We start from the raw sequence: 57,671 nt of genomic DNA, 5'->3' as shown, positions 1-57,671 counted from the left end.
GGGGTGCCCGATGCGTGCAAACCCGTTCCGTCTCGCGGCGGCGACGCTCGCCGTGATCCTGGCCGGCGCCGTCGTGGCGACCGGCGGCGCCGGCCACGCGGCCGCCGCGGGCTGCCGGATCGCGTACGCGGTCAGCTCCCAGTGGCCGGGCGGCTTCGGCGCGAACGTGCAGGTCACCAACCTGGGCGACCCGATCAGCGGCTGGACGCTGCGCTGGTCGTTCACGGCCGGGCAGACAGTCACCCAGGCATGGAACGCGACGGTGGCGCAGAGCGGCGCCGCTGTCACCGCGACGAACGTCAGCTACAACGGCGGCCTCGGCACCGGGGCGTCCGCGTCGTTCGGCTTCAACGGGTCCTGGAACGGCTCCGCCAACCCGGCCCCGAGCGCGTTCACCCTCAACGGCGTCGCCTGCACCGGCGGTACGCCGCCGACGTCGGTACCGCCGGCCCCGACCGCCACGCCGGCACCGACCGGGACCGCGCCGCCGCCCGGCGGCACACCGCCGCCGGGCACCGTGCGCGTCTACTGGCTCAAGCCCTCCGACGTCGCGTACGACCAGCGGTGGCCGGACGGCATCGCCGCCGTGATGCGCGAGGCCCAGCGGTACTACCGGCAGGAGCTGGGCCGGACGTTCACACTGAACAACCCGGTGGTGGAGGTGGTCGACGGCGACCACGTCAAGTCCTGGTACGAGAACACCCCGAACGGCTCCGACCGATACTGGTGGTCGGTGTTCAACATGCAGCAGGAGCTGATGCGCAAGCTGAGCCTGCGCGCACCGGACAACCGCTGGATCAACGTGGGTGAGATCAGCGCCGAGGGTCCGGGCGCCGGGGGTGGCGGCGGTGGCGGCTGGGTGATCCTCTGCCAGCACGACGCCGACGGCGCGGCGGGCGTGAACGGCCCGATGAACCGCTGGTACGGCGGCATGGTGCACGAACTCGGCCACGCGCTCGGGTTGCCGGACTCGACGTCGACGGACGGCACCCCGATGTCGGCCTCGTTCTACGACTATCCGAACACGCACTTCAGCCAGGCACAGAAGAACCAGATCCTCGCCGGCCCGTACGGCGCCTTCCTGTCCTGACGCCCTCCGCCGGCCCGTCCCCGAGCGGGGGCGGGCCGGTGGAGTCCCGGACCACCAGGCGGCCGGGGTGCCGGATGACGCCGCGCGACGGGTTGCCGTCCAGCGCCGCGAACAGGTACTTGACCGCCGTGGCGCCGAGTTGTTCCAGGTTCAGGTCCACTGTGGTCAACGGCGGACGGCAGTCGGTGGCGAAGACCTCCCAGTTGTCGTACCCGACCACCGCCACGTCCTGCGGCGTACGGCGGCCGAGGTCGCGCAGCGCCTCGACCACCCCGGTGGCGATCTGGTCGTTGCCGCAGAAGACGGCGTCCGTGTCCGGCGAGGCGTTGATCACCATGGCCGCCGCCTGCCGGCCCCAGCGCTGCGACCAGTCGCCGTAGCGGGGACCGCCGCCGACCAGCGGCAGACCCGCCTCGCGCAGCACCGCCTCCAGGCCGACCACCCGGTCGCGGGCGGCCCGGTAGGTCTGCGGGCCGGTGATGTGGGCGATGCGGCGGCGGCCCAGCGACACCAGGTGCTCGGCCGCGAGCCGCCCGCCGCCCTCGTCGTCGGCGAGGACGGACAGGTCGTCCGGGTCGTCCGACTCGCCGTAGACGTAGACCGCCGGGACGGGCAGGTCGCGGCTCAGCGACGGCCGGATGTCGTTGGAGTCGCCGAGGATGACGAAACCGTCGACCTGACGTGACAGCAGCGTCCGGATGTGGTGCTGGCGGCGGATGACGTCGCCGCGGGCGTCGCACAGCAGCACGCACATCCGCTCGTTGCCCAGGGCGTTCTCCACTCCCCTGAGGACGGGGAAGGCGAACCGCTCGCCGAGCGTCTCGGTCAGCAGCCCGATGGTGTGGGAGCGTCCGGAGATGAGCCCCCGGGCCAGCCCGTTCGGCTGGAAGGAGAGCTGCTCGGCGGCCTGCTGCACCCGCCGGCGGGTGGCCGGTGCCACCTCCTCACGGGCGTTGAGCGCCTTGGACGCGGTGGCCACCGACACGCCGGCCAGCTTCGCCACATCCATCAGAGTCACCGACTGCGAACGTCGTCTACGCACCGAGATCCCCTTCGGGCCGGGGCTGGATCACCGAGGCAGCCACCGAGGCGTACCGACTATACCCGACCCCGCGGCCGATTTCTGAAAAGGATTTCGAGCACCGCGCCTGTGCCGGCCACCACCGGCGCGTACCGCCGGCCCGCCCGCCGACACCTCTCGCCCGAAAGCTTTTCGGACGATCGGCGCCCCGGCCGGCACCCCGTCTGCCGCACACCGAACGGCTCCCGGGCTGCGCAGAGGATTGACAGCCTCCGATGCGGTGGTATGTTGCTGAAAAGGTTTTCGGCTCAGGTCGGCGGGGCAGCCGGCCGGCCGGGCGAGGCAGTCGCCGACGACCGGGCGTCGACGACCGGGGGCCGTTCCACCCGCCGCGCACGCGGGTCACGACGACCGCCCGAAACCGGTACGAGGTGTCACCCCGACCGCCGCCCCGCCGCGGTACCGGCGGTCCGGCCTGTCGCGGTGCAGTTCTCATCCCGACAACGAAAGGTCTCGGTGAGCACCCATGAACACATGGGATCCTCCCGGAAGTCCACACCTCGATCGGGCCGGGCCGGAGGTGCGCACGTCGCCACCCCCGGCCGTCCGCCGGTTCCGGCGGGTCACCGGAGCGGCGCTCGCCCTGGTGGTCGTCGGCGCGCTCACCCCGGTGGCCGCGAGCCCCGCACAGGCCGCTCAGACCATCGGCTATCCCACCTTCGGCGGCCCGGCGGTCCCGCAGCCGCCGGTCGGGTACACCACCGGCAACATGATGCAGTCGATCTACGACGCGGAGAAGGCGGGCACCGACTTCTGGATCGACCGGCTGCTGTCGCGCTCCGGCGGCGGCGATCCGTCCGACGCCGACGGCGGGATCCTGATGACCCGCGGGCGGGCCCTGTTCATGAAACAGCACAACCCGGCGGTGATCGGCTTCGGCGGCCGGGTGGCGTATTGGGAGAGCATCAGCGACGCCGCCGCGTACTCGATCGCGCTGGGCCCGGGGACGTTCACCGAGCAGAGCAGCCAGCGCTGGCAGGCGCCCAGCCATTGGAGGAGCGTGTACGCCGGGGGCTCGGTGCAGGCCACAGTCACCAAGTTCATCACCGACAACAACGTCGCGGTCACCAACCTGTCGATCAGGAACAGCGGCGGCGCACCTGTCACACTCACCCTGCGGGCCACCTCGCCGTACGCGTCGTCCGGCAGCGGCAACGAGCTGACCGGGTCGACCGGGGTGAAGAACGGCCTCACCACGCTCGCCACCAGGCTGGCCGGTGACGGCTTCACCGCCTCCGGCGGCGCGCTGACCCGGACGGTCACCGTCGCCGCCGGCGCCACGCTGCAGACCAAGGTGGTCATGGGGTTCACCGCGCGGGAGATCCCGCAGTCGTCGACCGACTACCTGAGCTACCGCGACGCCACCCCGGACGCCGCGTTCGCCACCCACGTCCGTGCCTACCACAGGTGGTGGGCCGAGAACGTCCCCTACATCGACGTGCCGGAACCGGCGATCAAGAAGAACATCTACTACCGCTGGTGGCTGATGCGCTTCAACCACCTCGACGCCGACATCCCCGGGCAGACCTTCCAGTTCCCGACGTCGGTGGAGGGCGCGCTGGGCTACAACAACGCCATCGCGTTGACCCAGCCGATGCACATCGACGACCTGAAGTACCTGCGCGACCCGAAGTACGCCTACGGCGACTGGCTCTCGGTCGGTCAGGTGTCCAAGGGCGGACGCTTCCTGGACAACCCCGGCGACCCGGAGAACTGGTCCAACAGCTACACCCAGTACATCGCCGAGGCGGCCTGGCGCAGCTACCAGCTCCACGGCGGCCAGCCCGGCATCGCGGCGAGCCTCGCCCGCTACGCCGAAGGCGACGTCAAGGGCCAGCTCGCCCACTACGACCGCGACGGCAACGGCATCATCGAGTACGACTGGGGCGCGCTGACCGGCAACGACGCCGACGCCGTCTCGTTCCACTGGCGCCCCGGCAACCTGGATCGGGCCGAGGGCGCGTACCAGTACAGCGGCGCGCTGGCCGCCGCGCAGGCGTACGAGGCGGTCGGCAACTCGGCCAAGGCCGCCGAGATGCGGGCCCTGGCCGCCCGGATCCGCAACGCGATCGTCACGGTGCTCTGGAACCCGGCCGACAACCTGCTGGAACACCGGCACGTGGCGACGAACGCCCACGTGCCGTGGAAGGAGATCAACAACTACTACCCGTACGCGGTCGGCCTGATGCCCGCCACCGATCAGTACAAGCAGGCGCTGCGCCTCCTCGCCGACCCGGCGGAGTACCCGATCTTCCCGTTCTACACCGCCAACCAGCGGGACAAGGCCGCCGCGGCGGCCGCCGGCTCGCCCGGCAGCAACAACTTCTCCACCATCAACTCCACAGTGCAGTTCCGGTTGCTCTCCTCGGTCCTGCGCACCTACCCCAACCAGTGGGTCGGCCCGGAGGACTACAAGAAGCTGCTCTACTGGAACGTCTGGGCCCAGTACGTCAACGGCGACACCCGCTGGCCCGACGCCAACGAGTTCTGGGCCGACTGGAACCCGGGCGGCAAGCGCATCGACTACCGCTCCTGGATTCACCACAACATCCTCGGCAGCAGCAACTGGACGGTCGTCGAGGACGTGGCCGGTCTGCGGCCGCGCAACGACAACCGGGTCGAGTTGTCGCCGATCGCCATCGGCTGGCCGAACTTCACAGTCAACAACATCCGCTACCGCAACAGCGACCTGACCATCGTCTGGGACGACCCGGGCGACGGGGTGACCCGGTACCCGGGCGTCCCCGAGGGGTACTCGATCTACGTCAACGGGAACCGGGCCGTCACCGTCGACAAGCTCGTGCCGCTGGTCTTCGACCCGTCCAGCGGATCGGTCAGCTTCCCCGGCGCCACCGCCGGTGTCACCTTCAGCACGCCGGTGCCCGGCATGCGGGCCCCCAACCAGGTGGTCCACAGTGACGCCGGCACGGTGGACCTGCTCGCCAAGGCGGGGGTGGATCTGAGCGCGAACCTGCCCGACCTCGCCGACGGCGCGAGAGTAACGGCCTCGACCACCGCGAGCGGCACCAGCGCCGGCGCCGCGATCGACGGCTACCCGACGAACGAGCCGTTCTGGGGCGCCGGCGGGTCCGCCGCCCAGGACTGGTACGAGATCGACTTCGGTTCGCCGAAGACCGTCGACGAGCTGCGCCTGTACGTCAAGGACAGCCGCCCGGCCGGCGCCACCTACCGGCCGCCGGCGTCGTACCAGGTCCAGTACCACGACGGCAGCGCCTGGGTGAACGTCGGCGCACAGGTCGGCACGCCGGCGGCACCCCAGGGCAACTACAACAACGTCCGCTTCGCCGCGGTTGCCGCCCAGCGGATCCGGGTGGTGCTGACGCACGCCAGCGGCGCGCGGTCCGGCCTGACCGAGGTGCAGGCCTACCACCGCGGCGGGTCCACGCCACCGGCCTCCACCTCGTACGAGGCGGAGGCGAGCGGCAACACCCTGACCGGGCAGGCCGCGGTGCGCTCCTCGGCCGGCGCCTCCGGCGGCGCGCTCGTCGGCTACGTCGGCAACGGCACCGCGAACACGCTGCGGTTCACGAACGTCACGGCGAACGCCGCCGGACCGCGCACTGTCACCGTCTCCTACGCCTCGGCCGAGGCCAGATCGACACAGATCAGCGTCAACGGAGGCGCCCCGGTCACTGTCGCCACCCCGGGCACCGGCGGCTGGGACACCGTCGGCACGGTCAGCGTCACGCTCCCGCTCAACGCGGGCACGAACACCCTCACCTTCGGCAACACCGCGGGCTGGGCGCCGGACCTCGACCGCATCCAGGTCAGCTGAGCCGCGGCGGTGGGAGGCCCCGCCACCCACCGCCGCGCGTCCGCCCCGTCACCACACCGAAAGGACCTCCCCATGGACCCGTCCCGGCACCCCCGCCGGCGTACCGGTGGGGCCGCCGTCGCGATCCTGCTGCTGGCCGCGCTCCTGCCCCTGCTCCCCGGCAGCCCCGCCCAGGCCGTCAGCGCCTTCGGCACCACAGTCGTCAACCAGGCGAACGGAAACTGTGTCGAGGTGCCCGGCGGCGCCGCCACGAACGCGCTGCAGCTCGTCCAGGCCGGCTGCGGCGCGGGCGCCCGGCAGACCTTCACCGTCACGCCGGTGGCCGGCACGACCGACCGCTACACGATCACCACACTCACCCCCGGCAGCTGTCTCGACATCTACGGCGCGTCCACCGCCGACAACGCCGCCGTCATCCAGTACACCTGCCACGGCGGCACCAACCAGCAGTTCCGCCTGGTGGCCAACGGCGCCGCCGGCACCGTGAACCTGGCCGCCGTCTCCAGCGGGAAGTGCATCGCTCCGGTCAACGACGGCGGCGCGGCCGGCACCGCGCTGGTCCAGTTGCCCTGCACCAGCGCCGCCAGCCGGACGTGGCGGCTCACCGGCTACCCGGGCGGCGGGCCGAACCCCGGCCCCAACACGTACGCCAACCCGATCAAGGTGAACGGACCCGACCCGTGGTTGAAGTACCACGACGGCTACTACTACCTGGCGACCACGACCTGGAACAACACCGTCACGATGCGGCGGTCCCGGACGCTGGACGGGCTGGCCGGCGCGGCCGACACCGTGCTGTTCACCCTCACCCGCCCCAACGGCGCGGGCACCATGTGGGCCCCCGAGTTCCACCTGCTCGACGGCCCGAACGGCAGGCGCTGGTACCTGTACTACGTCGCCGGCCGCCAGCCGTTCGACCTGGGCAGCCAGCGCATCCACGTGCTGGAGAGCGCCGGCACCGACCCGATGGGGCCGTACACGTTCAAGGCCGACCTGCTGGATCCCACCGCCGACAACACCTGGGAGCTGGACCCCAGCATCATGCAGCTCAACGGCAAGCTGTACCTGCTGGGCACGTACTACAACGGCGCACAGCCCAACTTCATCCGCGAGCTGAGCAACCCGTGGACCGCCGCCGGCACGCGGCGCCTGCTGTCCACCCCCACCTACGGCTGGGAGACGTCCGGGGGCGCCGTGAACGAGGGCGCCGAGGTCCTGCAACGCAACGGCCGGACGTTCATCATCTTCTCGGCCAGCCACTGCAGCACACCGGACTACAAGCTCGGGATGCTGACCTGGAACGGCGGCGATCCGCTCAACTCCTCGTCGTGGGTCAAGTCCCCGCAGCCGGTCTTCCAGCGCAGCGACGCCAACCGCGTCTTCGGCCCCGGCCACAACGGCTTCTTCACGTCGCCGGACGGCACCGAGGACTGGATCGTCTACCACGCGAACAGCTCGGCATCCGGCGGCTGCGACATGAACCGCAGCACCCGGGCGCAGAAGTTCACCTGGAACGCCGACGGCACACCGAACTTCGGCACTCCGGTAGCCACCGGGGTGCGGCTCCCCGCCCCCTCCGGCGAGCCGGCCGGCTGACACCTCGCCCGAGTCGATGAGGACGCCGGAGGACACACCCGTGCCGAGGCACTCGATCATGCGCGACGTCGCGCGGCTGGCGGGGGTGTCGAACCAGACGGTCTCCCGGGTGCTCAACGCGCACCCGCACGTCCGGGACGACACCCGCCGCCGGGTGCTGGCGGCGGTGCGGGCGCTGGACTACCGCCGCAACCCGGCGGCCCGCGCGCTGGTCACCCGCCGCTCCGGGACGCTCGGCATCATCGCGTACGAGAGCGCCCTGTACGGCCCGACCTCCATGCTGTACGCGATCGAGGGCGCGGCCCGGTCCGCCGGCTACTTCCTGACCGTGGCGGGACTGCGCGACCTGGACCGCCGGTCGGTGCTGGACGCGGTGGACTGGCTGCGCGCGCAGTCGGTCGAGGGCATCATCGCGATCGCCCCGAAGCCGGTCGTGGCCGCCGCGCTGGCCCAGGTGTCCGACGGCCTGGCGGTCGTCGGCGTGGGCGGCGGGCACGACGAGGCGGTGCCGAACGTCCAGATCGACAACGCCGCGGGCGCCCGGCTGGCCACCCGGCACCTGCTCGACCTCGGGCATGCCACGGTGCATCACGTGGCCGGCCCGGCCGACTGGCCGGAGGCGACCGAGCGGACCGACGGGTGGCGAGCAGGCCTGCACGCCACCGGCCGGCCGTCGCCGTACGCCGTGCCGGGTGCCTGGACCGCCCGGGCCGGCTACACGCAGGGCCGGCGACTGGCCCGGGATCCGTCGGTGACGGCGGTCTTCTGCGCCAGCGACCAGATCGCCCTGGGTGTGCTCCGCGCTCTGCACGAGGCGGGCCGGCGGGTGCCGGACGAGGTCAGCGTGGTGGGCTTCGACGACATGCCCGATGCGGGCTACTTCCTGCCCCCGCTGACCACTGTGCGGCAGGACTTCGCCGAACTCGGCCGGCGCAGCCTGGACCTGCTGCTGGCCCAGCTCGACGCGGGCGGGGACCGATCGGCGCCCGGACGCGTGCTCCTGACGCCCGAACTCGTCGTGCGGAACAGCACGGCGGCGCCCCCGGCGGCGCGCTGAGTCAGCCGGCCGGCAGCCAGACCCGCATGGTGGACGGCCCCCGGTTGGCCCAGGAGTGGTACGCCACGAGCGGGACCTCGACCGGTTCCGTCACCGCCTCGGCCGGCGGTGCGGCCGCACCACGGTAGGGCCAGTCGTGGTCGGGCCAGTCGAGCCGCCGGCAGCGCACCGACACCCGGTCGCCGGCGCTCCGGGGCGGCCGGGTCGTGTCGACGTGCAGCCCTTGCAGGTCCGCGCCCGGCGGCACGTCCACCGACTCGACCGCGAGCACCAGCGGCCCGCGTTCCACCGCCACGCATCCACGGACCGCGTCGATGCGGGGGTCCGGGTACGTGAACCGGGGCTGCACCGGCAGGCTCAGCACGACCTCGTCCCCGCTCCGCCACGTCCGGCGCTCGGTGACGTAGCCCGGATGCGCGGTGCGGGTCCGGCCGCCGACGGTCAGCGTCGCACCCCGCCCCGCCCAGTCCGGCACCCGCAACGACAGGGTCCAGGGCCGCTCGTCGTCGCTGTCGATCCGTACCCGGACCATGCCGTCGTCCGGATAGCCGGTGGTGACCGTCAGGTGCCGCCCGCCCCCGTCCGGGGTGTGGTGGGCGACGGTCGCCGGCACGTACTGGTGGATCTGGAGGCCCTCGTCGTCGGTGGTCGCCACGTACGCGCCGAGGCCGGCCAGGGTGCGCGCGACGTTCGTCGGGCAGCACGACACCTCGAACCAGGGCGTCCGCTGGGCCGCCTCGGCGCGGATGCTCGGCCGGTCGTCGTCGGGGCGGGCGCCGAGTTCCCGGCGGTGCAGCGTGTTGGTGTAGAAGAACGCCCGGCCGTCGGCCGCCGGGGACGCCGCGACCACGTTGAACAGGGTCCGCTCGATGAGATCGGCACAGCCGGGGTCGCCGGAGGCGAGCAGCAGCCGCCAGGCCAGCATCACCGAGCCCACCGCCGCGCACGTCTCGGAGTAGGCGCGGTCGGGCGGCAGCACCCAGTCGGCGCCGAACGCCTCGTCCTGGTGCCGGGAACCCTGCCCGCCGGTGAGGTAGGTCCGCCGGGCCACAGCGGTACGCCACTGGTGGCGTACCGCCTTCATCAGCCCCGGGTCGTCCCGCTCTACGGCGACGTCGACCGCCCCGCAGGCCAGGTAGTTCGCGCGGACCGCGTGTCCCCGTAGCACCGTCGCCTCGCGTACCGGCGTCTCGTCCTGGAAGTACTCGCGTCCCCACTCCACGTCCCCCAGCCGGCCGTGGCCGCGCCGGTCGAGGAAGAGCGCCGCCTGGGCCAGGTAGCGGTCGTCGCCGGTCGTGCGGGCGAACTCGACGAGCGCGGTCTCGATCTCCGGGTGCCCGCACAGCCCGTCGAGCCCGTCCGGCCCGAACGTGTCGCAGATGTTGTCGGCGACCCGCCGGGCGACCGCCACCAGTCCGTCGTCGGCGTGCGGACGGGTCCGGGCCCGGGCGACGGCCGCCTGGAGCAGGTGGCCGGCGCAGTAGAGCTCGTGCCCGTGCCCGAGGTCGGACCAGCGCGGTGGTTGCCCCCGGTGCCCGAACCGCGTGTTGAGGTAGCCGTCGCCGTCCTGCGCCCGGGCCACCCGGCCGACGACGCGGCCGAAGACCGACTCCAGCCGCGGGTCGCCGCTGCGGCCGATCTCCCACGCCATCGCCTCGAGGTACTTGTAGACCTCCGAGTCGGAGAACTCGCGCCCCCGGCGCCCGCCGGCCGGCCCGCCGGAGGCGACCAGGTCGAAGTTGCGGATCCAGCCCTCCCGCTCCAGCCAGTGCCCGATGTGCCCCAGGCTCGCGTCCGCGTTGACGGACTGCCGGTCCGCCCAGAACCCGCCGGTGATGCGTACCTCACCGAGCCCGAGCGGCCGGAATCGGCCGCGCGTCGGCAGGACGGGTGCGGCGGCGGGCACGCTACGAGCCATGGTCATCCCTTCACCGCGCCGGACATGAAGCCGCGCACGTAGTGTCGTTGGAGCAGCAGGAACAGCACGACGCACGGCAGGGCGAGCACGACGACACCCGCTTCGGTCGCGCCGTAGTCGACGACGCCCTGGGTCTGGCCGCGAAGGTTGGCCACCGCGAGCGGCAGGGTCATCCGCTCGGAGTCGTTGATGAGGATCAGCGGCGCCATGAAGTCGTTCCACGAGGCGAGGAACGCGAACAGTCCGACGGTGATCAGGCCGGGCTTGACGGCCGGGATGAGCACCCGGCGCAGCGCGCCGAACGACGAGCACCCGTCGACCATCGCCGCCTCGTCGAGTTCACGCGGCACCGCCTCGAAGGAGATCCGCATCAGGAACGTGGAGAACGGGAGCTGGAACATGGTGAGCACCAGGGCGACGCCGACGAGCGAGTTCTGCAACCCGACCCGGTTGAGCAGGACGTAGAGCGGGATGAGCAGGGTCGCGTACGGCACCATCAGGATGGCGAGGGTGAGCAGGAACAGCGCGTTGCGCCCGGGGAAGCGGAACCGTGCGAACGCGTAGCCGCCCAGGAGGGAGACGGACAGGGTGAGCACGACCGTCAGGAGCGACACCAGCGCCGAGTTGGCGAGATAGCGCCCCACGCCCGCCTGATATCCGGCCAGGGTCGCGTAGTTGCCGAACCCCCAGCCCTGCGTCTGGCCGGTCCCGGCTTGCGGGGACACCGACGCGACAGCCGTCCAGACCAGCGGGAAGAGGAAGATCAGCGCCATCCCTCCGGTGAACACCCAGTACGGCGTGCGCAGCGCCACGCCGGCGACGGTGAGACCGTCCGGCTTGCGCGCGGCGGCCGGCGCCGGGGCAGGACGCCGGGGCGTTCCGTCCACAGGGGTCCGGGCGGAACGGGAGTCGACGGCCATGGTTCAGCGCTCCTCGGGCCGGAAGGCGCGCAGTTGCAGCGCGTTGAGCAGGACCAGGGCCACCAGGACGACGACCGACAGCGCGGCGGCGACGCCGAGGTCGTTCTGGCCCTGGAACGCGATCATGTAGATCAGCTGCACGACGGTGACGGTGCTGTTGTCCGGGCCGCCCTTCGTGAGGATGTAGAACTGTTCGAACGCGAGCAGGGAACCGGTCACGCAGAGCACCGTCGTCAGCGCCAGCGTCGGGCGCAGCAGCGGCAGGGTCACCCGCCGGAACGTCTGCCAGCGGCTCGCGCCGTCCGCGCGCGCGGCCTCGAAGACGTCCGCCGGGATGCTCTGGAGGCCGACGAGCATGAGCACCATGTAGAAGCCGGCGTAGCGCCAGACGACGAGGAAGACGGTCGACAGGAGCGCCGCGTTCGGTGAGCCGAGGAACGTGACGTCCAGCCGGCGCATCACCGGCGCGAACGGGCTGGCGTACGGCGAGTAGATCACGTAGAACAGCAGGGACGCCGAGGCCAGCCCGAGGGCGCCGGGGACGAGGAACGACGCGCGCAGCAGGTTGTTCCACCGGCTCGACTCCTGTACGAGCAGTGCCAGTCCCAGCCCGAGCGCGATCAGCAGCACCGTCGCGAGCACCGTGTACTTGACGGTGAAGACGACCGAGTCGCTGAAGAAGCGGTGGCTCACCGCCCGGGTGACGTTGTCGGGCGCGTTCAGTCCCTGGTCGCCGGCCAGCAGCGGCCACCTCGACGCCGCCATCTTGAGCACCAGCAGCAGGGGAACGGCGAACAGCGCTGCGACGAAGGCCGCTGTGGGTGCGGCGAACAGCCAGCCGAGCAGCGCCTGCCGGCGTCCGGAACGGAAGCGGCGGCGGGTCGTCGCGCGGCGCGGATCCGGTGGTGCGGTGACCTCCATGGCAGCTCCTCGCTCCCCCGCCGCGGCCTACTGCTTCAGGACGGCGGTGATCTGGTCGTTCTGCTTCTGGATGTCGCCGCCGCCCTGGAGGACCTGGCCGCGGACCAGGGCGAGCCAGGGGCTGCCCGGGGCGTTGAAGGCCTGCTGGAAGTTCAGGGCGACCGGGGTGTCGCCCTTGCCGGCCACCTCGTTGACGGTGACCAGGCGGGGATCACGCGCGGCGTACCTGTTGTCCGCCAGGTCGGAGCGCGACACCACGTCCTTGTTCTTCGCCAGCACCTCCACCTGGGCCTGCTCCGACATCAACCAGTTGAGGAAGTTCCAGGCCTGCCCGGACTTCCGGGAGTCCTTCGACACGCCGATGCCGTCGCCTCCGACGAATGTCGACGCACCGCCGTCGGGGCCGGGGATGCCGGCCACCCCGACGTCGAACGGCGTCGAGGAGAGCAGCGTCGCCGGATAGAACATCAGGCCCACCTTGCCCTCGGTGAAGGCCGCGGTCCAGGTCGGACCGGTCTCCCCCGCCGAGGACGGCAGGACCGCGCCGGAGCGCCACAGGTCCGCCCAGGTGCGGTAGACCTTCTCCGCGGTGTCTCCGGCGAGTTCGGAGGTGGTGCCGTCCGCGCCGAGCACCTCGCCGCCCGCCGCCCAGATCGACGGGAACCAGGTGAAGGCCAGGCAGCCGCCGCAGTTGAGGCCGGTGGCGGTGCCGTAGACACCGTCCCTCCCGATGGCCTGGACGGCCTTGGCGGCCGTGGCGTACTCGGCGAGGGTCGCCGGCGCCCGGTCCGGGTCGAGCCCGGCCTCCCGGAACAGCTTCTTGTTCCAGAACAGCATCGACAGGTCGAGCACGAACGGCAGCACGTGCTTCCGGCCGTCACGCGTACCGGCGGCGAGGTGGCCCTTGTTGACCGAGTCCTTGAAGTCGAGGCCGTCGATGTTGGCGCCGAGGTCCTGGAACAGTCCCTGGCTCACCCAGTTCGGCACGTACACGATGTCCGCGGCGAACAGGTCCGGCAGGCTGCCGGAGCCGGCCGCCGCGCCCACCTTCGCGACGTAGTCGTCGTTGGGGACGACGGTCAGCGCGACCTTGTTCCGGTGGCTGGCGTTGTACGCCTCGACCAGCAGCTTCGCCTGCTTCTCGAGCGGCGCCCGGGTCCACAGCGTCAGCTTGCTGCCGTCGTCGAGCCCGTTCGGGCCGGCCTGGGCCAGTGCCCCGTCGTCGCCGCCGTCGTCGCCGCAGGCCGCCGCGCCGAGAACCAGCACGGCCGCCGTGAGCCCGGCCAGCCACCGCCGTCCGCGTCGGCTCGGTGTGATCGTCATGTCGGCCTCCCGTTCTCTGAGGGAGCCGGAGCCGGCTCCACGGCTGAAGCGGTAAGCGGTTGCCGATGCCGGCCCTCGGGCTCAGCCCGGCGAGGTGGGCCGAGAATTCTCCGAAAACCTTTTCGGAGAATTCTCGGCGTCCACTTAGGCAAGTGTCAATACCTCGATCCGGAGGGTGGCGTGTGGCGCCTCGCCGCACCGGCACCCCCGGCCGGCCACCGGGTCAGCTCACCGCGCCCGGCGCCGCCGGCGTCACGGCCCTGGTCAGGCTCCGGGGGCCGGCGCGGGTCGCGGCGACGGGCCGGGCGTTGCGGCCGGGTCACCGTGGGCGGCGAGCGACGCGGCGTACGCCGGCCAGGGCGGTCACCGCGTACCCCGCCCGGATCCCGTACGCGCACAGCGCGCCGACCACGAGGGGTCCGGCGATCCACAGCGCCGCACCCGCCCAGCCGATGCCGACCGAGCCACCGACGGTCGCAACGGTCACGAGCACGCCGGGCATCGCCACGAAGCCGCCGGTCAGGTAGCGCCACCACCGTGCACCGGCGCCTCGCCGCATCGCCCACGGCACGAGCGCCGCCGCGCCGGCGAACCGTGCCGTGCTGCGGGACCGGCCCCGCAGCACGAGCGGCGCGGCCACGAGGAGCGCCGGCAGCAGCGTGAGCAACGCGATGCCGGGGCCGAACCGCCGGACGACGCCCTGTTCGCCGGAGTCCGCGCCGAGCGGGTCCACCGGCACCGCGGACGGCAGCAGGAAGCTCACGCACACGGCGATCAGCACACCGGCGGCCACCGCGACCACTGACAGCGTCCGGGCGGCCCGCTCCGCGCCGTCCCGGACCGGCAGGCCCAGTTCCTCCCGCGCCTGGCCCGCCACCGCGCTCGGTGCGCCGAGACCGGCGAGGATCTCGGCGGTGTCGCGTCCGCTGTCCAGCGCGTCGGCGATGTGCGCGCAAGACATGTGGCGCGAGGGGTCCGCGGCACGCCGCGCTCGGCGTACCGCGGACCGGCGTCGCGGGGGTCGGTCAGAGCGTCTTGTACGAGCCGAAGGTGCCGCGCGTCGTCCAGCCCCGGAACAGGCCGAGCCCGTACCCGTGCCCGCTGCAGTCGGCGGACTGGTAGCCGATGACGTTCTGGAAGCCGCCGCTCCAGCCGAGCAGCCAGTCGGCGTCGGCCGGGAACGGGCGGCACAGGTCGTCCGGCGCGGCCTGCCGGGCGACCACGGCGAGCGGATCGCTGGAGTAGAAGACCAGGCCCGTGTCGGGGTTCGGGATCGTGGCCGGCTCGGCGGCGGCGGGCGCGGCGAACAGCGGGACGGTCAGGGCCGCGGCGGCGAGACCGGCGGCGATTCGCATGGTGGACGTGCGCATTCTGTCCTCCAGGGACGGTGGGCGGCCAAGAGGGGGCGGCGGTTTCCCACCCCGTCAGGAGCGATGCGCATCGATGCCAACGGTGCCGCAGGAAGGTTGAGTTGTCAACCAAATCAGTGTCAGGCATCGACCAACGTGTATTGACACATTTTGTTACGGCGGTGATAGTAACTGCAAAAGCTCCCGCCGGTCCCTCCGCGGGGACGCATCGCGGCGGCGCCACACCGACGTGGCCGACCCACCGCCACCACCACCATCCAGGGAGCGCCGTCACGACGTGTCCCCTGGAGGGCGCATGAGAAGACGATCGAAGATCTACGCGGGGCTCGCAGCCGCCCTCGTCCCGCTCGCCTCCGTGGTCGTGGCGCTCGGCGCGACACCCGCGGGTGCCGCGATCGGCGGCTCGGGGCCCTACCCCGCTGACTACGAGACCTCGTCGAGCCTGCCCAACCACACCATCTTCCGGCCCCAGACGCTCCCGTCCGAGCGCCTTCCCGTCCTGGTCTGGGGCAACGGCGGCTGCTCGGCCAACGGCCTGTCGCAGGGCAACTTCCTGCGCGAGATCGCCTCCCACGGCTTCCTCGCCATCGCCAACGGCGCACCGAACGGCTCCGGCTCCACGAACGCCCAGATGCTCACCCAGTCCATCGACTGGGCCGTGGCGGAGAACTCCCGGCCGGGCAGCAGGTACTACAACCGGATCGACACCACGAAGATCGCCGTGGCCGGGTTCTCCTGCGGTGGCCTGGAGGCGTACGCGGTCTCGAACGACCCGCGCGTCACCACCACCGGCATCTTCAGCAGCGGCCTGCTCAACGACGCCGACGACTACCAGCTGCGGCGACTGACCAAGCCGATCGCGTACTTCGTCGGCGGGCCGAGCGACATCGCGTACCCGAACGCGATGGACGACTGGGGCAAGCTGCCGGCCGGGCTGCCCGCCTTCATGGGCAACCTGAACGTCGGGCACGGCGGCACGTACGACCAGACCAACGGCGGCGAGTTCGGCCGGGTCGCGGTGCTCTACCTCAAGTGGCGCCTGAAGGGCGACGTCGGCGCCGGCGCGAACTTCGTCGGCCCGGACTGCGGTCTGTGCCACAGCCAGTGGAGCGTCCAGCAGAAGAACCTGACGCTGGACGGCCCGCCGCCCACCACGCCCCCGCCCACGACCCCGCCGCCCACCACGCCCCCGCCCACCACGCCCCCGCCGGGTGGGGCCTCCTGCACCGCCGTCTACGCCGTCCAGGACCAGTGGAACGGTGGCTTCGTCGCCAACGTGACCGTGACCGCCGGGAGCACCGCGCTGACCGGCTGGCGCGTGACGCTCACCCTGCCGGGCGGCGCCGCGATCAGCTCGTTGTGGAACGGCGTGCCCAGCGGCACCAGCGGCACCGTCACCGTGGCCAACCAGAGCTACAACGGACGGCTGGGCGCGGGCCAGAGCACCACCTTCGGATTCCAGGGCACCGGGACCGGCGGCGGCACCACCGCCACCTGCGCCGGTAGCTGAACCACCTCGGCGGGGCCGGCGCGGACCCCGGCCCCGCCCGAGGTGAGTATCGTCTCGCCGGGACGCCCGGCCGCCCGCCGGTCCGTCGTGGACGGTTCGGGCCCGCCCTCGGGAAGACTGCCTGCTAGCGCTACCGGCAGCGGCCGGAGATGAACGCGACGTACACCGGAAAGCCCTGCGCCGTAAGCCTTTCCGCCATCCACACGAAGTTGACATGGTAGATGGTTGGGCTAGGGTTCCGCCGAACGGTTGTCACCGAGGCAGGTATCCGGTCACCACGAGGACGGCATGACGGCACAGTGCAGTGGCTTCGACATCCGCTTGCTGGGCAATCTCCGGATCACGTACGCCGGGCGGGAACTGCCACTGCGCTCGGCTCAGCGCCGGGCCGTCTTCAGCGCGCTGGCGCTCACCCCGGAGCGGGGCCTGTCCCGGGACGAGCTGATCACCGCCGTCTGGGGTGACCACCCGCCGGCCAGCGCGACCGGCAACCTCTACACGTACGTCTCCGCCCTGCGCCGGATGCTCGAACCGGACCGTGACAGGTGGTCCTCCGGCCGGGTGCTCACCTCCGAGGGCGGCAGCTACCGGCTGCACCTCGACGCCGACGCCGTCGACGTGCACCGCTTCGAGCGGTTGCGCGAACGCAGCCGCGCGCCCCGCGCCACCGGGGACACCGCCGGCGAACTGGCCGCCCTGGACGCCGCGCTCGCGCAGTGGCGGGGCGACGAGGCGCTCGTCGGCGTACCGGGACCACGGGCCGCCGGCCACCGGATCCGGCTGGGCGAGCTGTACCTGACGACAGTGGAACGGCAGGCCGAGCTGATGCTGGGCCTCGGACGCGGCGCCGAGGTCGTCGACCGCCTGCTCGCGCTCGTCGACCGCCACCCGGCCCGGGAGAGCCTGTACGCGGTGGCGATGCGCGCGCTCGCCGCGCAGGGGCGTACCGCCGAGGCACTCGCGCTCTACGCCACGCTGCGGGACCGGCTGGTCGAGGAGTCGGGCACCGAACCCGCCGCCGCCGTCCGGCAGATCCACGAACAACTGTCGGCCGGCACCGCGGCCCCGGCACGCGGCCCCGGCCCGGCCCCGCGGCGGCACCCCGGCTTCCGGGGCCGCTCCGCCGCGCTGGCCCGGCTGCGGTCGGCGGTCACCGGCCTGGCCGGCGGACGCGGCGGCAGCGTCTGGATCAGCGGCGAGGCGGGCATCGGGAAGTCGGCGCTGCTGGCCGAGGGGCTGAGCGGCGCGGCCCCGCTCGGCGTCCAGGTCGGCTGGGCCGTCGGCGACGAGCTGGCGTACCGGATGCCGTTGAGCATCGTGCTGGAGTGCCTCTCCCTGGGCAACGACGCGGACGGCCTGCCCGCCTCGCTGCACGCCTGCACGGCCGGGGCACCGCCGACCATGACCGTGATCGACACGGTGCAGCGGTTCGTGGTGGCGCGGTGCGCCGAACGGCCGCTGCTGCTGGTCCTGGACGACCTCCAGTGGGCCGACGACATGTCGCTGCTGGTCTGGCACGCGCTGCACAAGCTCACCACGCGGCTGCCGCTGCTGCTCGTCTCGGCCGCCCGCCCGGTTCCGGCCGGATACGAGGTGCGGCTCCTGCGCCGGGTGCTGCCCCGCGACGGCACCACGCTCGTCGAACTCGGTCCGCTCGACGACGACACCGCGACCGCGCTCGTACGCGACTGGTCCCGTCCGCCCGGCCCGGAACCCGGCACCACCCGCTCGTTCGTCGCGGCGGCCGCCGGGAACCCGTACTACCTTCGTCATCTCGTCCTCGCCGACCGCGACGGCCGGACCGCCGACACGCCCGGACCCGAGCTGACCGACGCGGTCTCCCGGCACCTGCAACCGCTCGCCGACGACACCCGTCAGTTGCTGCGGGCGATCGCGTTCCTCGGCAACAACTACCTGGTCGCCGACCTGGCCGCGGTCACCGGCAAGTCGGCGCCGGAACTCGTGCCCGCGGTGGAGGAGGCGCTGGCCGCCGGGGTCCTCGTCGAGGACGGGCGCCGCCTGCGGTTCCGGCATCCGGTCCTGCGCCGGGTCCTGCGCGGCGCGATCCCGACCGCGCTGCGGGTGCTGATGCACAGGCAGTTCGCCCAGCGGCTCGCCGAAGCAGGTGGCGACCTCGGCCGGGTCGCGGGCCAGTTGCTGGCCGGACCGGTGCCGGTCGACGCCTGGGTGCAGGACTGGCTGACCACGCACGCCGCGCAACTGGGCGCCGTCGCCCCCGCGCCCGCGATCGCGGTGCTGCGGCACGCCGTCGCCTCGCCCGGCCTCTCCGCGCCGTCCCGCGAGCTGCTCACCGCGGAACTGGCCCGGGTGCTGCACCGCTGCGGGCTGCCCGCGGGCGCCGAGGCGAGCTGGGTGTCGGCGCACACCGGGGACGCCGCGACGCGCGCCGAGATGAGCCGGATCGCCGGCCCGGGCGGGCCGTCCCCGAGCGTCGGACCGGCGGTCGTCGGGCACCGGTGAGGAGACTGCGCGTCACCGTTCTGGGGCCGGTACGCGCCTGGAACGGCGAGGTCGAGATCGACCTCGGACCGGCCCGGCGGCGGGCCCTGTTCGCGATGCTGGCCGCGAACGCCAACCGCCCGGTCACCCGCGCCGAGCTGATCCGGGCGCTGTGGGGCGACTCGGCGCCGAGCGCCGCGGCGGGCAACATCTACACCTACGTCTCCGGCCTGCGGCGCAGCCTGGGCCCGGCCGGGGGGATGCTGCGCTCCGGCCGCGCCGGGTACACGTTGCGCCTCGACCCGGGCGCGCTGGACGCCGACCGGTTCGAGGCGCTGTGCGAGGCCGCAGTGGCACCGGCCGCGGCCGGGCGGCCCGCACCGGCCGTCGCGCTGCTCGACGAGGCGCTCGCGCTGTGGCAGGGCGAGCCGTACGCGAACGTCACCGGACTCTTCGCCGACCTCGACCGGCACCGCCTGACCGAGATGCGGATCGCCGCGGCCGAGCGGCGGGCCCGGCTGGTCCTGACCGGCGGCGGCGACGACGCGCTCATCGCCGACCTGACCGCACTGGTCCGCGACCACCCGCTGCACGAGCCGTTCCACGAGCTGCTGATGTGTGCGCTGCACCGGGCCGGCCGGGGCACCGAGGCGCTCGACGTCTTCCACGCGGCGCGCCGGGTGCTGGTGGACGAACTCGGGGTCGAGCCCGGCCCGGCGCTGCGCGAGTTGCAGAGCCGGATCCTCGCCGAGCCGGCGGCGGCCCCTCCGGCCGTACCGGTGACGCCGGTAGCGGAGGTGCCGGCAGCGGTGGCCGCGCCGCCCGTACCGCAGCGGGGCCGGCTGGTCGGACGCGACGCCGAACTGGCGCTGCTGCGCGACCTGCTGGACGCGGTGGGCGAGGGCCGCAGCGCGATCGTGTGGATCGAGGGTGAGCCGGGCATCGGCAAGTCCGCGCTGCTCGACGCGACGCTGCACGAGGCGCGTGCGCGAGGCCACCGGGTCGCGCGCGGCAGCGCCGAGGAACTCAGCAGCCGCATCCCCCTGCACGTGATGCGCCGGGCGCTGCGCCTGGAGGACGCGCCGCACGACGACCCGGCGACGGCTGTCGACCGGGTGCTCGACCACGTCCGCCGGCTGACCGCCGAGGGCCCGCTGGTCCTGGCCGTCGACCATCTCCAGTGGGCCGACGAGGTGAGCCTGCTCGCCTGGGAGCGGCTGGCCGCGCTGACCCGGTGGCTGCCGCTGCTGCTCGTCGCGACCGCCCGGCCCGAGCCCGGCCGCCGCGACCTGGCCCGGCTGCGGCGCGGCGTGAGCACCCGCGCCGGGCACCTGATCCGGCTCACTCCCCTGCCCCCGTCGGACATCGAGCAGATCTTCGGCCGGACCGTTGGCGTGCCGCCCGGCGCCACGCTGCGGTCGCTGGCGCCGCTGGCCGCCGGCAACCCGCTGTACGCCCGGGAACTGGTCACCGGCCTCGTGGCGGAGGACGGGGTACGGGTGGTCGACGGGCTCGCCGAGGTCGACGCGCGGGCCGACGACATGCCGCGCTCGCTTCTGGACACCGTGCGGGCCAGCCTCGACCACCTCTCCCCCGGCGCCCGGGAGGCGCTGCGCTACGCCGCCCTGCTCGGCGACGAGTTCGCCGTCACGGAGGTCGCGGCGGTCACCGGGCGGACCCCGTTCGACCTGATGGCCGATCTGGAGGAGGCGGTCGCCGCCGACGTCCTCGTGGACGCGGGCAGCGAGCTGGCGTTCCGGCAACCGGTGCTGCGGCGGGCCCTCGCCGGCAGCATCCCCGCCGCGCTACGGCCGACGCTGCACCGGCACGCGGCGCAGGCGCTCGCGGACAACGGCGGCCCCGTCACCCGGGTCGCCGACCACCTGCTCGCCGGGCCGCCCGAAGTGGACGAGTGGCTGGTGGGCTGGCTGGTCGCGCACGGCGCCGAGCTGTCCCGGCAGGCCCCGGAGGCGGCCCGCGAGCTGGTACGCCGCGCCCTGGCGAGCCACCGGCTGCCGCCGGCGCAACGGGCGACGCTCGCCGCCCTCCTCGACGGTCTCGACCGGTAGCGCCTCGGCGCTCGGCCGGTACAGCGCCTCAGCGCAGCCCGGGAACGCCCGTGAACCGGCGTGCGGCGGCCGCCGGGACCGGCGTACCCGGGCCGGTGCGGCGCACGAGGTGCTGGCGCAGGGCGGCCAGGGCGAGGGCGTCGAAGCGTACCCGCCCGTCCACGGGCGGCTCCTCCACCGCCAGTTCCCGCAACAGCAGCCGGGCGGGTGCACCGGCCTCGGGCTCCTGCACCTGGAGCACCGTGAACGCCGTACCGGGGAGGAACAGCACCCGGGCGGGCACGCCGTCGCCGGTCTCGAACGCCGCCGTGCGCCGCGCGGTCGCCGACCAGATCAGCACCTCGACCGTGCCCGGCAGGTCGGCGGGCGGCTCGGCGAGGGCGTTGGTGAACCCCCAGTCGGTGAGCACCCGCCGCTGCGCGATCCGGCGCAGGTCCGCCGTGGTCAGCCCGGCGCCTGCGTACGCGACGCCACGGTGCACGGGCAGCCGGCGTACGCCCGCTGACACGCACCTGGCGAACGGCACGTGTCCGCCCGGCTCGGCGGACCGCAGCGCCTGGTCGAGGCCGTCGCCCGCGGCCGAGAGGTAGAGGCGGACGGCTGTCGCGTACTCCACCGCGTCGGCGCCGCCGGCGAGCGCCGGATGCGCGGCGAGCACGTCCGCCACGTCGGCGGAGACCGCGGCGATCTCGCGGCGGAACGCGCGCCGGAACCAGGTCCGCTCCTCGTCCAGGTCGGGGCCGGGGCGTACGCCCCGCGCGTCGTCGCCGGGGGTGCGCTGGAAGCGGACGGGCGCCGGTGCGGGACGGTGCACCGGCAGCGTCATCGTCGGGCTGGTCGCCCAGCCCGCGCCGCCGTCGAGCACCGGTCCGGCCGCGTCGGGCGCCGCCGCCTCCGGTCCGTTCGCGTCCGGCCCGATGCCGTCGAGCCCGGCGACGCCCGGCCCGGCCCCGGGAAGCCCGGCCGCCTCCGACCCGACAACGCTCAGCCCGGCCCCGGGAAGCCCCGCCGCGTCCGGCCCGGCATCGTGAGGCCCGGTCGCTTCTGCCCCTGGGCCGGGAAGCCCGGAGCCGCCCGGCAGGGGCGTGTCCGGCGGGGCGGCGGGACCGGCGACTGCGGGAACGGTCGCGGCCACCTCGCCGGCCGACGGGGCGGGCGGGCCGGCCACGGCGACGGGCACCGGCTCCGGGACGGGCGCCGGCACCGACGGCGCGGGGAGCAGGTCGGCGGCGTGACCCGTCGTGTGCCGGTACGTCCCGGCCTCGATCCCGCGCGCCGAGAGCCCTGGGCGTCCCGGCGCCACGAGCGAGGACGGCTGCACCGCCGCGCGCCTGCGGGTCGCCGGGTCCAGCCGCGCGGCCAGGTCACCGGCCAGTTCCCGGTGGCGGTCGGCAGCGGCCGGCGCCGGGTCGTCCACGACCAGGCGGACCCGGTTCGGATCCATCGGCACCGCGCGGATCCGGTCGGCGTGGCGGGGCGGCTCCGGGGCGCGCAGCCAGAGGCCGGACGGGATCACCTCGACCACCGCGTCGTGGGCGTACTGGTAGACGCGCGGGCCGACCGGCTCGCCGAGTTCCGGCGGCGCGCGGTGACGCAGGATGCGCGGCGTCACCGCCTTCGCCCCCAGCGTCTCCCGGGGCCGGTAGGCCAGCTCCTCGGCGAAGACCTGCCAGCCGGGCCGCCCGTCGGCGTCGACAGTGAACATGGCCGGGCCGTCGGGCCGGCCGCTGGGCACGCCGGTGAAGACGCGCACCGGGCTGCGCAGCAGGTCGGCCAGCGCCTGCCCGAACTGCTCGCCGTCGGGCAGCGCGACCGGGCCGTACTGGACGAAGCGGGCGTGCTCGCGCCCCTCCGGCGCCAGGCCGCGCCAGAACCGGGCGATGTCGTCCAGGCGCAGCGGCGCCGTCCCGGGGCAGCCCACCAGGACCGGCATGGCGTCCGGCAGGCACGGCATCGTCGAGGTGAGGTGGCTTCCGTGTACGGCGACGGCGGCCTCGTCGCGGCTCTCCCGGAGCCAGACGCCGCCGGGCAGCGGCTCGGCGGCGCAGGTCGAGCTGATCGTCAGGTGGTCGACGGCGGCGCCGTCCCAGGCCGGTACGGGATAGCGCTTCGACTGCCAGACCGGCGTGTGGCCGCGCCGGTAGCAGACCCAGCCGCCGAGATCGGTGGCGTGCACGAACAGCAGTCCCGCCGCACCCGGGATCATCCGTCCGAACGGGGCGATCACCGGCCGCCCCAGCCGGTCGGAGAGCCACTGGCCGGCGAGCGCCCCGGTCTCCGGGCGGGCGCCGCAGACCACCAGCCGGATGCCCCGGCGCAGGCGTTGCCGGCGCAGCTCGGTCGCGACCGTGTCCCAGATGTCGAACGGCAGTTCGTGTTGCAGGTCCAGGATCACGATGTCGTTGTCGGGATCCCGGTCCACCGACAGCGCGACCGTACGGGCCTCCGTGCTGATCCGCTCGCTGGCGTGCAGCACCAGGGCGTTGCCGACGGTGTGGCGCGTGATCACCTCAGATCATGCCGGAGCGCAGGGCGTAGGCCACCGCGTGCGAGCGGTTGCGCAGCTTCAGCCGGTGGTTGAGGCCGTAGATGACGTTCTTCACAGTGCGTTCGGAGTAGCGCAGCTCGTCGGCGATCTCGTTGGTGTCGAAGCCCTCGGCCATCAGCCGCAGCACGTCGATCTCGCGCGCGGTCAGGCCGGAGGCGTTGAGCCCGTTGGGGTTGAGCACGTCGCGCTGGAGCCGTTCGATGTGCTTGAGCAGCTCACCCACCAGGTTCGGGGGCAGCACGCCGCCGCCGGAGGCGGCCGCCCGGACGCTGTGCACGAGGCGTTCGGCGGTGACCGCCACGCGCGGCAGGACCGCCACCACCCGGCACTCCACAGCGGTCAGCAGCTCCTGCTCGCTGACCTCGGTCGTGATCAGGACGACCGGGGCGCCGATCTCGGTCGCCGCGAGGCGCAGCATGGCGATCACGTCGGTGGTGAGCCGCTCCGCGGCGACGACGAGCACCTGCGCCCGCGTCCGGTCCGCGCTGTCCAGCAGCGTGATGTCGGAGCGCGACCGGAGGTGGGCGGTCAGGCCGGTGTGGGTCAGCGGGTCGGGCGCGTGCACAAAGACGGCAACTTGCTCCACAGCCATCTCCATCACTGTCAGTAGGGGCTGACAGTCTCATGGAGAGTCCTTCAAGAAATCTCCACACTCTCTTTCCTGATGGCGTCGAGCCATGAAGATCTGCCCATAACCGCTGGCCAGACTTTTTTCAGTCAGTGAAGATTGATTTCGACGGGGCCCATCTTCTCCGTCGCGAGCTTCCCGGCGTTCGCGGCGGCGGCCTGGATCGCCTCCATGATCGCCGTCTGCAACGACGCTGCGTCACGCTGCTCGTACACCCGTGGGTCGACCCGGACGGCCTGGACCTTGCCCAGGCCGCTGGCCATGACCACCACAGTGGCGTCCTGGGAGCGGCCGGTGACGATCGCCCGCTCCAGCTCCGACTGCGCGTTGCGCATCTGGTCCTCCAGGCGCTGCGCGTTCTCCATGAACTCCTGGAACGAGGGTGGGATCGGCGTGGACTCGGGCTGCATGCCGGGCCTTTCTGTGTGTGGGCGGGTGGTCAGCCGACGGCGGCCAGGCCGCCGAGCCGCTCGCCGGCCGCCGGGCCGGGCGCGGCCAGGTCGGCGAGCGCGAGGGTACGGGAGCCGGTGCGCCGGGTCAGCGCGAGCGAGAACTGGTGGGCGGCGTGGACTGTGCGCTCGGGCAGCCGGCCGGCCATCTGCGTCAGCGCGGCCCGGACGTCGTCGGGCACCTCATGGCCCCGCCGCACCAGGTGCCGCAGCACGACGGTGGCCAGCTCGTCGGTGCTGAACTCGGGCACCGACCACTGCTGGCCGAACACCTCGTTCACCGCCGGCACCGCGGTCCGCAGGTTCGCCAGCGCCGCCTCCTCGCCTGTCAGCACCACCACCGGATCGCCGAGCCGGGAACGCATCCGGCTCACGAGCGCCTCGGCGATCTCCGGCGCGACGCCGGAGGAGTCGTCGACGTAGTCGAGCTGGAGCACGCCCCCGGCCGCGTCGTCGAGGACCGCGTCCACCAGGCTCCCGGCCTGGCCGGGCCACTGCGGCGCCAGTTCCCGGCTCGTGCTCACCCGCACCAGCTGGCCGACCGGCACCAGGCCCAGCTCCGACAGGCATGCCGCGTACAGCCGGGCGTACTCGCTGCGGCCGCTCCCGGCCCGGCCGCCGAGCAGCACGTTGCCGGTGCGGCCGGGGCCGCGCCGGCGGTTGCGTCCCTCGCAGAGCTGCAACAGCGTCTGCCCGGCCGCCTCCTTGACGCGCTGCCCGCCGACCAGGCCGCAGATCCGCTTCCAGCTGCGGGCCGCGTTGATCGCGCCGGTCGGGTCGGTCGCCGCGTCGGGCTGCTCGCCCTGCTCGACCGGCAGGTCCTCCAGCAGCGCCAGCTCGGGTTCGACGTCGGCGGCGGTGAGCCGGTTGAGTTCGCTGTCCTTCGTGGGCGGCGTGGTCGCCAGGCGCGACGCCTGGTTGTTGATCAGCGCCTCGAACAGCTTGCGGGCCACCCGGCCGTTGCCGAACGTCGCGTTCTTCGGCACCCGGGTGAAGTACGCGGTGAGCGCGTCCACCGCGTCGTCGGTCAGCTCGTAGTAGTGCTTGCTGACCAGGTTCGATGTGATGGTGACCAGTTCCTCGACGGAGTAGTTCGGGAACTCGACGGTACGGGTGAAGCGGGACGCCATACCCGGGTTGGAGGCGAGGAACTGCTCCATCAGCTCGGAGTAGCCCGCGACGATCACCACCAGCTCGTCGCGGTGGTCCTCCATCATCTTCATCAGCGCGTCGATGGCCTCCTGACCGAAGTCCGGCCCGGAGCCGCCCGAGCCGCTGGACAGCGTGTACGCCTCGTCGATGAAGAGCACGCCGCCGAGCGCCTTGGTGACCAGCTCGGTCGTCTTGATCGCGGTGGAGCCGATGTACTGGCCCACCAGGTCGGCCCGGGCCGCCTCGACCATGTGGCCCTTGGACAGGATGCCCAGCTCCTTGAGCACCGAGCCGTACAGGCGGGCCACTGTGGTCTTACCGGTGCCGGGCGGCCCGGCGAAGACCAGGTGCCGGCTCATCGGCGGCATCGGCAGGCCCATCTGGAGCCGGACCTGCGACATCTTGATCAGGTTGATCAGCGCGGTGACCTCCTGCTTCACCCCGCGCAGACCGATCAGCCCGTTCAACTCGCGAAGCGGCTCGCTCAGCTCGTCCGCGCCGCTCTCCGCCGCCGTACCCTCGTCGCCGACCACCGGGGCCGGCGCGGCGGACGGCGGACCGGCGGGCGCCGGGGTGGCTTGCGGGCGGCCCACGGTCAGCGCCTCGGTCGTCACCGTGGCGCCGGGCCCGCGGCGGACGTCCTCGCCGCCGCTGTCGCGCACCACGCACCGGGTCAGCGCCACCGGCTCCACGGTGTCCACGCCGATGCCGGCCCCGCCGCTGCCGAACACCTCCCCGTCGCTCACCGACCCGCGGGAGCCCGCCTCGAAGACGATCCCGTCGGCCCGGGCGTCGCGCACCCGGGTCTGCGTGACGGACGCCGACCCGGTGACCCGCAGGCCGTCGCGGGCCGCGCCGACGATCTCGCTGTCGCCGAGCTGGAGCGTCCCCTCGGCCAGCACGCCCGCGCCCCGCAGCAGGGACGCGCGCAGCGTCAGGTCGGCGCCTGCGCCCACCCGGACGCAGGCCACGCCGGTTCCGGTGAGGCGGGCCTCGTGCACGACGCCCCGCGCGGGGCCGGTCAGCGCGAGCGCTGTCGCCTCGCCCGCGTCCACCACCAGGTCGGTGCCCTCCAGCGAGGCGCCGTCCTGGACCAGCACCCCGCCGCCCGTGGTGATCTCGGCGCGCAGCCGCTGGAGCACGACAGCCGACTCACCGGTGAGCACGGCGACGTTGTCGCGCGTGCCCCGCACGGTCAGCCCGAGGAAGCGGGGCGAGCCGCCGGTGACGGCGACCCCGACCGGCGCGTCCTGGACCGTGCAGTCGGTGAAGGTCGGGCGGCCGCCGCCGAGCACCTGCACGGCGGTGTGCCCGGCACCGCCGAACGTGCAGTTGCGGAACGACGGCGACGCGCCCTCGGCGATGTGCGCCGACTGCACCGCGGCGCCGGTGAACGTCGAGTCGCTGATCTGCACGTCGCCTTCGCCGCGCACGAAGACGTCCACGTTGCCGCTGCCGGTGACGGCCAGGCCGCGGATGCGCGCCCAGGCGCGCTGCTCGACCACGAGGGCGGGCTTGCCGGCCCCGGTGATCTCGCACTGCTCGATCGTGAGCCGGGCGTCGCCGCCGGCACACACGCTGTTCGCGCCGGCCGTGCGCAGGCGGCAGCGGCGCAGCGTCAGGGCGCTCTGCTCCCCCACCACGACGCTGCTCGTGGCGACGTCGTGGACGTCGGTGTCCTCGATCGTGCTCGACCCGGCCGACATCACCACCACACCCGCGCCCGCCGAGCTGGTCACGTCGCAGCCGCGCAGCGCGACGGTGCCCTGCATCCGGGCCAGCAGCGTCACCCAGGAGGCGCCGCTGACCCGGCAGTCGTCGAGCGCCACCTCGCCCGCGTACACGTCTACCGCCGCCAGCGTCGTGTCGGCGCTGCTGAGCGTGATGCCGCGCAGCTGGGCGCCCTCACCGCGGACGACGAGGACGCTGCCCTCCTCCACGTGCACCTCGACGGTGCCGGGCCGGGCCGCGCTGATCGTCACTCGGTCACCGACCACGAGCTTCTCGACGTACCGGCCGGGGTGGACGTCGATAGTGGCGCCGGGCTCGGCCCGGGACAGCGCGGAGCCGATCGTCGGGTACGAGCCCGGCTTCCGGTCGCCCACCACAAGAACCTGCCGACTCACCGCGTCATCCCTTCCGGTCCAGCCCGGGCAGCACCCGCAGGCGCCCGCGGGCCGCCGCGCCGATGCGTACCCGGGGCTCGGCCGTGGCCCAGCGGTCCACGCTGCGCCGCAGCGACGTGATCGCCAGCTCGTCGAGCGAAACCCGGTTGGAGTCGACCCGGCCGGTGTCGTCGATCTCGTTGGCGCCGATCTCCCGCAGCAGGACCGCGCCGCGCTCACCCTCGGCGGGCCGGCGCAGGTCCAGCACCTTGAAGTTCGTACCGGGCAGGAACAGCACCCGGTCCTCGACGTGCTCGTCCCCCTCCGGCTCCAGCAGGCTGGTCCGGCGGGCGGTCATCGACCAGATCAGCACGTCGGTGTCGCCGTCCTCGGACGCGCACGGCTGGGTCAGCGCGTTGACGAAGCTCCAGTCGGTCACCAGCCGCCGGTCCTGGTAGAGCGCCCACTCCCCGGCGGTCGGCGACAGCCGGTAGACGGTGGTGCCCCGGAACGACGGCATCCGGGAGACACCGGCCACCACGCAACGCGCGAACGGCACGTGCGGCCCCTTGCGGCCGGAGCGCAGACCCGCGTCGACACCCGGTCCGCGACCGGTCAGATAGAGCCGCAGCGCTACCGAGTCGGCGAGCACGTCCTCGGTGGACACGCCCGAGCCCTGCATGCCCGGGTGCTCGGACATGATCCGGGACACCGAGCTGGCCATCACGTCGAACTCGCGGCTGAGCGTGCGGCGCAGCCATGCGCGCTCGTCGGCGAGCCCCTTCTTCTCCGACAGCAGCGCGCCCGCGCCGGCCGAGGGCACCGGCTGCACCCGCGCCTCGGCGGCCACCTCCGGCGGTTCGGCGTTCTCCGACGGCGTGGCGGCGTTCGACGGCTCGGCCTGTCCGTCGGGCTCGGCGGTCCGCGCGGGCGCGGCCACGTGCGACGGACCGGCTCCGGCGGGCGGGGCGGGCGGCAGGTCGACCGCGACGGCAGGCAGCGACGGCAGGGCCGCGACCGGCGCCGGCCCGGCCGCCACCGGCGGCGTCGCGAGCGCCTGGCCGAAACCGGCGGGCATGGTCGGCGGCGCCGGCTCGCCGAAGCCCGCCGGCATGGTGGGCGGCGCGGGGTACGTGTCGTGTCCGGCGTCCTCGACGGGTGCCGCCGAGGGCCCGCTCCCGGAGTCGGCGGCGACCACCGGTCCGTCGGCGGCGCCAGGCCCGGCAGGTGCGGCAGGCACGGCGGGTGTGACCGGCTCACCGGCGGCGATCGGCGGCGTGGGTGCGGACACCACCACGGGCACCACCGGCGGTGCCGTCGGCAGTGGCACAGCAGGTGGAGGCGGCAGCTCGGACACGACCGGCGGCGCAGGCGGTGCGGGCAGCTCGGAGACGAGCGGCACGGCGGGCGGTTCCGGCAGCTCCGCCACGACCGGCGGCGCAGGCGGCTCGGAGACGACCGGAGGCGCTGCCGGGAGCGGCACCGCGGGCGGAGCCGGGAGCGCGGACACGAGCGGCACCACGGGCGGAGCCGGCAACTCGGACGCGATCGGCGCAACAGGGGGCGGCGGCAGTGCGGGCGCGACCGGAAGCGGCACCGCGGGAGGTGCGGCCGGCTGTTCCCGGCCGGCGGGGAGGGGCGGGACCGGCGCGGGAACGGCGACCACCACACTGTCCGCCGCGGGCGGTGCGACAGGCGCGGGCGGGGCGACCTCCATGTACGCGGGCACCGGCACGGTCGCGCCCACCGCCCGCATCTCGGTCTCCAGGTCGATGACCACCTCGGCCCGGCTGGCCGGTTTCGCGCCGGGCACCAGCACCGACGCGGGCATCAGCGCGCGGCTCGTACCGGCCATGCCGTCGACGCGTGCGGCCAGGTCGAGCGCCAGCTCCCGCATCCGGTGGGCGGTGGAGTGGACGGTGTCGTCGAAGACGAGCGTGCCGCTGCCCGCGTCGAGCATCGCGGACCGGACCTGCTCGGCGTTCTTCGGCTCGGCGGTGGAGCGTACCCAGAGGCCGGTCTGCACCACCTCGACCACCGCGCCGGGGGCGAACCAGTAGACCCGGGGCGCGACCTCCTCGGCGCCGGCCAGCGGCGGACGGTGGCTGAGCACAGTGGGGCGGCGGGCCCGCGAGTTGGGGTGCGCCCGGGGCGAGTAGGACAGTTCGAGCGCGTACGGCGCCCAGCCGAACGCCCCGTCCGGCAGCACGGTACGGATCTCGTACCGGTGCGGGCTGCCGATCGGCACGCCGGTGTAGCAGGTGACGTCGGTGTTCAGCAGGTCGGCGAGCGCCTGGCCGAACGCCTCGCCCTCGGGGATCCGGACCTCGCCGAACTGCACGAAGCGCACCCGCTGGCGGTTCTCCTCGTCGAGTCCGCGCCAGAAGCGCACCACGTCGTCGAGCGACAGCGGCGGCGTGCCGGGGCAGCCCAGCAGCACGGTCATCGTCTCCGCCTGGCAGGGCACGTACGCGGTGAGCCGCTGCCGTTGCGGGTCGACCACCTGCGGGGCACGGCTGCTGTGGATCCAGACCCCGGCCGGGATCGGCTCGATCTCGGCGGTGGCGCTGGACGGCCGGGTGTCGATCACGGCCCGGTCCCATCGCGGCGTCGGGTAGCGCTTGGCGTCCCAGGCGGGCGGACGGCCGGGCCGGAACCGCACCCAGCCGCTGCCCGGTGCGGAGTGGACGAACAGCGTTCCGGCGGAGCCGCGTACCAGGTCGCCGTCCGGGGCGATGACGGTGCGGTTGAGGCGTTCGGAGAGCCACTGACCGGCCATCGCCGCGGAGTTGCCGTGCCGGCCGCAGGCGATGAGCCGGATGCCGCGGCGGCGGCGCGGCAGCACCCCGGCCATCGCCTCCCACGCGCTGATCGGCATGCCGTCGCCGAGGTCGAGCACGACGACGTCGTTCTCCGCGTCCTCGATCACGGACAGCGCCAGCGACTGGGCCTCGGGACTGATGGCGTCCTCGGCGTGCACCACGAGGGCGTTGCCGACGGTGTGCTGGACGACGCCCTCGGGACGGTCCTTGCCGCCGCCGAACAGGTCCCGGATCCGGGTTGCCATGATCGACCTACCCCACTTCTGCGGCCGCGAGGGCCCTCATGCCCAGCGCCGGGCCCTGGGGCACCAGCGCGAGCAGCTCTCTCGGGAAGGGAACGTTCACGACCCGGTCGAGCTTCAGCGCCCGTACCGCGTCCTGGTCGCCGATCGGGTACGCCTTTCCGTCGTCCGCGATGTACGTGGGCAGGGGTTGCGCCGCACCGGGGCCGACCGGCGCCGGGAGCACCGCCATGCCGCTGCCGGGCGCCAGGAGCACCGTCGTGCGGCCGTCGGGGCGGACGCCGGAGCGGGCCAACGGGACGAGGACCGCGGTGCTGTCGAACCGCGTCCCGTCCACCGCGCTCTGGCGCAGGCACAGCGCGTACGGGCCGGGTTCCTGCGGGGTGAGGCCGGTCAGGTCGGGCAGCCGGGTGAGCAGCGACCGGTCGGCCGACATCCGGGCCGCGGCGAGGTCGGCGGCGCTCAGCTCCACCGGCTCCTCCCCGGAGGTGGCGGTGGCCAGCAGGAACTCGGTCCGGCTCAGCGGCGCGAGGCCGTCGCGGCGCAGCACCAGCAGTTGCTCCGCGCCGGTGTCGGGCCGCTGCCGGAACAGCGTGCCGATCGGGTACGAGCGGTCGCCGACCCGCCCGGAGCGGCCCTCGCCGGGGATCTCGGCCGGCGCCAGGTCCGGTCCGTCGGGCAGGAAGTCGAGCCAGTCCTGCGGGGCGGGCACCTTGCGGGTGGTGGTGGCGCCGAGCGCGGCGAGCACCGCCGGGTCGGCCACCCGGTGCCTGCGGCCGGCGGTCACCAGGTAGGTGGGTCCGTCGGCGGCGCGGACGACGGCGAAGCGGTCGGCCGGCAGCGGGACGGCCTCGGCGCGCGGGTCGAGGTTGAGGCCGAGGCGGTCGCCGGGTTCGTCGGTGACCGAGCCGGGCAGGCAGGCCAGCCACGGGCCGGCGACCATCGACCCGGTGGCGACCGACTGCGGGGCGCCGTCGATGCCGATCGACGGTCCGCGCGGAACGTCCTTGATCGACTCCTTCGAGATCAGCTTCACGGTTGCGCCACTGCCCTGGATCAGCATGGCCGAGGTCAGGTTCGGCGTCGGGCGCAGCACGCCGTCGAGGTAGACGTACCGGTTGCCGCTCTCCTTCTCCACCAGGATCACACCGCTCTTGGTGTACGCCTTGCTGCCGCCCGGGACGATCCAGCCGTAGACGGCGAACCCGGCCACGACCAGGACGCTGATGAGCACGCCGAAGGCCAGGCCGGTGACGGCACGCTGCCCGGGAATCTCCGCCGTGGACGGGTCGCCCTGCACCAGGGCGGAACTCAACCGGCCCATCATGAACTGGTGGGCGTGGACGTGGTCGCGCTGGGTCTGCACCGCCGGCTACCCGAAGAGTCCGCGGGCCCAGGCGTAGAGCCCCAGCACCTGGGCGAGCACCGGCAGCACGACCAGGCCGGTCGCGACGTCCAGCCCGCCGGCGGTGTACTCCCAGAACGGCAGCATGCGCCGCGGCCACGGCCGCAGCGCGGCCATCACCAGCGGCACCAGAAGGGCGACGAGCCCGCCGAGCAGGACGTACCGGCCGGTCGGGGCGAGCTTGTCGGAGAACATCAGGGCCACCATGAGGTAGCCGACGGTACCGGCCGCCACCAGGGCGACCCGCTGCCAGAACCCGAAGAAGGTACGCGAGCGCAACAGGATTGCACTCGATGTCACGAGCACGAGCGTCCACCCGGACCAGCCCGGCACCCGCATGGTGTGGTGCATCAGCACCGGCAGGACCAGGGCGGACGCGGTCATGCAGGCGGTCAGGTAGGTGTCCGCCTCGTCCGCGCGCGACTTGACCAGGTCGGAGTCCTCCGGCTCGATGTCGTACGACATGTCGGCGCCGGTCTTGGGCAGCTGCGGTCCGCGCAGCCGGGCCAGCTTCACCGCCGCCCGGGGCGCGATCACGATCAGCACCAGGATCACCGACACGGCCACCGCGGAGACCTGCGGCGCGGTGAGCGCGAAGCCGTCACCGGCCAGCAGCACGAGCACCACCATCGCGGCGGTCAGCGCGACGATCAGCAGCGGGGCGAACGGCATGACCGGCGTGACCGTACGCTGCGCGATCAGCAGGAACGCGGTCACCGCGACGACCGCGACGGCGGCGGCCAGCCCGGCGGCGGCGGTCCAGGCCACGCCGTCCGGGTCGCCGTCGACGGCGCTGGACGCGGCGACGGCCGCGAAGAACGCCGCGCCGCCGCCGAACAGCAGCGGGAACGCGCCGTCGGTCTGCTGGCGGGCGCTGACGATCGCCGCGGTGAACAGGCCGGCCGCGAGCACCGCGCCGGCGATCACCTGGGGCAGCACCGGGCCCCGGTCCACGAGTACGGCGGCGATCAGGCCCATCGCCACCAGGGAGAGGACGAGGAACAGCACCCGGCGGTACTCCGGCTGCCACCTGTCGGCCCGCCGGTTGACCACAGTGGCGACGCCCTCGGCCAGGTCGTCGAAGTCGAGTTCGGGCAGCGGGTCCTGTGCCGGGCGCAGGTGCAGTTCCTCGCCCTCCAGCCAGTCCAGGCTCTCCGGCGTGCCGGACAGCTCGAACGGCGGCTGGCCGAGGCGTTGCAGCACCCACGACTCGTCGGGCACCTCGCCGTCGGGCACCCGGGCCACGTCGGTGGTGTGCCGCACCAGCAGCGGCATCAGGTTCGCCACCGGCATCCGGGCCGGCACGGCCAGATCGGCCCGGCGGGCCGGCCCGATCACCGTGATCCGGCACAGTTGGTCGTTCAGCGCTGCGGTCACCAGCGAGCCTCTCTCATCGGGCCGTGTCCGACACGAAACCGGTCTGCATCAGGCGTACGCCGCGCCGGGTGACGAGCTGGGCGCGCCCGGGCGGCAGTTGACGGGGCTTCGCCTCGCCGAGGAACTTGCCCTCCTCCTTGGGGTAGGAGAAGAGCGTCGCGGGCGTGCCCAGCTCCCACATCCGCCGGATCACCGGGTCCATCATGGCCCGCATCGCGCCGGAGGTGCTCCGCGCGACGATCACGTGCAGGCCGATGTAGGCGCCCTGGGCCAGCAGCGGCAGGAGCGGGTCGAGCGTCGAGCCCATCCCGGTGCTCTTGGTCATCAGGTCGTAGTCGTCGACGATGACGAACAGCTCCGGCCCCTCCCACCAGTCGCGCTTGCGCATCCGCTCGGACGAGACGTCCGCCCCGGGCATCCGCCGGTTCATCGAGACCGACGCCTGGCCGGCCAGCTCGTGCATCTTGTCGCCGGTGAACGCGAAGCCCACCTGGTACGCGGCGCCGATCGCGGTGTCCAGGTCTCGGCGCGAGTCGCCGAGCACGACCTTCGCCCGCTCCGGCGGGTAGTGCTGCTGGATGGACCGCAGCACGAGCCGCAGCAGGTTGGTCTTGCCGGTCTCGCTGTCACCGAGGACCAGCATGTGCGGGGTGGTCATGAAGTCGTGCCAGACCGGGGCGAGACGCTGCTCGTCCTGGCCGATGACGAACTTGAAGTCGGACTCGGGCGGCGGCAGCGTCTCGACCATCAGGTGCGCCGGAAGCATCCGTACCGGCGGGGCGGCCGGGCCGGGCCAGAACGTGCCGATCTCCTCGACCACCGACTTGGTGGCCTCGGCCAGGTCGCCCACCTCGGAGCTGCCGTCCATCCGGGGCAGCGCGGCCAGGAAGTGCAGCGCCCCCGCGGTGAGGCCGCGGCCGACCTGGTTGGGCACGGTGGCCGCCTTGCGGGAGCCGTGCTCGGACTCCATCGCGTCGCCGAGCCGCAGCTCCAGCTTCGTGCCGAGCAGGTCCCGCATCCAGGTACGCAGCTCCGACCAGCGGGTCGCGGTGACGATCACGTGCACGCCGAAGGACAGGCCCCGCGAGGCGAGTTCCTGGAACTTCTGCTCCAGTTCCTGGAAGTCCTGCTTCATCGTGTACCAGCCGTCGATGACCAGGAAGACGTGCCCGAAGCCGTCCTCGATCACCCCGTCGGCGACCTTGGCCAGGTAGCTGGTCATGGAGTCGAGGCCGTGCCGCGCGAACTCGGCCTCGCGCCTCTCCATGACCTGGAGGACCTCCTCGACCGTCCGGACGACGCGGTCGCGTTCCATCCGGGTCGCGATCGAGCCGACGTGCGGCAGGCCGGCGATCGAGGCGAGACCACCGCCGCCGAAGTCGAGGCCGTAGAACTGCACCTCGCGCGGCGTGTTCGCCAGCGACAGCGCCAGGATCAGGCTGCGCAGCAGCGTCGACTTGCCGCTCTGCGGGGCGCCCGCGATGCCGACGTGGCCGTCCGCGCCGTTCAGGTCGACCACCAGCAGCTCGCGCAGCTGCTCGGCGGGCCGGTCCACCACGCCCACCGGCACCCGCAGGCCGCCCTGGACGGCCGGGTCGTCGATGGTCATGCCGCGTACCGGGTCGGGCAGCACACTCGGCATGAGCGAGTCCAGGCTGGGCGCGCTGGACAGCGGCGGCAGCCAGACCTGGCGGGCCGGTGGGCCCGAGCCGGCGAGCCGGTCCAGCAGCACCTCGACCAGGCTCGGCCCGTTCGCGTCGGCGGCGGGCTCCTCGACCTGCTCGGCCGGGCGCTCCGGCCCGGGGTCGTGGCGCACCGCGACCTGCCGGGTGGTGAACGGCACCACGTCCGCGGTGGGCTCGTCCCCGGCGTCCGCGACGCCGCCGCGGCGTCCACTTCCGGTGTACGCGCCGGAGACGTACGCCGCCTTGAAGCGCACCAGGTTCGTGGTGTCCACCTTCAGGTAGCCGTTGCCGGGCTCGGGCGGCAGCTCGTACGCCGCGCCCACGCCGATCACCGACCGCGACTCCATCGAGGAGAACGTGCGCAGCGCCAGCCGGTACGACAGGTGTCCCTCGACCCGGTTGATCCGCCCCTCGTCCAGGCGCTGGGAGGCGAGCAGCAGGTGCACGCCGAGCGACCGGCCGAGCCGGCCGATGGACACGAACAGGTCCATGAACTCGCTCTTGCTGGACAGCAGCTCGCTGAACTCGTCCACGATGATCAGCAGCACCGGGAAGGGCACGAGCTGGGCGCCGTTGCCGCGCGCCTTCTCGTAGTCGAACAGCGAGGCGTAACCGCTCGCGCGCAGCATCTCCTGCCGCCGGGTCATCTCGCCGTTCAGCGCGTCCTGCATCCGGTCGACCAGCGGCAGCTCGTCGGCCAGGTTGGTGATCACCGCCGAGGTGTGCGGCAGCTTGTCCATGCCGAGGAAGGTGGCGCCGCCCTTGAAGTCGACCAGCACCAGGTTGAGGATCTCCGAGCTGTGCGTGGCGGCCAGGCCGCAGACGAGGGTACGCAGCAGCTCCGACTTGCCCGAGCCGGTGGCGCCGATGAGCAGGCCGTGCGGCCCCATGCCGCCCTGCGCGGACTCCTTCAGGTCCAGCTCGATGACCTCGCCCTCCTCGGTGACGCCGATCGGCACCATGAGGCGGTTGCGCTGCGGTGTGCGGGTACGCCACAGGGCCTGCACGTCGAAGGTCATGGCGTCGCGGATGCCGAGCAGCGTGGTCAGTTCGAAGCTGGTGTCCAGCGGCTCGTCGGAGACCTCCAGCGTGCCGCTGGTCCGCTTCGGCGCGATGATGCGGGCGAGCGCCTCGCACTGGGTCTGGTCCAGGCCGTCCCGCTTGGCCGAGCCGGTCGTGGCGCCGGCCGGGAACTCCACGACGTCGTCGGTGACTGTCAGCCGCAGCACCTTGGGGCCGCCGGGCATCGCGCCGGTCAGGTCGAGCAGGACCACGTTGCGGATGCCCGCGCCGAGCAGGCGGGAGCTGTCCGGCAGGTCCACCAGATGCGCGACGATGACCAGGAACGGCTCGCTGGTGGTCGGCCTGACGGCCCGGTCGTGGTCGCCCCGGTCGGTGATCTCCGGGCCGAGCATGTCCATCAGCGCGTCGTGGCTGCCGGCGAACATCCGGACCGGACCCGCCGCGTCGTACGCGGTGGGGTGCGCGTTGTGCGGCAGCCACTTGACCCACTCCCACGGGCCCCGGTGCACCTCGGCGGCGAGCACCGCGATCCGCAGCTCGTCCGGGGCGTGGAACGTGGCGAGCTGCGCCACCATGGCGCGGGCCAGGTCGATCGCCGGGTCGATCGCGCCCTCGAACTCGACGCTGGTGAAGCTCGGCAGGCCGACGGAGGTGGGGATGCCGGACACCGTCCGGTACGCCTCGGAGAACCGCCGCAGCGAGATCGACGACAGCGGTTCGAGGTCCTCGATCGGCTTGGTGGACGGCGGGTTGAACTTCAGCATCGCGGTCTGCCGGCCGAGACCGATCCGGACCCGGCCGAAGTCGTCGTGGCTGGGCCGGCGCTCCCACAGCCGGCTGCCCATCGCGATCGACCACAGCCAGCCCGGCTGCGGGTTGTTCCACAGCACGTGGCGGCGCTGCTGGTCGGCCGCCTCGCGGGCCTGCTTGCGCAACTGCCCGATGTAGCGGAGGAAGTCGCGCCGCTCGCCGCGCATCTTGCGCTTGCGCTCGGCGGCCGCCCGGCCGATCTGCATGACGCCCATGAGCAGCATGCCGCCGGCCATCGCGCCGCCCATCACGTACATCACGGGGGTGCGGTTGTAGAGGCCGAACATGGCGAGCATCGCGCCCATGCCGAGGCCCATCGGCACGACCATCGCGAACGAGCGGAAGTCGAGCGGGGCCTCCTCCGCCATCAGCGGCGGCTCCTGGAGCTCGATCGAGCCTTCCGGCGCCTCCGGACCGGGCGCGCGGGGCGGGCGCTTGACGGTGACCGTACTCATCCGATCGTCCCCGCGTCGGCGCCGTCGCCGCCCCAGACGGTGCGCTCCTGGCGCAGCAGCTTCACCGCGTAGCGGTCGTTGCGGTAGCGCTCGGCCACCTTGACGTCGTCGTCCTCCTCGGCCTGGCGCTTCTTCTCCTTCTCCGCCCGCTCCTCCTCGTCCCTGCGGCGTCGCTCCTGCTCGGCCCAGAACGCCTCGGCGCGGGCGGCTGCCGCCTTCTCCTCCTCGGCCAGCGACGTCGTGAACTCGGCGTCGCTGACGCCGGGCTCGCCGCACCGGCGCATCTTCTCCAGGTCGGCGCTGAAGAAGTCGAACGTGCCGCCGGCCGGCCGGGGCGCCTTCGCGGGCGTGACCCGCCGCCATACGGCGCGCGGGGGCTGCGGTGTCTCCGACATGGTCACCCTTCCCTGCCGTCGTCCGCTGACGTACCGGTCAGCCAGTCCGCGTCGCTGAGGTCGTCCCAGTCCGTCGTGTCGTCCGGGTCGTCGTCCGGCCGGACCAGCGGAACATGGTCGTCGGCGGCCGGCCGGGCGCGGTCACCGCCCCAGACGGCGTCGTCCTCGCGCAGGCCGGCGGCGAGCTCCCGGTCGGCGCCGGGCTCGCGGTCGTCGTCGCGATCGGAGCGACCCCGGACCGTACCGGCGCGGGCCGGGTCGTCGGGGTCCGCGCCGGGCGTCGCGCGACCGGAGGGCTGCGGGCCGGGACCGGCGAGTCCGGCCACGGCGGTGGCGCCGGCCAGGCCGAGCGCGCCGGGGACGGCGACCGCAACCTCACCGTCGGCGACGGCAGCGGCGACGCCGGCCTTCCGGTGCGTCCCCTCCGGACTGCCGCCTCCCGGCGAGACCGACGGGTTCGACTGCGCGGTCGGGTTCGGCTGCCCGGACGGGTTCGGCGTGGCCGTCTGGGCGGGTGGGTTCGGCACCGGGCCGGGCTGGGCGGGCAGGCTCGGCTGCCCTGGCTGGCCCGGGTGGCCGACGATCACCGGAGCCGCCACGACACCGCCGACCGCCGGCGGCACGACGGCCGGCGGTGGCGCGACGGCCGCGGGCGGCTCGGCATGCGGCTGCGGTTCCGCCGCCGGGGACAGGTCGACCACAGTCGGCACCTCCACCGCCGTCGGCGGTGCGATCACCTCGGGTACGGGTGCACCCGGCGACGTACCGCCGGTGCCGGACACGGGCGCTGCCGGAACGTCCGGCGCGGCCGGTTCCTCGACGGCGGCCTCCGGCACACCCGGATCCGGACCGGCCGGCGGACCGTCCGGACCCGCTTGCGCGCCCGGCACACCGGTGACCGGCACGGAACCGTCGAGGTCCGCCGTGCCGCCCCCCGGCCCCGGCTGCGGGCCGGACACGTCGGGCGCGGTCCGGGGCGCGGTCCCGGCGGGTGCGTTGCCGCCCGGCGGGCCGGCCACCGGCGGCACCACACCCGCGATCGGCGGCGTCGCACCGGCGATCAGCGGCGCGGAGGGAGGCGGCTCCACCAGCCCGGTGCCGCCCGCACCTGCGCCCGCGGGCGCCTGCGGTCCTGCGGCGTCGGGGGTCGACGGGCGCCAGTCGTCGATGTCCGCCTCGATCAGCCCGGAGGCGTCGGGTGCGTCCGGCACGCCCCCGCCGGGCGTGCCCGCACCGGCGCCCGGCGCGCCCGGCGCGCCGGGCATCATCGGCATGGCGGCTCCGGGCGGCGCCGCCGCGACGGGCGAGTCGACGCCGACGCCCGGGGCCACGGGCGGGCCGGCGGGGATCTGCGGACCGTCGACGCCGAGCCCGTCGCCACCGGCCGGCGCACCGGCCGACCCGTCCGGCACGCCCGCGTCCACGCCCACCGGTCCCCAGGTCTCGGGGTCGCCGCTGACGAGTCCCCGGGCGTCGGGCGACTCGGCCCCAGCGGGGTTGTTGGCTCCGCCCGCGGGCCCCGGCATGCCGGGCACGGCCGGCATCGGGGCACCCAGCCCGGCACCGCCGGACGAGGCGCCGGCCGGTGCGCCGGGAACCTGCACACCGTCGAACCCGGGTGACCGCCAGTCCGCCTCGTCGCCCTCCACCAGGCCCTTGGCGTCCGGCGCCTCGGGGACACCGGAGCCGCCACCGGCACCGGCACCGGGCGCGCCCGCGCCGGGCATGCCCGGCATCATCGGCGACTGGAAGCCACCGCCACCGGGCACGGCGCCACCGGGGGCGGCCGGGATGTCCACACCGCCGACGGCGCCGGGGGCGAAGTCGTCGCTGTTGCCGAGCAGCCCGTTCGCGTCCGGCTTCTCCGGCAGTCCGGGGCTGCCGCCCGCGCCGGGGCCGGCGCCGCCGGGCGGGCTGAATCCCGGGATGCTCGGCGCGGTGAACCCGCCGCCCGGTCTGCCGATGCCGGTTCCCGTGCCCGTGCCCGCCCCGGGCTTCGGGCCGCCCACCTCACCCGGCCCGGAGAACGACGGCGGCTTGACCGAGCCGGCGCCGCCCGCCCCGCCACCGAGGTTGGCCGAGCCGGGCGGCTTGACGCCCGGCGGTACGACACCGGAACCGAGCCCGCCAGGCAGGCCGCCCCCACCCGGTACGCCGACGCCCGGGAAGCCGACGCCCCCCGGGCCGTTGATGCCCGGCGCGTCGAATCCGGGCAGCCCGCTGCCGCCGCCGGGGGTGGGACCGCCGATCTCGCCGGGGCCTGAGAACGACGGCGGGGTGACGCCGCCCGGCCCCTGGCCGGAGCCCGGACCACCGATGCCGGCCAGGTTCGGGGGCGTGATGGTGGGCACTGTGATGTTCGGCGGCGTGGTGAACCCCGGCGTGGTGATGCCGCCGACGGGTGGCGGGGTGAACCCCGGCGGGGTCAGTGTGGGCGGGGGTGTGAGGTTCGGCGTCGTGAGGTTCGGCGTCGTGAAGTTCGGCATCGTCGGCGTGGTGATGCTGGGCGTCGGCATGGTGATGCCGGACGTCCCCGCCTTGTCGGTGGTCATCTTGTACTGCTCGGCGACCGTGTGGACGACATCGGCCATCTGCTGGGCCATCGGCTTCTCGTACTCGGTGCCGCTGATCGGCACCGGACCGCTGCCGCTGCCGACGCCGTTCTGGGAGGCGATCGTCGCCCAGGCGCCGTCCAGGTAGGAGATCGTCTGCTGGGCCCAGGAGAGGTGGTTGGCGGCGTCGTAGAGCTGCGACGGCAGCGACGTGACGTTGGTCGAAGAGTTGATGCTGTTGGCCGCCGTGGTGGAGTCCGGAACCGCGCCGCCGGCGAGGTGCTCGGCCTGCTTGCCGAGCAGGTCGGCGTAGAAGTTCATCTTGTCCCGGAACCCGTTGGCCGCCGGACCCTTCCACGCCTTGTCGTCGCCGACCATCGAGGCGACGGCGGTGCGGATGGTCTGTTCGAGCCAGATCAGCAGGTCCTGCGTCGCCTGGAAGGCCCGGGCGGCCTCGACCACCGACCCCACGTTGACGCGGCCGGCCGCGTACTTCAGGCCCTCCTCGCTGAACACCGCGGCGCCGCCGTTGACCGAGGCCATGAGCTTGCGCCAGCCCCGGGTCTCGGTCGCCCAGGTCCGGTAGTCGTACAGGTCGCCGACGGGGATCACCTTCGGGGGGAAGGTTCCTTCCGGCTCCGCCGGGTCGTTCCACCCGTCGAGCTTGGTGTCGCCGAGACCGTTTCCCATGCCCCGTCCCTCTTCGCGAGCTGCCGGACCTGTCCGCCCGCGTCAGTTGCCGTCGGTCTTGATGATCTTCTGGCCGTAGGTGCTCAGGTTGTCCAGGCCCTTGAAGGAGTCACCCATGATCTCGCCGAGCTTGTCGGTGGTCAGCGCGTTGAGTTCTTCGAGGTTCCGGTAGTCCGCGGCCATCTTCAGCAGGGCGGTCTGCACCGCGAGGAGGGCGGTGTTCATGTTGACGAGCATGTCCTTCATGTCGCCCTTGACGCCGCCGTCCTGGGCCGTCGCCCCGACGACCGCCTGCCGCAGCACCTCGGCCCGGGCGAAGGCACCGGGACGCGGGTCGATCGCGCCCACCTGGTCAGCCGTGGTGAGCAGGATGTTCCCGGCGCCGGTGATCTTGCCCAGGATCTCCTTGGCGAACCACTCCAGCGCGGCGGTGTTCACCGCGACCCCGCTGGTCGAGGCGGTGTCACCCTTGAACGTCGGGTTGATTCCCGGCGGGGTGAAGCCCGAGTTCGTCGGGGTCTTGTCCTCGTCGATCCAGTCGGACTTGTCGGTGAACGCGGGCGGCGTCACGTTCGACGGGTCGGTGATCTTGTCCTTGTACGTCTTGACAAGGTTCCGCCAGCCGTCGGTGTCGAGGATGTTCTTGTCGTACCACTCGCGGGCCTCGATCCACTCCGGATGCTCGGCGCGGACCTCGTCCTTCCACCGCTCGTAGTTCACCCCGGTGCGGTTGTTCTGGTGCTTGTTGTAGAAGGCCATCCAGGAGTCGTACGCCGCCTGGGTGGTGCCCTCCGGCTTTCCGATGGCGGCGTCGCCCATGCCGTAGGCGTTCATCGCGCTGATGGCTTTGTCGTTGGGGTATCCCCAGTCAATGCGGGCCAAGGAGCTCACTCCACTCGGGTGTCGACGGCGGAACGCTGGCACAGACCCCAGCGGCCCGGGTCGTCTAGCTCACCGGGCCGGGGACGGACGACGCCGGCCGCCACGCCGCGTCCGCGGCGGCCGTCCGGCGGTTCAGCCGCCGCGGACGTCGTTCCAGATCATGGCGTGACGCTGCTCGGTGGTGCCGTAGTTGTCCGAGATCTGCAGCAGCGTCATGCGGGCCTGCTCCAGGTAGCCGACCATCGAGTCGGCCGCCTGGTTCCAGGCCAGCTTCGAGACCTTGTACTGCTCCTGGGCGGCACCGGTCCACTGGGCGAGGCTGGCCTCGACAGTGCGCTCCATCTCCTCCAGCGACGACTGGATCTGGCCGTTGATGCGGTTCATGTCGGTCAGCACGGCGTCTGCCTGCACGAAGTCGAAGGTGTAGTTGGACACGTCAGTCCTCTCGGGAGATCGGGGGTCGGGGTACGGCTCAGATGCCCGGCAGGGCGGCGCCGAAGGAGTTGGCCACGCTCGACGCCTCGTCCTCGGCCGTCTGGTAGCCCTTGGTGGTCACGCCCATGACCTCGAGCATGTTCAGCAGCTCGTTGATCACCCGCTGGAACGCGTTCTCCCAGTTGTCCATCGCCTGGTTGAAGCCCTCCGACGCCTGGCCGGTCCAGGAGGAGATCAGGATGGCCATCTGCCCGTTCACGGCCCGCAGCTGGCCGGTGAAGGCGGTGGCCTTGTCGGAGAACTCCTGGGCAGCCCGCTGCATACCCTCTTCGGTGGTACTGACGGTCGGCATCGTCACGGCCGGACTCCTCATGTCAGGGAAAGGTGGCAGGGAAGAGTGTTGATCCGCGGCCGCGCCCCGCGGCAACCCGGTCGCGCCACCATGTCCGAACGTCACCCAACATTGCACGGCAGCGCCCCCGCAACCGCCGCCACCGGCCGACAGCCCGGGAAGAGTGGTTGCACTTTCATGCACTGATCCCCGGCCGGAGTTCCGGCGCGACGGTCGTGGCGTCTTCACTGGACCGCGACGTCGAGGGAGTGGTCCGTCGTGAACTACAGCGAGCGCATCGAAGGCCTGTTCCAGGAGTACGAACGGCAGCGCACCAGCCTCGCCGAGATGCAGGCCCGGATGAGCGCGCTCTCGGCCACCGCGACGTCACCGCGCCGCGAGGTGAGCGTCACCGTCGGCCAGAACGGCGTGCTGACCGACATCCAGTTCCCCTCCGGCGCCCACAAGCGGCTCACCACCGCCGACCTGACGCGGCTCATCATGGACACCTACGCCGACGCCAAGGAACAGGTGATGAACCAGGCGGCCGACGTGCTCGCGCCGATGCTGCCGGACGGCCTCGACGCCCACAAGCTGGTCCGGGGCCAGGCCGGGGCCGACGCGTTCCTGCCCAAGGAACCCCGCATGGTGACGAGCGTGCGGGAACTCCTGACCCGGGGGCCCGAATGATCAGCAACAATCCCGGCGGGCGGCTGTGGGTCGACCCGGACGGCGTGGAGGGGCTCGGCAAGGCGTACGAGTCGCACGTGCAGCTCTACGAGTCCTACCTCTCCCAGCTGACCGCCCTGCGCGCCCGGTACGCCGACGCCTGGGGCGACGACGACATGGGCGAGCAGTTCTCGACCAAGTTCCTCCAGGGCCTGGACAACCTCGAAGCGATCATCGGCGGCGTCAAGGGCACCCTGCACTACACCGCCCAGGGCCTCAAGGAGAGCGGCCGGGCGTACCGGGAGGCGGACGAGGCCGCCCTGGACGTCAGCCGGAAGATGGCCAAGGACTTCGACGGCCTGGACGGACCCACGTACGCGCGGCGGGCGGTGGCGGGCCCGGTGCTGGAGCCCACGGCGGAGGGTGAGCCGCGCCGGCCCCATCTGCTGTCCCGCCGCCTGGCGGTCGGCGAGCCGGCCGGTGAGCCGGTCGCCGAGCGGGCCAGGCTCCTCCCGCAGCAGCAGGGCACGCCGCTGCTGCCGCTGGAGCCCGCCGAGGCGCTGATCCCGCTCACCGCCGCCACTCCGGCCATCTCGTCCTACTTCGTGCGGCCGGAGTACGCGACCGCGCACGTCGGCGGCCGGCCGCTGCCCGAGGGGTACCGGCTGATCGCGCTCAACCCGTTCGAGGACGGCAGCACCCGGGTGGACGCGAACCTCTACGACTCGATCACCCCGCTGACCGGCACACCCGTCACCACGCCGGACGGCAGGGCGATCGATCCCGGACAGGGCCGGTTCTTCGTCGTCAAGGAGAACCCGGCCGTGGACCCGGCTGTGCCCGGCTACCAGCCGCTGTACCTGAGCTACGCGCCGGACGGCACGCCCACCCCGATCATCCCCGGCGCCTGAGCCACCCACCCGCGCCCGGTAGGACATGCCCGACTTCCACATCCCCAACGACCCGCAGTGGCAGTGGGCGTACGACCTGATCCTCGTCGCCGTCGGCGAGGAGTACCCGAAGGCCGACCCCGCCGCCCTGCGGGCCATGGGCGACGAGCTGTACGCGCTCAGCAGCACCATCCTCAACGGGATGGGCGCGACCGCCAACCTCGGCTACGGGCTGGCCGGGAGCCTGTCCGGCCCGGCGATGGACGCGTTCCAGCAGTACCAGGTCGGTATCACCAAGAACGTGCCGGCCGGCGGCAACATCGCGCTGGCACTGGGCGGCTCCGCCTACAACTTCGCGCTGGACTCGGAGAACACCCAGTACAACATCGTCATCGCGGCCTTCACCCAGGTCGTGGAGATCGCCATCGCGCTGGCCTCGGGCTTCGGCGCGGCAGCGGTGCCCGCCCTGATCAAGATCGGTCAGGAGATCGTCGGGGCGCTGATCAGCCTGTTCCGCCAGCGCCTGCGCAACATGCTGATGCGGCTGGCCTGGGAGGCGTTCCAGGAGGGCCTGGAGGAACTCTGGCAGAGCGCCGCCGCCCAGGTCACGCAGATCATCGAGGGCAACCGCAAGTCCCTGGACTACAAGGACCTGGCGATGGCGTTCGCCGGTGGCGCGTTCATCGGCGCGGGCGTCAGCGGTGTGCAGATGATCGGCGGCAAGTTCTTCCCGAAGATCAACAACAGTGTCCTGTCGCGGGAGGGCCTGTCGGCGCTCGCCGAGACGCTGTTCGAGGGCCTGTTCACCATGATGGTCGGTGGCGGCGGCTTCAACCCGTGGGCCACCATGACGTCGTCGATGATCGGCGGAATGGCCCACCACTACGCCACTGTGGTGGGCCAGAGCTACGGCCCGGGCGCCGGTGCCGGCGCGCCACCGCCGACGATCGAGACGAAGAACCTCACGACCACCGCGCCCACGCCTCCGCCCACCGCCGTGGACGGACCGCCCGTGCCCCCACCCGCCGGCTCCTCCGCCGTCCCGGGCAGTCAGGGCGGCGGCCCGGGTCCGCAGCCCTCGGGCGGCCCGGTCGCCGGAGGCGGTGCCGGTCAGGGGTCCGGCCCGGGCGACGCCGGGGGTCAGGGGCCGGCGCATCAGGGCTCCGGTGACCAGGGTCCGGGCAACCAGGACACCGGTCAGGGCAGCGCCGGAAGCACCGCTCCGGGCAGCCAGCCTCCCGGGGGCCAGACCGCGGGCGGCCAAACTGCGGGTGCTCAGACCCCGGGCGGTCAGACCTCCGGGGGCCAAAGCGCGGGCGGTCAGACCGCGGGCGGCCAAACCGCAGGCGGTCAGACCCCGGACACTCAGACTCCGGGCGGCCAAACCGCGGGAGGTCAGACTCCGGGCGGCCAAAGCGCGGGAGGTCAGACCGCGGGCGGTCCAGTCGCGGATGGTCAGACCGCCGGTGATCAGGTCCGCGACGGGTCGCAAGCGGGCGTATCGAACGGCAGCGCGAGCCCCGACGGCGTCGGAGGTCAGACCCCGAGCGGGCCCGGCACGGCCGGTCCGGGCGTCGGCGCCGACCCGCGTGGGGTCGGCGGGGTCGCCACGGGGCCGGGCCCGGCCGCAGGCGGCGAGGCCACGGCACCGCGCGCCGACTCCACGGGTACGCCGGGCGGCAGCCCGGCGAGCACCGGCACCGGTACGCCCACGACCGGCACCCCGGCAGCGGGCGCCGACGTCGCCGCGCCCTATGGCGGCGGACTTCCCGGTTTCGACACTCCGACGTCGAGCGGCGGAACAGCCGGTGCCGACACCCCGGCACCCGTGACCTCGCCCGCCACCACTGCCGGCCCGGTGGCCGTCCCGGCCGACCCCGCACCGTCCACCGCCACACCGAGCACAGGCACCCCGACAACCACCACGCCGGGCACAGCCGCACCGAGCGCCGGCACCGCGAGCACCACCGCACCGCCGACCACCGTCACGCCGACCACCACCGCTTCGAGCACCGGCACCCCGTCTGCGAGCACGCCGTCGACCAGCCCACCGACCAACGTGCCGAGCACCGGCACGTCGACCACGAGCGCACCGGCCACCGGTACGCCGTCGTCGAGTTCGACCACCAGCGGCCAGCCGACCGCTCCCCCACGCGACGTCGTCGGCGCCGCGCCCCCACCACCGATGGCGCCCGTCGACGGCATCTCGGTCGACGGCCCGGCCGTGGTCGCCTCCCCGGCCACCGATCCGGGTGTCGGCACGCCGTCCACAGGGGAGCAGGCGGTCGCGGTACCAGGCCCGACCACCGACGCCGCATCGAGCGACGTCCACTCGGACGCCTCGGTGGACGCCACCGCCGCCACGGTGGCGGACCACGCCACGGACACGAGCGCCGTCGGCACCGCACCGACGCCGGACGGACCGACGGCAGGACAGGAGGACACCGCCGAACCGACGCCGGACGGGTCGCGAAGCGTGCAAGCGCCGCCGCTCGCCGTCGCGGACCCTGCCGCGCCCACCCGGGCCGAGCGGAGCCCGCAGTTCCGGCAGGCCAAGGCGAGCGCGGAACCGAAGCGGCTGCGCACCGAGCGGTACGTGCCCTGGAAGGACACCGTCGTCCCCGGCACGCACCTGCTGCGCGGCGAGATCACGACTATCGACTTCACCACCCGGGAGTTCACCGCCGACGGCAGGGACTACCGTTCGTTCGACGTACACCTGGATCTGGTCTCGAAGAACGACCAGATGTCCCCCCGGGAGTTGCGGGACTTCGCGGAGACGGTTCAGCGCACCGTCGACGAGATGGTCAACGGCCGGTACACGCTGCCCGACGGCCGGCTGCTGCACATCGATTTGGTCGTCAACACGCCTCCGTGGCGCGACGGTATGACCCGCGACTGGCAGGCGGATCCGCGCCGCAACCCGCCGGTCGAGGTGACCTCGGAGACCGGGGTGAGCACCGACCAGCACCTGTGGAACACCGGGGACCGTCTCTCGGTGATGGTGCACGAGGTGATGCACTACCTCGGGGCCAAGGAGGGTCACCAGGCCCCCGAGCACCTGTTCACCACAGTCGACCGTCCCGGGGTGATGGGCGTCGACGTCGGCGCCCTGCCGACGTCGTCGGAGCAGGCCGCGACCTCGACCGGGCCGGTCGACTATCTCACCGCGCAGAATCTGGCGACGATCCACGACGCCGCGCTGACCGCCGGCCCGGTGCGCGACCTGCCGGTGCCGCAGACGGCGCACGACCAGACGCCGGACCCGCGTCCGAATCCGCAGATCCCGTCCCGCGCCCCGGCCCCGCCACCGCCGCCGCCACCACCGCCCGGCATGACGGGCATGCCGCCACCACCGCCACCGCCACCCGGTATGCCGGGCATGCTCCCACCGCCACCACCGCCGGGCATGCCGCCACCACCCGGCATGCCGCCACCGCCGTCGGCCGGTCCCACGACTCAGGCCGTCGACCTGACCCCGACGGACCTCTCACCCGCCACGCTGCGGCACCGTGACCCGAGGCCCTCGCCCACCCCCGTCGGCCAGAGGCTGAACGAGAAGTACGGCGTCGTGCACGTCGTGGACCAGGGGTCGCCCGGCGTGGGACACCAGGCCGCGACGGTCGCGATGCTCGACGGGCTGGCCGCCACCGGCTACCGGGGCACGGTCGTGCTGACCTATCCCGGCAACAAGACGCCCTTCTACGCCGAGCAGCTCGGCCGGCAGGAGGAGTTCGAGACACCGGCGGGCTCGTACGACCTGTTCCACCGGGAGTGGACCGGCCACCGCGGTGGGATGGACGTCGTCATGCGACCGCAGGGGCCGCCCGGCACCAATGAGAAAGCCTGGAAGACGACGGACTGGCCCGGCGCGCCAGGGGCCAAGGCGTGGCAGGTGGACCGGCAGAAGGGTTTCCGCGAGAAGAAGATCCGCGAGCAGGGCAACACCCAGAGCCTGCGCATGGACGAGCTCGCCGCCCGCCTGCTCCCCGAGGGCGACGTGCTGACGGTGCTGCCGGCTGTCGACGTACCGAAGAACGACGACAGCTCGGAGTGGACCGCGGAGCAGAAGCGGGAGTGGTTCCAGCAGGCGTGGGTCGGTCCGCTGCGCGACGCCGCCCGTGGCAGGGACCACGACGTCGTCACGCTCCAGCCGTTCCTGTGGGACCAGTTCCCCCGGCAGGTCCGCAGCACCACCGGGACGGTCGAGGCGGAACTCGACGAGACCTCGACCGGGGTGCCGTCCTACCGCCGCCCGCCGCCCTCCACCCGGCCGGCCGCCCGGGACGTCATCACCGCCACCGGGATCCCCGGGGCCGACGACCTCGCGACGGTGGTCGACGACGACGCCACCGACGTGGTGCTCGTCTACTACGGCGACACGCCTGACACTCCCCCGCACCAGGAGGTCGTCGACCGGCTGGCCGCCGCCGCCCGGCCCGGCCGGAAGACCGTCGTCCTGGTGCTCGGCGACAGCGAGCGCGGCTTCACCACGAGCAACGCCGACGTCCACGTCGCGGCACTGCCCCGTGTCACACCGGAGCAGATGGCCGGTCTCCGCGACCGCGCCACGCTCGTGGTCACCGAGGGCGCGAACACGTGGCAGGAGGCGCTCACGGCGGGCAGGCCCACGCTCTCGGTGACCGGATCCGTGGGTGACACCCGGCCGTGGGATCACGAGCCCGCGTCGGTCCGGAACGACTCCGCCCAGGGCGGCCACGACCTGCTCGTGAACGCGTCGGAGTACCTGCGGAACGGCGGCGACCCCGCCACGGTGCGGGACTTCGTCCAGGACGACGACGGCGGTGTCCGCACATACTTCGACGGATGGCGGGACGCCCTCGGCCAGACCGGCTCCGACCAGGTCGACCAGGCTCTCGCCACGGTCACCGGCCTGCCGCTGGACCCGGACGCCCGCCCGCGCACCGACGCCGCGCCCGGCGCTCCCCCGGCCGACAACACCCTGCGCGTCCCGGGAGTCCTGCCGGACCGGTTCCCCACGCCCAAGACCCGCGACGAGATCGCCCGGGCACGCGCCGAGCAGCACGACACCGCGCCACGGCGGATCGCGCACACCAGCGCGTACGACGTCATCGACCGTGGGCTCCATCCCGACACCTGCGTGCCCGACGTGGTCGCCCGCTCGTACGAGCAGGCCGGCCTGACCGTTCCGGCGGGCGACCGGCCCCGCCTGCGCCTCGACGCGGTGGACAACCGCATCGCGTACGACCATCGGGTGCTGGACCTCGGCGACCGCAACGTGCAGGACTTCACGGTCAAGGTCTTCCTGGACGCCCGGGACGACGCGGCGGCGGATGCCCGGCCGGACGTGGAGACCCGGGTACGCGACGCGGTCGACGCGATCTACAACCAGGGCTTCCGGATCGGCGCCGATCAGCTCAACGTCACAGTGGAGTTCGTGACCCGGCCGAGCGAGGCACACGCAGTCGTGGCGCTGCACGGCTCTCCGTCACCGACCACCCAGACCACCTGGTCGACGCACTCCTCCGACCTCGACCTCGCGCACGAGATCGGGCACTTCCTCGGTCTGCGCGACGAGTACTCGGTGGCGGACCGCGCCCTGGACGGCACCTTCGTCCAGGGCGACAACTCGCTGATGGCGACCACCACGCGGCAGCCCGGCAACGATCCGCGGTTGCTGGCGCGCAACGTCCACCGGATCGCCGGTCAGCAGCGCGACGTGCTCTCACCCGACCGTGGCGGGTTGCCGCCCCGGACGGCGCCGGTCCGGTTCGAGCCGGTACGGGTGCCCGGCGGCCGCAACGCACGGTTCGACGAGCTGACCCGGCACACCCGCGACGTCGGTCCGGGCAACTACCGGAAGGAGACGGCCGACCTCAAGGACGACGGCGCGCCCATCGGGTTCGTCGTCAACTCGATGCTGCCCGCCGACGACGTCGACCAGATCCCCGAGGTGGTCCGCGCCGTCACCGAGGGACTCGCCCCGGGCACCACAGTCGCGTTCGTCTTCGGCGTCAACACCACCGCCGAGGTACCTGACCTCGCCTTCCGGGACGCGGTCGCCCGGGCCGCCCGGCTCGCCGAGAGCCTCGACGTGCCGGTGGCGGTCAACGGCTACGCGGTCGGGACGAAGAACGGGAAGTTCCCGTACGGCCGCACCCGCAACCAGGTGCTCCGCGACCCCGACACGGTCGCCGCGATCCAGGGCCTCGCGCAGGGCGGTCCGGACGGCGAGGCCAGGCGCTACCCGTACGTGTCGATCCAGGACTTCGACATGGGCGCCCGGACGACCTCCGACGGCACCCACGTGTTCGACCGCATCGACAGCCGGACCCGCTTCGACCCGGACGCGACCGGACCGCAGGACGAGCCACCGGCCCGGCCCATGATGATCTCCGGCGGATACCGCGTCGGCGACACCGAGGAGCTGATCCGGCGTACTCGGGAACGGCTGGAACGACGCGCGCGCGACCACCGGGCGAGGATCGCCGGCCTCCCCGCGGGCAGCGAACGCACGACCGAGCAGCAGAAGCTGGCCGCCGTGCACAACGGCCTCGCCAAGCTCGACACGCAGGCCGGGCGGGACGCCTTCGTCCGGGACTTCACCACAGCCGTGGACGAGGACATGCGGTCCCGGGACCGGCAGGCCACGGTCCACCCGATGCTGCCGTACTCGCCGGAGCCGAACCTGTTCGTCGACGGCCTGCTCACCCTGGGCCGGCCCGAGGTCCGGTTCGGCGACGCGGGCGCGGAGTTCCTCCTGCTGGCCGAGAGCCTGCACCGGGCGTACGGCGAGGAGCTTGCCGTCGCCCACGGCGCGGCGACGCCGGCCGGTCTGCCGGCGGACGTCCTCACCGTCGACGTCCAGGTCGACTCGCAGAACAACAGGCATCCCGACCGCGACCTGGCCTTCATGACGGACTTCGTGGGCGCCGCCACGCCCACCGACCTGTCCCGGCTCGCGGCCGACTTCGCCGTCGGCAACTTCCTGCCGCAGTCGCACGCCGTGCCGACGAACGTCAACCGGCAGCTGTTCTACACCGAGGGCACCGGCTTCAAGGAGTACCGGGCCGAACTGCGCAGGCCGGACCTCGCCGCCCCGAAGCCGTTCGCCGCGCCCACCGACGTGGTGCCCGGCCCGTCGTGGACGTGGCAGCAGACGCTCACGCCGCAGCAGCTGCGGCAGCTCGGCGCGCAACCACACAACAGGTACGTCACCGCCGTCTCGCTGCCGGCGCCGGACACCACCACGGCGCCGGACGTCCCACCCGAGTTCGATCCCGACCTGGACCCGGCACGGCCGGCCCGGACCGTGGGCCTGCCGGACAGCCAGCGCCTCGTCGCCGCGCACCTCGTCGCGACGTCGAACGACTCCGGGACCATCCAGCAGGAGTTCGCCGCCGCCACCGCCGTCGCCGACCGTGGCGGGCTCGACCGGCAGTCCGGCTCCCTCTACGACGCGATCGCCGCCGCGCTGCCCGACGGTGACGCCGACGACCTGCGGATGCGCACGCTGCACGCCGGCCGGGACACGACGAGTCTCGACGGGGCCGCGGCGATGCGGCAGCGCAACCCGTACGACAACGGCCACTTCGTCCGGGCCGTACTCGCCCCCGACCCCGGGGAGCGACGCCGCGACACGCCGGTCGACGACGCCGAACGGCAGCGCATCGCCAACGCGCACGACGTGGTCGAGTTCGCCGCCGCCCGCGGCACCCAGGTGCACCTCGTCGTGTACGACGACCCGGCCGGGACGCCGCGCGACTACCCGGTGGTCGGCGCCCGGCCGCGTGGACGGCTGGAGCTGCTCCGCACGATCGACCCGTCCGGTCACGTCACCTACGCACGCCATGTGCCACCTCCGTCGGCCCCGGCGAGCGACACCGACAGCGACAGTGACAGCGATTCCGGCGGCTTCGACCTGTTCGGCGACGACGACGGCTACGGAGGCTTCGACGGCGGCTTCGACGACGACAGAAGCGACGACAGCGACGACGGGCTCGCCACGTCCACGCCGGCCGGCGACCCGGCCACCCGGTCGGCCGCCGACGACACCACCGCAGAAGAGACCACCGCCGCGGAGGACACCCCGGGCGAGACCACCGCCGAGCGGGACACCGCACGAGAGACCACAGCGGAAGAGACCACCACCGGAGAGGACACCGCGGGCGGGACGTCGTCGGCCACCGGGGCCATCGCGCCGCTGCCGTCGCCCGACGCGGTACGCCGGGGCCTGCCCTCCTACCTGCGGGAGAGCCGCACCCTCGGCCTCGCCGAACAGTTGCGCGCCACCGAGAACGCGGCGCTCGGCGCGGCGCTGCGGACCCTCGACCCCGGCCTGTCCGACGACGTGGTCGCCGCCGTGGAGGCGGACAGCCGCGACGACGTGGACCAGTTCCTCGGCGAGGGCCGCCCGTACCCGGTCACGATCGACGGGCATCCGGCCGAGCTGCGGGTCACCGCCGTCCTCGACTGGGACGCGCTCACAGTGGACCGGGCCCACGACGACCCGCGCAAGGTCTCCGCCAAGAACCGGGAGAACCTCACCCACACGCTGCGCCACAACCGGGACCGGCGGGTCGAGCCGAAGGTGACAGTCACCGCGATACCCGGTGTCGTCGTCGGCGTCGGCGGGTCGGTGCCGACGGCGCCCACCACCGAGCACTCCGCCGCCCACAAGGACACCTACACGTCCACCACCACGGTCAAGGTCACCGGATTGACCGAGGTGACGGTGCCGATCCGGTTCGTCGCAAGGCTCGTGCGGCCCGGCCGTCCCGCCGTCAACCCGGTCGAGACGTCGGGCACCGTCGCTCTCGCCGTACACACGGGGTTCCCGGTCGAGACGTCGGGCAGCGTCGCTCTCGCCGTACACACGGGGTTGCGGACGGCAGACGCGACAGCGCCGGCCGCCGCGGACCGTGCGCTCGGCGCGCCCGTGCCGGCCCGGTTCGGGGTGGAGAGCGTACGCAGCCGGCCGGCCGATCCGGGCGCCACGTTCTTCGACCAGGTGGAGGCGATCCTTGCCGAGGACGGCATGGCCGACCTCGTGCGGATCGGCGCGCCCGGCCGCCCGGTGATGCAGAAGCTGCTCAGCGACGCGACGTTCTCCGGCAGCCTGCCGGCGATGGTGGTCACCGACCCGGCGAACGTCCACGACGGCTGGGTCCGGTCGGGTTCGCTGCCGCGCGCCGCGCGCAGCGGCTGGCGGCGTTTCTTCCCGGGCCGCGCCCGGCAGGTCGAGGTCCGCCTGGTCGCCCGGCACGTCGAGGAGGTGGAGCGGGTCGACGGGCTCACGCACGTCGACACGTCCGCGCTCGCCGCCGAGAGCACGAGCGCCGCCGCCACCAAGCGGCAGTGGGGGCTGTGGGGCCTCGCCGGCGCCGGAGTGGACGCCGCGCCGCTGAGCCTGGTCGTCGGGCCGCGGGTCGGCGGCGGCCGGGAGCGTGGCGCCACCCGGACGATCGCCGAGCGGACCGGCGGCAAGCAGACGGTGACGGGCACCGCGCCCGGCGTCCGGTACCGGGTCGAGTACGGCGTCCAGGTGCGCGTCCTGGGCCGCGCGCCGCGGATGTTGTCCGGTTCCGTCGACGCGCTCCAGTGGACCACCGGCGACCGGCTGCCCGGCACCGCCCTCGACCCGGACGGCCGGGAGTGGCGCGGACGGCGCGGCACCGACCGGACCCACTTCGCACCGGCGCGCATCGAGCGGGGTGAGTCGTTCGGCGGCGCGTACCTGACCCGGGTCGGCGACCGGAGCCTGTACGAGACGGTCGCCGAGGCGGTGCGGTCGGTGCCCGGTCACGACCGTTTCCGCCTGGCCACCCGCGACGAGATGCTGCGGCACTTCGGCGACCAGCAGCTCGCCGACGGGCTGACCCCCGAGCTTCAGGCGGCACTGACCCGGGCCACCGACCTGCGCACGCAGCTCTCCCCCGACCAGTTGCGCCACCTGGCGGACCGGATCGTCGGCCCGGGGTTGAAGATCCCGCTGATCCGTACCGGCACGTTCCACGACCACGTCACGGTGGTGACGATCAAGGGCAGCCTCGGCGAGGTGTCCGACGGCGACCTGCTCGACCACGACAAGATCGGCACCGCCGCCAAGCGGACCGCCAGGTCCACAGTCACCAGCGCCCGCGACGACAGCCGGTCGGCCGAGCTGAGCCTGGAGCCACGCATCCTGGGCCCGCTCGGTCAGGCCGCCTCGACGCTGCTCGGCGGACCGCGCGCCGCGGTCACCTGGGGCACCACCGACGAGAGCGCCGTCACCGGCGGGCAGTCCACCGAGAGCGACCACGGGCCGGCGCTCGACGACGAGGGCAAGCCCACCGGGGTACGGCTGCGCGAGTTCGCCGCCACCCTCGACCTCACCGTCACCACCACGTCCACGGTGCGGGTCAACCAGGCGGGCCGGCAGCTGTCGTTCGGGGCGTACGGCCGGGACGTGCCCACCGTCGTAGCCGCATCAGAGCAGCGCCCCCGCACGCACCGCCTCGACGTGCGCATGCTCGTCCCGGAGTCGCGGGTCTCCCGGCAACGCCCCGGCGCGGAGCCCAGCCCGGTCCCCCGCGACGTGGAGACCATGGCGTACCCGCCGCCGCTGAACCGGATGACCGGCGGGCCGCACGACCTCGACGGACGCCGGGTGGAGTCGTTCGTCTGCGCCGACCGGTTGCAGGACGCAGTGGTCGAGACGCTGCGCGAGGCCGCCCGGGACGACATCTACGCCGCCGAGGACGGCCGGATCTCCACTGTGGTCGCCGACGAGCTGTCGCCCGAGCGCCTCACCGGTGACGCCGAGCTGTTCAGCCGCCCGCTGGCGCTGAGCAACCTGTGGCACGGCCGCCGGGCCGCCGACGCCCGCGCCGACGTGCGGGTACGGCTGCGCCCGACCAACCCGGCGGTGCTCGACGGCGCCGAGTTCGCCCGCGTCAAGCGGACCTTCGCCAGCGGCACCGCCCGCAAGACCACTCACGCGCGCGCGGTCGAGCTGAGCGTCTCCGGCACCGGCGTCGCGTCGGTCAGCGGGCCGGTCGCCGACCACGGCGGCAGCACCGGCCGGCCCGGGGGCGCTGTCATCCTGTCCGTCACACCGTGGCGGCGGGCGTGGGGCCGGATCAGCGAGCGCAGCGCCTCCGGGGTCTCCAAGCTGCGCCTCGGCGGCGGCCGGGCCGAACGCGAGCTGCTGGTGCGGGTGGACGTCGAGGCCGAGGTGGTCGCCGAGGCCCGGCACGACAGCAACCTGCGTCCGCTGGGCCGCTGGCCCGGCACACCGGCCCGGCGGGCCGGCCGGCGGCTCACCCTGCCCGGCGCTGTCGTCATGCGGATGACCCCGGCGGAGCTGAAACGACTCCAGGACCGCGACCGCGCCCGCCGGCACGGCACCGCCGACGTACGGCTGCACCTGCGGCACGCCGAGAACGCCGAGACGCTCCGCGCCGAGCAGCGCGAGCAGCTCGCCCGGATGGCGCGCGAACAGGCCACGGAACTCGGGAACCTGCTGCGGCGGCAGCACACCGACCTGCGTGACGTGCAGGCCTACGTGGACCGGGTCCGGCGGGACCGCCGCGTCAGCCCGGCGGGCCGGCAGCTCGCCGACGACTACCTGGCCGATCTCCAGGAACGCCACCGGCGCGAACGCGAGGATCTGGCCGCGGCGCACGAGGCGGCCACGGACGCGCTGCGGACGGCGCAGGAGCGGGAGCGGGCCGAGCAGGCCGAACAGCAGCAGCGGGAACGCGACCTGGTACGCGAGGCACAGCAGCGGCAGAACGAGGACGCCGCCGGCCCCGGCGCACCGGCCCACGCGGCACAACCGGAGTTCCGGGCCGGACCGGAACGGTCCCTCGGCATCGGCGGCGTCACCACCCACATCGACCTCACCGATCGCATCCCGCACCTGCGGCGTGCCCTGGCGCGGGAGTCGAGCGAGGAACTCGCCCAGGCGATCCTGCCGTCCACCCGGGACCGCGGCCCGGACGACCCGATCCGAGGGCTCGGCAGCACCGGTTTCCTCGGCGCCGCCCACCTGCACCTGGCCGACGCGCTCAACGGCGGCCGGAGCGAGACGGTACGGCTGGAGCGGCGTTTCCGGGGCGCCACGTACGACGTCACGCTCACCGCCGAGCCGGTGGGCGAGCCGAGCTTCACCGGCATCGACCTTGTCGACGAACTGTCCGTCACCGACCGCGCGGTCGTCGGCGAGGCGCAGACCCGCACGACGTCGCGGACGGCGGCGCAGGTCACGTTGACCGGACGTGCGCAGGGCACCGAGACCGACCGGGTTCAGGACGACGCCACCCGCACCACCGGGCACGGCCCGGCCTCCGGCACCGTCGCCGCCGGTCTCACCGGCACCGCCGCCCTCGGCAACCAGGCCACCAAGGCGATCGAGCGCACCGGCCGCACGTACGAGCAGTCGCTGACCGTGTCCGGCCCGGTGCCCACGTACCGCGGGGCGGTCCGCCTGACCGTCACCGTCACCGGGCGCGGGCTGCCCGAGGGCGGCGTGTCGGTCCACGCGGTCCACGACGTCACCACGTACTCGGCGACCGAGGGCAGGAAACTGGCCGTGTCCGGCCCGGTCACACCGGTCGCCGCCGGGCAGACCACCGACGAGGGCCGGCGGCGATGGCGCGAGGAGGCCGGCTTCGACCGGCTGCCCGAGCCGGGTCGGTTCGCCGTCGAGGACGTCCTGGTCGACCTGCCCGGCCTGCACGATGCGGCCCGGCAGGCGCTCGTCGCCTCCGGCGCCGCACCCGGCAGGGACGTCGATGCGGCGCTGCGCGACACACTGACCGTGAGCCGGATCAAGGCGTTGCCGGCGATGCTGACCGGCGCGTTCCCGCTGCCGATGCCGGCCGGGCTGGGCCGCGACCTGTTCCTCGACGCCCGGCTGGTGGCCCGCCCGAAGCTCCTGCGCGCGGACGCCACGGTGAAGATCGGCGGCTCGGCGAAACGCGCCGCGGACACCGAGTACGAGCAGACCGCCGGACGTTCGTTCGCGCTGAAGACGGCCGGGCCGCTCGTC

30 protein-coding genes (1 of these 30 cut by a window edge) are annotated in these 57,671 nt (G+C 73.5%); 10 read left to right on the top strand and 20 right to left on the bottom strand.

What is annotated here, in order from left to right; genetic code table 11:
- The first annotated feature begins 10 nt into the window (after positions 1-10).
- Positions 11-1,090: a cellulose-binding domain-containing protein gene (locus FB455_RS15930; protein ID WP_013286962.1), complete on the top strand. Its 1,080-nt coding sequence runs from the start codon at positions 11-13 to the stop codon at positions 1,088-1,090.
- On the opposite strand, the gene FB455_RS15925 is transcribed toward FB455_RS15930, so the two are convergent.
- The gene (locus FB455_RS15925) at positions 1,032-2,132 is read right to left on the bottom strand and encodes a LacI family DNA-binding transcriptional regulator (protein WP_013476355.1); all 1,101 of its coding nucleotides are present in this window, start codon (positions 2,130-2,132) and stop codon (positions 1,032-1,034) included. The two genes, FB455_RS15930 and FB455_RS15925, sit on opposite strands and share 59 nt — an antisense overlap.
- Before the next feature lie 505 nt (positions 2,133-2,637).
- On the opposite strand from FB455_RS15925, the gene FB455_RS15920 reads away from it, so the two are divergent.
- From FB455_RS15920 to FB455_RS15910, 3 genes are all read left to right on the top strand, one after another.
- The gene (locus FB455_RS15920) at positions 2,638-5,967 is read left to right on the top strand and encodes a discoidin domain-containing protein (protein WP_145753872.1); all 3,330 of its coding nucleotides are present in this window, start codon (positions 2,638-2,640) and stop codon (positions 5,965-5,967) included.
- A gap of 72 nt (positions 5,968-6,039) precedes the next feature.
- On the top strand, positions 6,040-7,563 hold the full coding sequence (locus tag FB455_RS15915) for a family 43 glycosylhydrolase (RefSeq protein WP_145753869.1): 1,524 nt from the start codon (positions 6,040-6,042) through the stop codon (positions 7,561-7,563).
- Positions 7,564-7,579: 16 nt separating this feature from the next.
- Positions 7,580-8,620 (top strand): LacI family DNA-binding transcriptional regulator, encoded by a 1,041-nt coding sequence (locus FB455_RS15910; protein ID WP_145753864.1) that lies wholly within the window; start codon positions 7,580-7,582, stop codon positions 8,618-8,620.
- Position 8,621: 1 nt separating this feature from the next.
- Here the strand turns inward: FB455_RS15910 and FB455_RS15905 are convergent, their stop codons facing one another.
- The 6 genes from FB455_RS15905 to FB455_RS15880 all read right to left on the bottom strand — a co-directional run bounded on the left by FB455_RS15905 (position 8,622) and on the right by FB455_RS15880 (position 15,072).
- Positions 8,622-10,544: a glycoside hydrolase family 127 protein gene (locus FB455_RS15905; protein ID WP_486481539.1), complete on the bottom strand. Its 1,923-nt coding sequence runs from the start codon at positions 10,542-10,544 to the stop codon at positions 8,622-8,624.
- A complete protein-coding gene (locus FB455_RS15900; protein WP_030268308.1) occupies positions 10,541-11,458 on the bottom strand; it encodes a carbohydrate ABC transporter permease in 918 nt (305 codons plus the stop codon). The genes FB455_RS15905 and FB455_RS15900 overlap by 4 nt, the downstream gene beginning before the upstream one ends.
- A 3-nt stretch (positions 11,459-11,461) precedes the next feature.
- Positions 11,462-12,379, bottom strand: a complete 918-nt coding sequence (locus FB455_RS15895; RefSeq protein ID WP_030268306.1) for a carbohydrate ABC transporter permease — start codon at positions 12,377-12,379, stop codon at positions 11,462-11,464.
- Between the two features lie 27 nt (positions 12,380-12,406).
- Entirely contained in the window at positions 12,407-13,702 is a 1,296-nt protein-coding gene (locus tag FB455_RS15890; RefSeq protein ID WP_030268305.1) for an ABC transporter substrate-binding protein, read from the bottom strand.
- A 319-nt stretch (positions 13,703-14,021) separates the two neighbouring features.
- Positions 14,022-14,663 (bottom strand): hypothetical protein, encoded by a 642-nt coding sequence (locus FB455_RS15885; RefSeq protein WP_145753861.1) that lies wholly within the window; start codon positions 14,661-14,663, stop codon positions 14,022-14,024.
- 64 nt (positions 14,664-14,727) lie between these two features.
- On the bottom strand, positions 14,728-15,072 hold the full coding sequence (locus tag FB455_RS15880) for a hypothetical protein (protein WP_013286972.1): 345 nt from the start codon (positions 15,070-15,072) through the stop codon (positions 14,728-14,730).
- 295 nt (positions 15,073-15,367) lie between these two features.
- Here FB455_RS15880 and FB455_RS15875 point away from each other — a divergent pair, with 295 nt between their 5' ends.
- From FB455_RS15875 to FB455_RS15865, 3 genes are all read left to right on the top strand, one after another.
- Positions 15,368-16,582 carry a cellulose binding domain-containing protein gene (locus tag FB455_RS15875; protein WP_145753858.1) on the top strand — a complete coding sequence of 405 codons (1,215 nt, stop codon included), beginning with the start codon at positions 15,368-15,370 and terminating at the stop codon, positions 16,580-16,582.
- Positions 16,583-16,870: 288 nt separating this feature from the next.
- Positions 16,871-19,063 carry an ATP-binding protein gene (locus FB455_RS15870; RefSeq protein WP_145753856.1) on the top strand — a complete coding sequence of 731 codons (2,193 nt, stop codon included), beginning with the start codon at positions 16,871-16,873 and terminating at the stop codon, positions 19,061-19,063.
- On the top strand, positions 19,060-21,111 hold the full coding sequence (locus tag FB455_RS15865) for an ATP-binding protein (protein WP_145753854.1): 2,052 nt from the start codon (positions 19,060-19,062) through the stop codon (positions 21,109-21,111). The genes FB455_RS15870 and FB455_RS15865 overlap by 4 nt, the downstream gene beginning before the upstream one ends.
- Before the next feature lie 28 nt (positions 21,112-21,139).
- Here FB455_RS15865 and FB455_RS15860 read toward each other — a convergent pair whose 3' ends face one another.
- From FB455_RS15860 to FB455_RS15800, 13 genes are all read right to left on the bottom strand, one after another.
- Positions 21,140-23,620, bottom strand: a complete 2,481-nt coding sequence (locus FB455_RS15860) for a hypothetical protein (RefSeq protein WP_030268294.1) — start codon at positions 23,618-23,620, stop codon at positions 21,140-21,142.
- Position 23,621: 1 nt separating this feature from the next.
- The gene (locus FB455_RS15855) at positions 23,622-24,257 is read right to left on the bottom strand and encodes a helix-turn-helix transcriptional regulator (protein ID WP_030268292.1); all 636 of its coding nucleotides are present in this window, start codon (positions 24,255-24,257) and stop codon (positions 23,622-23,624) included.
- A gap of 119 nt (positions 24,258-24,376) precedes the next feature.
- A complete protein-coding gene (locus FB455_RS15850; RefSeq protein ID WP_369752305.1) occupies positions 24,377-24,676 on the bottom strand; it encodes a YbaB/EbfC family nucleoid-associated protein in 300 nt (99 codons plus the stop codon).
- Between the two features lie 50 nt (positions 24,677-24,726).
- A complete protein-coding gene (locus tag FB455_RS15845) occupies positions 24,727-28,014 on the bottom strand; it encodes a right-handed parallel beta-helix repeat-containing protein (RefSeq protein ID WP_356997245.1) in 3,288 nt (1,095 codons plus the stop codon).
- 4 nt (positions 28,015-28,018) lie between these two features.
- Entirely contained in the window at positions 28,019-31,060 is a 3,042-nt protein-coding gene (locus tag FB455_RS15840) for a hypothetical protein (RefSeq protein ID WP_145753852.1), read from the bottom strand.
- A 7-nt stretch (positions 31,061-31,067) separates the two neighbouring features.
- Entirely contained in the window at positions 31,068-32,423 is a 1,356-nt protein-coding gene (eccB, locus tag FB455_RS15835) for a type VII secretion protein EccB (RefSeq protein WP_030268283.1), read from the bottom strand.
- A 6-nt stretch (positions 32,424-32,429) separates the two neighbouring features.
- Positions 32,430-33,839, bottom strand: coding sequence for a type VII secretion integral membrane protein EccD (eccD, locus tag FB455_RS15830; RefSeq protein ID WP_030268281.1), 1,410 nt, complete (start codon positions 33,837-33,839; stop codon positions 32,430-32,432).
- Positions 33,840-33,852: 13 nt separating this feature from the next.
- Entirely contained in the window at positions 33,853-37,812 is a 3,960-nt protein-coding gene (gene eccCa / locus FB455_RS15825) for a type VII secretion protein EccCa (RefSeq protein WP_013476339.1), read from the bottom strand.
- Complete coding sequence (locus FB455_RS15820; RefSeq protein WP_013286984.1) at positions 37,809-38,207, bottom strand: hypothetical protein; 399 nt, start codon at positions 38,205-38,207, stop codon at positions 37,809-37,811. The genes eccCa and FB455_RS15820 overlap by 4 nt, the downstream gene beginning before the upstream one ends.
- Before the next feature lie 2 nt (positions 38,208-38,209).
- Positions 38,210-41,449 (bottom strand): hypothetical protein, encoded by a 3,240-nt coding sequence (locus tag FB455_RS15815; RefSeq protein ID WP_145753849.1) that lies wholly within the window; start codon positions 41,447-41,449, stop codon positions 38,210-38,212.
- Between the two features lie 42 nt (positions 41,450-41,491).
- Complete coding sequence (locus tag FB455_RS15810) at positions 41,492-42,340, bottom strand: hypothetical protein (protein WP_225319862.1); 849 nt, start codon at positions 42,338-42,340, stop codon at positions 41,492-41,494.
- A gap of 123 nt (positions 42,341-42,463) precedes the next feature.
- Complete coding sequence (locus tag FB455_RS15805) at positions 42,464-42,766, bottom strand: WXG100 family type VII secretion target (RefSeq protein WP_013286988.1); 303 nt, start codon at positions 42,764-42,766, stop codon at positions 42,464-42,466.
- A gap of 37 nt (positions 42,767-42,803) precedes the next feature.
- Positions 42,804-43,124, bottom strand: coding sequence for a WXG100 family type VII secretion target (locus tag FB455_RS15800; protein ID WP_145753847.1), 321 nt, complete (start codon positions 43,122-43,124; stop codon positions 42,804-42,806).
- A 252-nt stretch (positions 43,125-43,376) separates the two neighbouring features.
- On the opposite strand from FB455_RS15800, the gene FB455_RS15795 reads away from it, so the two are divergent.
- The 3 genes in view from FB455_RS15795 to FB455_RS15785 are tightly spaced (at most 25 nt apart) and all read left to right on the top strand, a layout consistent with a single transcriptional unit that may run on beyond the window.
- On the top strand, positions 43,377-43,787 hold the full coding sequence (locus tag FB455_RS15795; protein ID WP_013286990.1) for a YbaB/EbfC family nucleoid-associated protein: 411 nt from the start codon (positions 43,377-43,379) through the stop codon (positions 43,785-43,787).
- Complete coding sequence (locus FB455_RS15790) at positions 43,784-44,677, top strand: WXG100 family type VII secretion target (protein ID WP_145753845.1); 894 nt, start codon at positions 43,784-43,786, stop codon at positions 44,675-44,677. The genes FB455_RS15795 and FB455_RS15790 overlap by 4 nt, the downstream gene beginning before the upstream one ends.
- 25 nt (positions 44,678-44,702) lie before the next feature.
- Positions 44,703-57,671, top strand: the 5' portion of a protein-coding gene (locus FB455_RS15785; protein WP_145753843.1) for a DUF6531 domain-containing protein. Its footprint extends 7,095 nt past the window's final position; 12,969 of the gene's 20,064 nt are visible here — the first part of the coding sequence; its start codon is at positions 44,703-44,705; its stop codon lies beyond the right edge, outside the window.

The organism is Micromonospora sp. CNZ296, from assembly GCF_007827635.1.
This window is presented reverse-complemented; position numbering and strand designations above follow the sequence as displayed.

What these genes read in the sequence shown, in the direction of transcription:
- FB455_RS15930 (WP_013286962.1), top strand. Translation starts at nt 11, where the DNA reads ATGCGTGCAAACCCGTTCCGTCTCGCGGCGGCGACGCTCGCCGTGATC.
- FB455_RS15920 (WP_145753872.1), top strand. Translation starts at nt 2,638, where the DNA reads ATGAACACATGGGATCCTCCCGGAAGTCCACACCTCGATCGGGCCGGG.
- FB455_RS15915 (WP_145753869.1), top strand. Translation starts at nt 6,040, where the DNA reads ATGGACCCGTCCCGGCACCCCCGCCGGCGTACCGGTGGGGCCGCCGTC.
- FB455_RS15910 (WP_145753864.1), top strand. Translation starts at nt 7,580, where the DNA reads ATGAGGACGCCGGAGGACACACCCGTGCCGAGGCACTCGATCATGCGC.
- FB455_RS15905 (WP_486481539.1), bottom strand. Translation starts at nt 10,544, where the DNA reads ATGACCATGGCTCGTAGCGTGCCCGCCGCCGCACCCGTCCTGCCGACG.
- FB455_RS15900 (WP_030268308.1), bottom strand. Translation starts at nt 11,458, where the DNA reads ATGGCCGTCGACTCCCGTTCCGCCCGGACCCCTGTGGACGGAACGCCC.
- FB455_RS15895 (WP_030268306.1), bottom strand. Translation starts at nt 12,379, where the DNA reads ATGGAGGTCACCGCACCACCGGATCCGCGCCGCGCGACGACCCGCCGC.
- FB455_RS15890 (WP_030268305.1), bottom strand. Translation starts at nt 13,702, where the DNA reads ATGACGATCACACCGAGCCGACGCGGACGGCGGTGGCTGGCCGGGCTC.
- FB455_RS15885 (WP_145753861.1), bottom strand. Translation starts at nt 14,663, where the DNA reads ATGTCTTGCGCGCACATCGCCGACGCGCTGGACAGCGGACGCGACACC.
- FB455_RS15880 (WP_013286972.1), bottom strand. Translation starts at nt 15,072, where the DNA reads ATGCGCACGTCCACCATGCGAATCGCCGCCGGTCTCGCCGCCGCGGCC.
- FB455_RS15875 (WP_145753858.1), top strand. Translation starts at nt 15,368, where the DNA reads ATGAGAAGACGATCGAAGATCTACGCGGGGCTCGCAGCCGCCCTCGTC.
- FB455_RS15870 (WP_145753856.1), top strand. Translation starts at nt 16,871, where the DNA reads ATGACGGCACAGTGCAGTGGCTTCGACATCCGCTTGCTGGGCAATCTC.
- FB455_RS15855 (WP_030268292.1), bottom strand. Translation starts at nt 24,257, where the DNA reads ATGGAGATGGCTGTGGAGCAAGTTGCCGTCTTTGTGCACGCGCCCGAC.
- FB455_RS15840 (WP_145753852.1), bottom strand. Translation starts at nt 31,060, where the DNA reads ATGGCAACCCGGATCCGGGACCTGTTCGGCGGCGGCAAGGACCGTCCC.
- eccCa (WP_013476339.1), bottom strand. Translation starts at nt 37,812, where the DNA reads ATGAGTACGGTCACCGTCAAGCGCCCGCCCCGCGCGCCCGGTCCGGAG.
- FB455_RS15820 (WP_013286984.1), bottom strand. Translation starts at nt 38,207, where the DNA reads ATGTCGGAGACACCGCAGCCCCCGCGCGCCGTATGGCGGCGGGTCACG.
- FB455_RS15815 (WP_145753849.1), bottom strand. Translation starts at nt 41,449, where the DNA reads ATGGGAAACGGTCTCGGCGACACCAAGCTCGACGGGTGGAACGACCCG.
- FB455_RS15790 (WP_145753845.1), top strand. Translation starts at nt 43,784, where the DNA reads ATGATCAGCAACAATCCCGGCGGGCGGCTGTGGGTCGACCCGGACGGC.